The 41,811-nt window shown below is 44.2% G+C and carries 33 protein-coding genes, 1 tRNA gene, 1 other RNA gene and 1 pseudogene; 24 read left to right on the top strand and 12 right to left on the bottom strand.

What is annotated here, in order from left to right:
* A tRNA-Tyr gene (locus R7Z77_RS19490) sits at positions 1–67 on the bottom strand.
* Positions 68–359: 292 nt separating this feature from the next.
* On the opposite strand from R7Z77_RS19490, the gene R7Z77_RS19485 reads away from it, so the two are divergent.
* The gene (locus R7Z77_RS19485; RefSeq protein ID WP_005389959.1) at positions 360–1,454 is read left to right on the top strand and encodes an efflux RND transporter periplasmic adaptor subunit; all 1,095 of its coding nucleotides are present in this window, start codon (positions 360–362) and stop codon (positions 1,452–1,454) included.
* Entirely contained in the window at positions 1,454–4,567 is a 3,114-nt protein-coding gene (gene vmeF / locus R7Z77_RS19480; RefSeq protein ID WP_054576347.1) for a multidrug efflux RND transporter permease subunit VmeF, read from the top strand. Before R7Z77_RS19485 ends, vmeF begins: the two co-directional genes overlap by 1 nt.
* Positions 4,568–4,647: 80 nt before the next feature.
* On the opposite strand, the gene R7Z77_RS19475 is transcribed toward vmeF, so the two are convergent.
* Positions 4,648–5,223 carry a porin family protein gene (locus R7Z77_RS19475; RefSeq protein ID WP_053307492.1) on the bottom strand — a complete coding sequence of 192 codons (576 nt, stop codon included), beginning with the start codon at positions 5,221–5,223 and terminating at the stop codon, positions 4,648–4,650.
* A 214-nt stretch (positions 5,224–5,437) separates the two neighbouring features.
* On the opposite strand from R7Z77_RS19475, the gene R7Z77_RS19470 reads away from it, so the two are divergent.
* Entirely contained in the window at positions 5,438–5,755 is a 318-nt protein-coding gene (locus R7Z77_RS19470; protein WP_005378586.1) for a DUF1244 domain-containing protein, read from the top strand.
* Positions 5,756–5,816: 61 nt separating this feature from the next.
* Here the strand turns inward: R7Z77_RS19470 and R7Z77_RS19465 are convergent, their stop codons facing one another.
* On the bottom strand, positions 5,817–6,911 hold the full coding sequence (locus R7Z77_RS19465; RefSeq protein WP_005389952.1) for a PLP-dependent cysteine synthase family protein: 1,095 nt from the start codon (positions 6,909–6,911) through the stop codon (positions 5,817–5,819).
* A 138-nt stretch (positions 6,912–7,049) separates the two neighbouring features.
* On the opposite strand from R7Z77_RS19465, the gene R7Z77_RS19460 reads away from it, so the two are divergent.
* On the top strand, positions 7,050–7,514 hold the full coding sequence (locus R7Z77_RS19460; RefSeq protein WP_053307491.1) for an Lrp/AsnC family transcriptional regulator: 465 nt from the start codon (positions 7,050–7,052) through the stop codon (positions 7,512–7,514).
* A gap of 456 nt (positions 7,515–7,970) precedes the next feature.
* Complete coding sequence (locus R7Z77_RS19455) at positions 7,971–11,012, top strand: cadherin repeat domain-containing protein (protein WP_182016589.1); 3,042 nt, start codon at positions 7,971–7,973, stop codon at positions 11,010–11,012.
* Positions 11,013–11,080: 68 nt separating this feature from the next.
* Here R7Z77_RS19455 and tesB read toward each other — a convergent pair whose 3' ends face one another.
* The gene (tesB, locus tag R7Z77_RS19450; protein WP_005378575.1) at positions 11,081–11,941 is read right to left on the bottom strand and encodes an acyl-CoA thioesterase II; all 861 of its coding nucleotides are present in this window, start codon (positions 11,939–11,941) and stop codon (positions 11,081–11,083) included.
* Positions 11,942–12,181: 240 nt separating this feature from the next.
* Here tesB and R7Z77_RS19445 point away from each other — a divergent pair, with 240 nt between their 5' ends.
* Complete coding sequence (locus R7Z77_RS19445) at positions 12,182–12,616, top strand: YbaY family lipoprotein (protein ID WP_005378572.1); 435 nt, start codon at positions 12,182–12,184, stop codon at positions 12,614–12,616.
* A 30-nt stretch (positions 12,617–12,646) separates the two neighbouring features.
* Here R7Z77_RS19445 and R7Z77_RS19440 read toward each other — a convergent pair whose 3' ends face one another.
* Complete coding sequence (locus R7Z77_RS19440; RefSeq protein ID WP_005378570.1) at positions 12,647–12,949, bottom strand: DNA base-flipping protein; 303 nt, start codon at positions 12,947–12,949, stop codon at positions 12,647–12,649.
* A 257-nt stretch (positions 12,950–13,206) separates the two neighbouring features.
* Here R7Z77_RS19440 and R7Z77_RS19435 point away from each other — a divergent pair, with 257 nt between their 5' ends.
* From R7Z77_RS19435 to udp, 7 genes are all read left to right on the top strand, one after another.
* Positions 13,207–13,950: a hypothetical protein gene (locus R7Z77_RS19435; protein WP_005389942.1), complete on the top strand. Its 744-nt coding sequence runs from the start codon at positions 13,207–13,209 to the stop codon at positions 13,948–13,950.
* 152 nt (positions 13,951–14,102) lie between these two features.
* On the top strand, positions 14,103–16,106 hold the full coding sequence (locus tag R7Z77_RS19430) for a GGDEF domain-containing protein (RefSeq protein ID WP_318136792.1): 2,004 nt from the start codon (positions 14,103–14,105) through the stop codon (positions 16,104–16,106).
* Positions 16,107–16,243: 137 nt separating this feature from the next.
* Positions 16,244–16,340, top strand: an RNA gene (gene ffs, locus R7Z77_RS19425) — signal recognition particle sRNA small type.
* 212 nt (positions 16,341–16,552) lie between these two features.
* Positions 16,553–17,287, top strand: coding sequence for an RNA methyltransferase (locus tag R7Z77_RS19420; protein WP_005378485.1), 735 nt, complete (start codon positions 16,553–16,555; stop codon positions 17,285–17,287).
* 244 nt (positions 17,288–17,531) lie between these two features.
* On the top strand, positions 17,532–17,951 hold the full coding sequence (locus R7Z77_RS19415) for a CBS domain-containing protein (RefSeq protein WP_005378483.1): 420 nt from the start codon (positions 17,532–17,534) through the stop codon (positions 17,949–17,951).
* 172 nt (positions 17,952–18,123) lie between these two features.
* Positions 18,124–20,430, top strand: a complete 2,307-nt coding sequence (locus R7Z77_RS19410; protein ID WP_318136791.1) for a zinc/cadmium/mercury/lead-transporting ATPase — start codon at positions 18,124–18,126, stop codon at positions 20,428–20,430.
* 314 nt (positions 20,431–20,744) lie between these two features.
* The gene (udp, locus tag R7Z77_RS19405) at positions 20,745–21,503 is read left to right on the top strand and encodes a uridine phosphorylase (protein ID WP_005378479.1); all 759 of its coding nucleotides are present in this window, start codon (positions 20,745–20,747) and stop codon (positions 21,501–21,503) included.
* A gap of 157 nt (positions 21,504–21,660) precedes the next feature.
* Here the strand turns inward: udp and R7Z77_RS19400 are convergent, their stop codons facing one another.
* Both R7Z77_RS19400 and R7Z77_RS19395 read right to left on the bottom strand, forming a co-directional pair.
* Positions 21,661–22,821 (bottom strand): DUF1887 family protein, encoded by a 1,161-nt coding sequence (locus R7Z77_RS19400; RefSeq protein WP_005378476.1) that lies wholly within the window; start codon positions 22,819–22,821, stop codon positions 21,661–21,663.
* A gap of 163 nt (positions 22,822–22,984) precedes the next feature.
* Positions 22,985–24,976, bottom strand: a complete 1,992-nt coding sequence (locus tag R7Z77_RS19395; protein WP_054575453.1) for a methyl-accepting chemotaxis protein — start codon at positions 24,974–24,976, stop codon at positions 22,985–22,987.
* Between the two features lie 269 nt (positions 24,977–25,245).
* Here R7Z77_RS19395 and hinT point away from each other — a divergent pair, with 269 nt between their 5' ends.
* From hinT to R7Z77_RS19360, 7 genes are all read left to right on the top strand, one after another.
* A complete protein-coding gene (gene hinT / locus R7Z77_RS19390; protein WP_005378473.1) occupies positions 25,246–25,596 on the top strand; it encodes a purine nucleoside phosphoramidase in 351 nt (116 codons plus the stop codon).
* A gap of 69 nt (positions 25,597–25,665) precedes the next feature.
* The gene (locus R7Z77_RS19385; RefSeq protein ID WP_025766940.1) at positions 25,666–27,063 is read left to right on the top strand and encodes a COG3014 family protein; all 1,398 of its coding nucleotides are present in this window, start codon (positions 25,666–25,668) and stop codon (positions 27,061–27,063) included.
* Positions 27,063–27,455, top strand: coding sequence for a YcfL family protein (locus R7Z77_RS19380; protein WP_064353738.1), 393 nt, complete (start codon positions 27,063–27,065; stop codon positions 27,453–27,455). Before R7Z77_RS19385 ends, R7Z77_RS19380 begins: the two co-directional genes overlap by 1 nt.
* A 66-nt stretch (positions 27,456–27,521) precedes the next feature.
* Positions 27,522–28,112: a penicillin-binding protein activator LpoB gene (gene lpoB / locus R7Z77_RS19375; protein WP_005378467.1), complete on the top strand. Its 591-nt coding sequence runs from the start codon at positions 27,522–27,524 to the stop codon at positions 28,110–28,112.
* Between the two features lie 24 nt (positions 28,113–28,136).
* The gene (gene thiK, locus R7Z77_RS19370) at positions 28,137–29,018 is read left to right on the top strand and encodes a thiamine kinase (RefSeq protein WP_017634746.1); all 882 of its coding nucleotides are present in this window, start codon (positions 28,137–28,139) and stop codon (positions 29,016–29,018) included.
* A gap of 75 nt (positions 29,019–29,093) precedes the next feature.
* On the top strand, positions 29,094–29,636 hold the full coding sequence (gene ycfP / locus R7Z77_RS19365) for an alpha/beta hydrolase YcfP (RefSeq protein WP_005378464.1): 543 nt from the start codon (positions 29,094–29,096) through the stop codon (positions 29,634–29,636).
* A gap of 532 nt (positions 29,637–30,168) precedes the next feature.
* Positions 30,169–31,458 carry an NAD(P)/FAD-dependent oxidoreductase gene (locus R7Z77_RS19360; protein WP_005378463.1) on the top strand — a complete coding sequence of 430 codons (1,290 nt, stop codon included), beginning with the start codon at positions 30,169–30,171 and terminating at the stop codon, positions 31,456–31,458.
* 76 nt (positions 31,459–31,534) lie between these two features.
* Here R7Z77_RS19360 and R7Z77_RS19355 read toward each other — a convergent pair whose 3' ends face one another.
* The 4 genes from R7Z77_RS19355 to R7Z77_RS19340 all read right to left on the bottom strand — a co-directional run bounded on the left by R7Z77_RS19355 (position 31,535) and on the right by R7Z77_RS19340 (position 37,055).
* Positions 31,535–32,083 (bottom strand): GNAT family N-acetyltransferase, encoded by a 549-nt coding sequence (locus tag R7Z77_RS19355; RefSeq protein WP_005387823.1) that lies wholly within the window; start codon positions 32,081–32,083, stop codon positions 31,535–31,537.
* Between the two features lie 160 nt (positions 32,084–32,243).
* Positions 32,244–33,011, bottom strand: a complete 768-nt coding sequence (locus R7Z77_RS19350) for a peptidoglycan binding protein CsiV (RefSeq protein WP_021707672.1) — start codon at positions 33,009–33,011, stop codon at positions 32,244–32,246.
* A 7-nt stretch (positions 33,012–33,018) separates the two neighbouring features.
* Positions 33,019–36,480, bottom strand: a complete 3,462-nt coding sequence (gene mfd, locus R7Z77_RS19345) for a transcription-repair coupling factor (RefSeq protein WP_213967349.1) — start codon at positions 36,478–36,480, stop codon at positions 33,019–33,021.
* Positions 36,481–36,485: 5 nt separating this feature from the next.
* A complete protein-coding gene (locus tag R7Z77_RS19340) occupies positions 36,486–37,055 on the bottom strand; it encodes a hypothetical protein (protein WP_017634743.1) in 570 nt (189 codons plus the stop codon).
* Positions 37,056–37,304: 249 nt separating this feature from the next.
* Here R7Z77_RS19340 and lolC point away from each other — a divergent pair, with 249 nt between their 5' ends.
* Genes lolC through lolE form a run of 3 tightly spaced genes read left to right on the top strand, consistent with a single transcriptional unit; the run spans position 37,305 to position 40,460 of the window.
* On the top strand, positions 37,305–38,513 hold the full coding sequence (gene lolC / locus R7Z77_RS19335; protein WP_031778997.1) for a lipoprotein-releasing ABC transporter permease subunit LolC: 1,209 nt from the start codon (positions 37,305–37,307) through the stop codon (positions 38,511–38,513).
* A complete protein-coding gene (lolD, locus tag R7Z77_RS19330; protein WP_054700735.1) occupies positions 38,506–39,213 on the top strand; it encodes a lipoprotein-releasing ABC transporter ATP-binding protein LolD in 708 nt (235 codons plus the stop codon). The genes lolC and lolD overlap by 8 nt, the downstream gene beginning before the upstream one ends.
* Positions 39,214–39,215: 2 nt before the next feature.
* Entirely contained in the window at positions 39,216–40,460 is a 1,245-nt protein-coding gene (gene lolE, locus R7Z77_RS19325) for a lipoprotein-releasing ABC transporter permease subunit LolE (protein ID WP_033905042.1), read from the top strand.
* 148 nt (positions 40,461–40,608) lie between these two features.
* On the opposite strand, the gene R7Z77_RS19320 is transcribed toward lolE, so the two are convergent.
* Positions 40,609–41,118, bottom strand: coding sequence for a DUF2062 domain-containing protein (locus tag R7Z77_RS19320; RefSeq protein ID WP_005387834.1), 510 nt, complete (start codon positions 41,116–41,118; stop codon positions 40,609–40,611).
* A gap of 8 nt (positions 41,119–41,126) precedes the next feature.
* Between R7Z77_RS19320 and R7Z77_RS19315 the strand changes: the two are divergent.
* Positions 41,127–41,735, top strand: a pseudogene (locus R7Z77_RS19315) (DNA internalization-related competence protein ComEC/Rec2); the annotation flags it as partial.
* Between the last annotated feature and the right edge of the window lie 76 nt (positions 41,736–41,811).

The following is a 41,811-nucleotide window of genomic DNA, read 5'->3' as shown; positions in this document are numbered from 1 at the left end:
GGACGGATTCGAACCATCGAAGGCAGTGCCGGCAGATTTACAGTCTGCTCCCTTTGGCCACTCGGGAACCCCTCCAGAGGATTTTTATACTTAGTAAGATGTTTTCCCAACTCATCTCCCAAGTGCGGAGCGAATCATAGCAAACTCGCTCAGGCTGTAAAGCGTTTTTCTTACGTTTTTACGTTGAATGCTGTCTTTTTGGGCAAAGATGGTAGAAAGTCAGCGTTTTGTTTGTCCTTTGAACAGAAGAGAAGCGCGCTTTTTACTTGAATTTACACTACTTGACGTTAAACACCGTATCTACTGATAAACTGTAAGCAGTTTAATGACATAAGTTTATTCGTTTAGAAGTCAATATCATGAGCATGAAAGCCACGTTATCGTTATCTGTTTTAACGCTTTCTATATTACTGAGTTCTCCATCGGTTTGCGCTGCGATGCGAGGAGGCTCAGCGGTTACCGTTGTGACTGAACAAGTAGAAACGCACGAGATCAATCAATCCTTAACTCTTATCGGCAAATTAAAGGCAGCGGAGTCTGTGGTTGTCGCATCGGAAGTCGCCGGCAAAGTGAATCAAATCGCTGTTAAAGCGAATCAAAATGTCCAGCAAGACCAGCTATTAATTAAGTTAGATGACGATAAGGCTCAAGCCGCTTTGATTGAGGCAAAGGCGTATCTAAAAGATGAACAGCGTAAGTTAAAAGAGTTCCAACGTTTGGTTAAGCGGAATGCGATTACTCAAACTGAAATCGATGCACAAAAAGCCAGTGTTGAAATAGCACAAGCGAGGCTAGATGCTGCTCAAGCCAATTTAGCTGATCTCCATATTACTGCTCCATTTTCTGGCACTGTTGGTTTTATCGATTTTAGCCGCGGCAAAATGGTCAGTGCGGGTACTGAACTTTTGACGTTGGATGATCTTTCCGTCATGGAACTGGATTTACAAGTACCGGAGCGCTATTTATCGATGCTTTCTATTGGTATGGAAGTCATCGCTAAAACCAGTGCATGGGGTAGCCAGATCTTTACTGGTCAAGTCACAGGTATTGATACGCGTATCAGCGCCGAAACACTGAATCTTCGCGTGCGTATTGAGTTTGATAACCCAGAAAATCAATTGAAGCCGGGCATGTTGATGAACGCTTCACTAGCATTTCCTGCTATTAAGGCGCCAATCATTCCTGTTCAAGCGCTTGAATACTCCGGAACTAAACGTTTTGTATATGTAATTGATGAAAACAACAAAGCTACTCGTCAAGAAGTGTCGCTAGGTGCTCGTGTTGGTAACGAGGTGGTGATCGAATCTGGTGTTGAGATTGGTGACAAGATTGTGGTTCAAGGCATTGTTAACATGCGTGATGGTGTCGAAGTGAAAGAAATTGTCGCGCCACTAAAAGCGAACACCACGGATGTGACACGCAATGACAGTGAATCGGATGAGGAAGAAAACTAATGTTACTGTCCGACGTTTCAGTTAAACGCCCTGTCGCGGCGTTAGTTCTGAGCATGCTGTTGTGTGTGTTTGGCTTTGTGTCATTCACCAAATTAGCCGTTCGTGAAATGCCTGATATAGAAAGCCCAGTCGTTTCTATCAGTACGCGTTATGAGGGTGCATCTGCGACTATTATTGAAAGCCAAATTACCTCCGTTTTGGAAGACCAGCTTTCTGGGATCAGTGGAGTTGATGAAATTAGCTCCACTACTCGTAACAGCATGTCGCGTATCACGATCACGTTTGAGTTAGGTTACGATCTCAACACAGGTGTGAGCGACGTGCGTGATGCCGTGGCTCGTGCTCAGCGCTCGCTACCTGATGAAGCGGATGACCCTATTGTTTATAAGAACAATGGCTCGGGAGAGGCATCACTCTACATCAATCTCAGTTCTGCAGAGATGGACCGTACTCAATTAACGGATTATGCCGAACGTGTATTGATGGACCGCTTTAGCCTGATCTCTGGGGTTAGCTCCATTGATCTCTCCGGTGGTTTGTACAAGGTCATGTACGTGAAGCTTAAGCCAGAACTAATGGCTGGACGTTCAGTTACAGCTTCGGACATTACATCAGCTTTACGAAGTGAGAACCTAGAAAGCCCAGGTGGTGAAGTTCGAAACGACTCAACAGTAATGTCCGTGCGTACGGCTCGTACTTATAACACGCCTGAAGATTTTCAATATCTTGTCATTAAACGCGCAAGCGACAATACACCTATCTATTTAAAAGATGTAGCAGATGTCTTCATTGGTGCAGAAAACGAAAATTCAACCTTCAAAAGTGATGGTGTAGTAAACATCAGTCTTGGTGTGGTATCGCAGTCAGACGCAAACCCGTTAGAGGTTGCTAAGCTGGTTCGTTCTGAAGTCGATAACATCCAGAAGTTCTTACCAGAAGGTACACGCCTTGCGATAGATTACGACGCGACAGTATTTATCGAGCGTTCAATCGAAGAGGTGTACAGCACGCTATTTATCACGGGCGGCTTGGTGATTTTGGTGTTGTACATTTTCATCGGCCAAGCTCGTGCAACCTTAATTCCTGCGGTTACGGTTCCTGTTTCTCTGATTTCTTCGTTCATTGCCGCGTACTACTTTGGGTTTTCTATCAACTTGATCACCTTGATGGCGTTGATATTATCGATTGGTTTGGTGGTGGATGACGCAATTGTGGTTGTAGAGAATATCTTCCACCATATTGAACGCGGTGAATCGCCATTACTCGCCGCATATAAAGGCACAAGAGAGGTTGGTTTTGCTGTTATAGCAACAACATTAGTGCTGGTGATGGTGTTCTTACCGATCTCCTTTATGGATGGCATGGTAGGTCTACTATTTACAGAGTTTTCTGTATTGCTGGCTATGTCGGTCATATTCTCCTCTTTGATTGCCCTGACGCTGACTCCTGTATTAGGTAGTCAGATTTTGAAAGCGAATGTAAAACCAAATCGATTCAATGAAGCGGTTGATCGCTTGTTTAGCAAGCTTGAGAGTGGTTATCGCGCATTATTGAAAGGCGCATTGAAAGTACGTTGGGCTGCTCCGCTGGTGATTCTAGCTTGTTTGGGCGGTAGCTATTTCTTGATGAATCAGGTACCGGCCCAGCTGACCCCACAAGAAGATCGCGGTGTTATATTCGCGTTTGTGCGCGGTGCAGATGCTACGTCATACAATCGTATGTCAGCCAATATGGATATTGTCGAAGACCGATTGATGCCATTACTAGGGCAAGGTTATCTGAAGTCATTCAGTATCCAAACGCCAGCGTTTGGTGGCCAGGCAGGAGACCAGACAGGCTTTGTGATCATGATTCTAGAAGATTGGAACGAACGTGATATCACGGCTCAGCAAGCCCTTAACAAAGTACGGAAAGAATTGGCAGGTATCCCAGATGTTCGAGTGTTCCCATTTATGCCAGGTTTCCAAGGTGGTTCGAGTGAGCCAGTTCAGTTCGTATTAGGCGGCTCTGATTACGATGAGCTCGTTGTTTGGGCTGAAATGCTAAAGAACAAAGCAGAAGAATCACCAATGATGGAAGGAGCAGAGATAGATTACTCGGAAAAAACGCCTGAGTTATTGGTTACAGTTGACCGACAGCGTGCCGCAGAGCTAGGAGTCAGTGTTCAAGACATTTCTGACACCCTAGAAATCATGCTCGGTGGTAAAAGCGAAACGACTTATGTTGAGCGTGGCGAAGAGTACGATGTGTATCTTCGCGGTGATGAAAATAGCTTTAATAATGCTGCAGATTTAAGTCAGATTTATCTGCGCACGAATAGCGGTCAGCTAGTGACGTTAGATGCGGTCACAAAAATTGAAGAAGTGGCGGCCTCTATTCGTCTTTCTCACTACAACAAACAGAAGTCCATCACTATTACTGCCAACCTGTCGGAAGGTTATACATTAGGAGATGCGCTGGATTACCTAGACCAGGAAGCCATCGACAACTTACCGGGTGACATTTCGGTGAGTTATTCGGGGGAGTCGAAAGACTTTAAAGAGAACCAAGCGAGTGTTGCTGTTGTGTTTGCATTGGCACTGCTAGTGGCGTATCTCGTGTTGGCGGCTCAGTTTGAAAGCTTCGTAAACCCGTTAGTGGTCATGTTTACGGTGCCGATGGGTGTATTTGGTGGCTTCCTTGGTTTAGTTATTATGGGCCAAGGTATGAACATTTATAGCCAGATCGGCATGATCATGTTGATTGGTATGGTGACGAAAAACGGTATTTTGATCGTAGAATTTGCCAATCAGCTACGTGATCGTGGCGTTGGGTTTGAAAAAGCGATCATTGATGCAGCTGCGCGACGTCTACGTCCAATCTTGATGACTGCGTTTACCACACTTGCTGGCGCAATTCCGTTGATCGTATCGACAGGGGCGGGTTATGAGAGCCGTATTGCCGTGGGTACGGTAATCTTTTTCGGGATGGGGTTTGCGACATTGGTGACCTTGTTTGTTATCCCGGCAATGTACCGATTGATTTCGGCGAAAACACAAGCACCAGGTCATGTAGAAGCAGAGTTAAACAAAGCAATTAGCCATGATACGAAGGGCCGTATAGCGCACCCTTAAATCAAACGTTAAAACATAAAAGCCGAGGTAATAACCTCGGCTTCTCTTTATCGGTTTAAAGTTAGCTCGGAAGCGTTCGATTAGAAGCGTTTCCCTAGGCTGATTTGTACACCTTCGTAGCTGTCGTAAAAATCTTCAAAACCCATATCCGCGACATTATAAATGTACTCTGCGCGTAACCAGATATCTTTGCTCATATCCCAATGGACACCAGCACCGATGTTGAATAGCGCGCCTGAATCATCTGTGACTTTTTGTTCGTTTGGAACATACATTTCAGCTTGAGTGCCAAGCGCAGTTACGCGACCAAACAGTGACAGCGGCGTATCGCCTAAGTTATCACTTGTTACAACAGCAGACATACCTGCTTGGTAATAGTGAAGATCTAAGTCAGTTTTTAGAGCATCGTTCTTAAGTTCATTTTGTGAATAGCGCAGAACCCCTTCAAACGCGAGGTATTGGTTTATATGGTAACCCCAGCCAACTGTGATATGTGGTGTTGACCACTCATTGTCTCTATCCGAGCCGAAATACGGTGTATCAAAACCAACGTTACCAGTACCCAGATAAAAATAAGATTGATGAGCTTGTTCTTGAGCAGCTAAAGTTGGCACGCTAATGGTCAAGGCAGACAATAATAGAATGGCGTTTTTCATAACTAGACGATAACCTTGGTAAAAGACCGTTGTAATGATTTGTTTAAATGTTAATTTAATCAATAGGATGGATGGTAATTATCATATCAGCTTTTATCAAAGGTAGTGATTTTAGAATGGGAATTGTTGCGCTAAAGCATACTTCTTACTCATGACTACCGACTAACTAGATATGGTGACGAAAGCTAGCTAAATAAGAGAGAAGGAAAGGAAAGTGGCTGAATTCAAATACAAAAACTTGACTCAAGAAGAACAAGATAAGTTAGACGCGGCGACATTTCGCCGTTTATTGGCGCATTTAGATGCTAACAAAGACGTACAAAACATCGACCTGATGATCCTTGCGGGCTTCTGTCGCAACTGCTTTAGCAAATGGTATAAATCTGAGGCTGAAAATCTCGGTTTGGATTTAGATATTGATGACGCTCGCGAACGTGTTTACGGCATGACTTACGATGAATGGAAACAAAATCATCAACCAGCGGCAACGCCAGAACAATTGGCTGCGTTTGAAGCGCGCCAGAAAAAGTAAAACCCAGCGATAAAAACAGCCCACATGAAGTTGGGCTGTTTTTTAAAGTCCAGTTTGCACGTTAAGCGTTAGTTGAGCCGCAACAAGCTGGCTCAACGCAACCTTTTGCTTGAATGACTTCGAGTTGAGCTAAGTAAGGTTGAATATCGCCGATGTTCTCTTTTACCCATGTTAAGTCATAATACGTATCTAGGTAACGCTCTCCAGAATCACATAGAAGCGTCACGATAGAACCCTTCTCACCGCGTTGTTTCATCTCACAAGCCAATTGCAGCACACCGTAAAGATTGGTGCCTGTTGATGCGCCGACTTTACGCCCAATCAGCTGAGATACCCAATGGGCGGTTGCCACACTGGCTGCGTCTGGAATTTTGCGCATTTCATCAATGACACCAGCAATAAAACTTGGTTCGACACGTGGTCGCCCGATACCTTCAATTTTGCTGCCAGTATCGCCTTTCAATGAGTGATTTCCTGACTGGAAAGCATCGTAAAACACTGAGTTTTCAGGGTCTACCACGCAAAGCTTAGTGTCGTATTTTTGGTAACGAATAAAACGGCCAATGGTTGCTGATGTGCCGCCTGTTCCAGGACTCATCACTACCCAGCTAGGAATCGGGTGATCTTCTAACTCCATTTGGCTAAAGATAGAGTTCGCGATGTTGTTGTTACCGCGCCAGTCAGTAGCGCGTTCAGCATAAGTAAACTGGTCCATGTAGTGACCATTTAGCTCTTGAGCCAAGCGTCGAGACTCGTCATAAATCTGATCTGAGCGCTCTACAAGATGCGCTTTACCACCGTAAAACTCAATTTGTTCAATCTTTTTACGTGCGGTGGTTTTCGGCATAACAGCAATGAACGGTAAGCCAAGCAAGCGAGCAAAATACGCTTCTGAAACGGCAGTGCTGCCTGAGGACGCTTCAATCACTGTGGTTTCAGGACCAATCCATCCGTTACAAATCGCATAAAGAAACAACGAGCGTGCCAATCGGTGTTTCAGAGAGCCTGTTGGATGCGTGCTCTCATCTTTTAGGTAGATATCGATACCATCAAGAGAAGGCAGTTCAAGTTTAAATAAATGAGTATCAGCAGAACGTTGAAAGTCTGCTTCAATTTTACGCACTGCATTGTTGATCCAGTTGTGGTCAGTACACATGGCGTCTCTCCTTGGAAATCGATAGATAAGCATTAGATGGGAATAATTTACCTATAATACGAGAGAAAAACTTTGCTATAGTTGCCGGTAATGACTATTTTGATAGAAAAGTTTTCTACACTTCGTGGGTTTTATAGGATGAGTTTGGATCGGGTCGATAAACAGCTGCTTGCGTTGTTACAAACCGACAGCACCTTGTCATTAAATGAGTTAGCAGAGCAGGTAAATCTGACAACGACGCCATGTTGGAAGCGTTTGAAAAGGTTGGAAGAAGAGGGTTACATCGAAAAACGCGTGGCGTTGTTAAGTGCAGAAAAGCTCGAGCTATCTTTCATTGCATTTGTTCAGTTAAAAACGATTGATCATTCCGAAGGTTGGTATCACCATTTTGTTACAACTGTGAGTGACTTTCCTGAGGTAATGGAGTTTTATCGTATGGCTGGCGAGTATGACTACATGATGAAAGTACTAGTCAAAGATATGAAGTGTTTTGACGAATTCTATAAGCGGTTAGTTAATAGTGTAAAAGGGCTATCTAATGTGACTTCAACATTTGCTATGGAGTCCATTAAATACACAACAGAGTTACCAATCCTAAAATAACTCGCCCTATAAGAATTCTATCTAATGTTAATTCTACCTTTTAGTATTTTAAATGTTAAAAGGTAGTTTGATTATGCTTTTAAAACTATTTCCTACCAGATTTTTATAAATATAAACGATATTTATTCTCTCTTCTATTTTTCATTAACCATTTGTTTTTACAGTCCATTAATCCTATACATCATAATGAAAGAAAAAATAACGCAATTTTTTCTCTTTCTTTTTCATGTTTTATTTTATTGAATATTAATTTTTACTAAATTAATGGAAGAGTTTGATTTAAACGTTTGCTTTTTGTGTTTTCATGTAATTTGGTCGCTATTTTTGAGTATTTGTTTTTAGGATTAATACAGTAGCGATTACTTAAGTAATAAAGTACTCAAAAATGGGGGTAGTGATTAATAAAACATCGTATTATTATCGCCCCATCTTGTATGTAACAAAGTATTACTAAAAATGAACAGAAATTACTATTTGCTTTTTCTCGCAGCTTTACTCGCTGGCTGTGGCGGTGGGGGAGACTCTAAGCCGAACAATACGAAGACACCAACTACGGTAACAAAGCAGAACCGTCCGCAATTAAAAGTGGAAGACACGGTGTTGAAGTTTGAAGGAGTGGGAACGGTTACTGAAGCAAAACTGAGCAATGTACATGGGTCGGTATCTTACCAAGTCATTGACTCTAATCCGCCAAATGTCGTGAAAATTAATGACTCAGGAATACTACAAATTCTGCGCCCAGGAACGGCGACGATTCTTGCTACAGATAGTAGCTCTGCTTATGAATCTTCTGAAGCAAGATTTTCTGTCACTGTAGAGCGAGGCATCAATACTGAACTTTCAGTGAGTGATCTGAATTTCAATGCGATTGAGTCAGAAGGAAAAGCGTTGATCGTCCGTGGCCAAAAAGGCGAACTGAGTTATGAGGTAGAAAGTGGTCATAACTTGATTCGTGTTGATGAGAACGGTTCGGTATATTCATTAGGTTCAGTTGGTCAGGCATCGGTGCTGATTACTGATTCAGGTAACGACTTTTACTTGCCGAAACAAGTTCGCGCTACGGTTAAACTGCATGCAGTAGCTCCGGGGCAATTACAGTTCGCTTTGCTTGAAGACGAGTATCGAGAAGGGTTGACGTTAGAACCAGTGCGTTTAGATAAAGCTCAAACGCAACGTATTTCTTACAAAATTATAAATAGCGTACCAGACAGCAAGGTGGCCGAGTTGCTAGACCCTGAAACGGGTTTGCTTCTTGTTCATAATGTTGGGCAATTAACGGTTGAAGCGACAGCAACTTACAGCGACGCGTTTCTGGATAAACAGCAAACAGCGCAATTTTTTGTGGATGTAAAACAAGGCAAGCGTCAAGAAATCAGCGCAGCGGATATCGTCACAACTTATGAGGAAGGTGGACGAATTTTCCCTAAGGTGACGAACGCCTACGGTGACTATGAGCTGAGAATCATTCGTGGTGAAGACGTTGTTGCTAAAACAGAAAATGGTGAAGCATTACTGATCAAAGGTGTTGGTGCTGCTGAAGTGGAAATTTACGAGCATGATATGCGTAATTATCCTGCAAGCAAAACTCGTTTTGATCTTGAAGTTAATCGCGCGCCTCATCCCGTTATAAAAGACATTGAAATGCCGCTTACCTATCAACCAAATCTTTCAATCCCTCTGGCGTTTAAAGGGCAAAAAGGTAACGTAAATCTAGTTAGCAGCTTACCTAATGGCTTACGAATGACTGACGGCAAGTTGGAGGTAGTGACTGCGGGTGAGTACGGCCTTAAGTTTGAAGACGATGGTGGGGAGTTCTACCAACCTATTCAATTTAATGTCGTCATTAAAGTTGCAAAGGCTGAAGGCCAACCGATGGCAACGCACGATTATGACGTTGTATACAGCAACAAATACAGTTTTGATCTTCACCGTGATTTTGGTTTGAGTGCTGACGAGCAAATTGAGATTGTAGATAACACCGCACCAGATGTTGTCGGTGGTTTGAGTGAAGGACGTCTCCATGTGTATAAAGCGGGTAAAGCGACGCTAACTGTGCGCAGAAAAGAGAGCGCGAATTATACTGTTGGTCCTGATCAAAAAGTCTATGTGACAATTTTGAGTGCGCCGAGCCGAATTGAAGTTCAATCCGATGTGGAAGAGATTTGGAAGGTTGGCCAAACATTTGTTGCGCCGAAAATCTCTGGTACGGTTGGAGAAGTTACGTACCGATTTGCAGACAACGCTGCAACAGATGTGGTTTCCTTAAACAGCCAAACGGGTGCCATGCAAATTCTTAACGCGGGTAGCACAAAAATTATTGTTTCGGATGCGGGGGACGACAAAGTGGATCCGGGTGAAAGTAGTTTCTCGGTCACGATTAAACAAGGCACAAACCCTGTATCGGTTACTTACCCAACGGTAGAATTCTCCGCTGGTAGTGTTATCTCACCAGTGATGAGTGGTGGGACTGCGAAGGCAAGTTACCGTCTTATTAACCAAAAAGACCCTGTGGTCGAGCTAGTTTCTCCTGATACAGGGCGTTTGAAAATCCTGCATGCAGGCACGTACCAATTAGAGGTTACTCTTACTGGGCGCAACTACAAAGCTAAAACAATCGTCGTAAATGGCACTATTAACAAAGCGAATCACCCTGGTTTAAGTGCTTCTACAATGAAGGTGGAATTTGAACCATTTAAAAAGGTTAAGCTAGACTTTGGTACACCAATAGGAAACCGCAGCTATCAAATATCCAGCTCAACAATTAAAGGAGTCGCTTCATTAGATGTTGATAAGGAAGAGCTGACGTTACTTGACCTCCCACCAGTAAAAAGACGTTGGATTTCTCTCGACGTTTCGGAAGGAGAATCTCGAGATTACAAAGCGTTGGAAAGTAAGAAAGTCCAGCTGTATCTAAGCTTTGCAGATGAAGGTGTTGCGGATCAATATACATTGCTTGAAACTGAACAAACAGTATTGTTTAGCACGCTAAATGCACGTGAGTTTTCTAACTTAGAAGAAAGTGAGTTTGGTTTGATGAACGTTCGTTCAGTGCGTGAGCCAACGGACGAAGAATTGAAATTATACGGCAAAGGTAAGATTGCACTACTTGCATTCAAGCCGGTGGGTAACGATGACCAAACTCTAATAAAAGGAGCGTGGGTACACTTAGCTCGATTTGATGGATGTACATCAGAGCTGTTCGAAGATGATCTCAAGCCTTTTGAAGCAATTGACTATGATGACCCAGGGTACTGCACCAGCGGCAGCACGATTCGTATGACTCGGTTCTTAATAATTGATGACTCGAAGATGGAAAAGGTAGAGTATGAGTTAGTAGCACCTGTGATTACTTATCGTCGTGGGGTTCGTGAATTTTTAGCAACGAATAAAGGTGGATTCTATGCCGACCCAAATGTCATTTACGGGAAAGGCGAATATGGTTACCCGAAATCACTTTACGAATGGTCGGTTGTTAACATGAAGTATCAACCAAATTAATCATCGTTTGATACCCATTAAAAAAGGAGTGCGGAACAGCACTCCTTTTTTCGTCTAGCGAACACGAGCTATTTCGTGTAGCGCATCACCCCTTCTTGCACGGCGGTCGCCACTAAGTGACCTTGCTGGTTGTATATTTCGCCACGGACCAACCCACGAGTATTGCTCGCCGTTGGGCTCTCTATCGCATATAGAAGCCATTCATCCATCTTAAACGGGCGATGGAACCAGATAGAGTGGTCAATGGTGGCCACTTGAAAGTTAGGCGTCATTAATGAGACTTCATGTGGATGCATTGCTGTTACAAGGAATCCCCAATCGGATGCGTAGGCCAGAAGGTACTGGTGAATTAGCTGATTCTCTGGCATTTCACCATTAGCACGAATCCAAAGGTACTGTTTGGGTTCTGCTTTTTTGGGCTTCAAAGGGTTGATAACCGTAACGGGGCGAGTTTCGATTGGCTTTTCCCCGCAAAATGTTTTGCGTAAGCGTTTGGGTAGAAATTCTGCAATATGGCTTGCGAGCTCACTCTCTGAGGCAAAGTTTTCTGGACCAGGGATATCTGGCATTTCTTTTTGATGATCAAACCCAGGTTGATCGCCATGGTAGGATGCGGTTAGGTAAAAAATAGGGCGTCCATTTTGAATTGCCTTTACGCGTCTAGTGCTAAAGCTACGGCCATCTCTCAGATTTTCTACGTCATAAATAATAGGTTTTTCTGGATCGCCAGGGTACAAAAAATAGCTATGGAAGGAGTGTACCGTGCGTGTTTCTTCAACGGTGTAGCGCGCAGCAGAAAGTGCTTGCCCAATTACTTGACCGCCATAAACTTGAGGCAAACCTAGGTTTTCACTTTGGCCACGAAACAAGCCTTCTTCTAATTTTTCGAGTTGTAGTAGGCTGAGCAATTCTCGTAGTGGTTTACTCATTGTGTCTCCTCACCGTTGTCTTTCATTCCAAGTTACCTCAACAGCCTCACTCTTGTGAAGTGGCATAGTTAAGAACTATTGAGTAACTTAGAAATAGTATTGTTCCAATTATGAAACAAAATCAATTGTTTGATAAATTCTAACTCAGTCAAACTATTGTCAAATAAAGTGACAGGAAGCAGACAGTTTTATATTCCACACCTATAATTGTTTCGGTTTAATGCTCTTTTCGAGGAATATATGAAAAAAACACTACTACTTGTTACTTCTCTACTCTTTGGGGCTGCGTTAGTGGGTTGCCAAACTTCTCAAAATACAGAAATGGAATCTACAGAAGCGTCAATGAAGACGATTACAGGTACAGTGGCTTATCGCGAGCGGATTGCCTTGCCACCAAACGCAGTGGTTACTATTGCGTTAGAAGATGTGTCCTTGGCGGATGCGCCAGCAAAAGTGTTGGCGAAACAGACATTCGAAACAGAAGGTAAGCAAGTTCCTCTTTCTTTTGAGTTGAGTTACGACAGCAATGAAATCAAACCAAACCATCGTTACAGCGTTCGTGCTCGCATTGAGGTAGATGGAAAGCTGCGTTTTATCAGCGACACACATAACGGTGTTATTACAGATGAAGCACAAACTCACCAATTAGATATTCGTCTAGTTGGAACACGTTAATACGACGTACTGAGAACAAAAAATGGCAGCTTAAGGCTGCCATTTGTATTTTTTAAGTGAAGTTTTGCCAACTTCCGATACTTCAATCCCTTCTGCTTCTAATTTCTTTTTTTGTCGCTCTAAGTCTCTGCCTTTTAAAGATATTTTTCCTTGGCTATTTACCACTCTAAACCAGGGGAGTTTACTGCCTTCTGGTAAGTTGCCCAGTGCTTTACCAACATGTCTCGCATAGCCCGGATAACCGGCCATTTTGGCAATTTCCCCATAGGTGGAGACTTTTCCTTTTGGAATTTGGTGAATTACAGCAAAGATTTGCGCTAAAAATTGGTCCATACTCAAAAGTGTCTATTTTGGGTTACTAAGGAATGGTAAACCATTGGACTTGTATATTGCTAACGGTTCTTAACCCTTGTGTTGCCAGCGACTCACTTTGAAGAATTACATTTTCTGTTCTTTAGTGTCGTTGGTTGATGAGCCTTAAACAGCATGAAGCAAACGCAAGCTAAGCTTGAATCTAGACCCTCTCAACGACTTTCAATCCCAGTTTTTGCCGTTGAGTTACCAAGTAGGTGGGGAAGCCAGGAGGCGCTATGATTTTATCGACACTTCAATTTTTCGTTACGACCTTACTCGCTGTTGTCTGTGTTCGGGCGATGAGTTTGAGCGAGGGTGACATTCCCGTTCTTGCACTTATGATCCCCGCGCTGTGGGTTCTGCCACAAGGTGGGTTCGCTGGCTTAGTATTGCTGGGCGCGATGATGGCTTTTGGTGCGACACTCTCAATGCAGCCAATTGCTTTGTCGGTTGGTGTTTTGATCCTTTTCCCACTTTTAATGGTGGTATTTTCTCGTAGAAGCTCTTTAGGTGTGTTGCTCACCGCTGGTCTTATTGTACTTACACTGCAAGTTGGTCTTATGGTCACACAGCAAGGCGGTAAGCTGGATGGTTCTGCTTGGGTTACAGTGGTTCAAACCATTGCGGTTATGGCGATGTGGTGGTCGGCTGCGCATTGGACGCCATCCAATAAACACAGCTGGTGGCCGTTGTTTTTGTTGCTCCCATTGTGGATTGCAGGCCTACCGTACGCCGTTCTTATGGCGTTAAGTTTGACGGGAATGTTAGCGTCAATGGAAGCACTTGCGAAGCTTCAACATACCATTCGTTGGAGCAAATTATTATGTTGGACATTGCCGACTGTGGGTTTTGCCGCTTTAGTCGTCAGCCCGACCACGGATGTGCCAAACCCTGTTTTCGTGGTTTGGATCTGTTTGTTAGGGACGGCTTGGATGACTGACTATATTTTACGTAGCAGCGATGAACAGGCTGAATTATGAGTTTTTAGTCAGGTAAAAAGTGACATGTGCGGCAGAGTATCGAATTGGTTGTGGAACAAAATGGAGATTAGTATATGTTCTTCATTTCATATTTACTACACTTCCAATAATAATAACCACAATATAAGTGGTTGATTTAAGATAAGTTTGTCATGACAACTTTTGCTCGAACACTGTTGCTTTTTGCATGTTGCCTCTTGAGTTTGAATGTAAAAGCCGAAGCCCCTTTAATTGCTCATTATAAAGTCGCGACTGAAGCGGATGATGTCGTCACTCGTGTTCTTTTCAATGCTGCTTCAAAGGAGTTTGGCTTTACCGTTCAATACGTGAACTACTCCAGCTTTGATGCCATTCTAAATTCAGTAGCGAATGGGGAAGCGGACTTTGCTGCGAATATCACTTACACACAAGAACGTGCTCAACGTTTTAGTTATTCCCGCCCAACAAATATCGAATATACCTACCTCTTTGGTTTAAAAGATTCGACGTTGAGTGACATTTCGCGTGTTGGCGTCCCCAAAGATACAGTTTATGCCCAATTACTTAAACAACACTACCCTGAGCTAGAACAGATCTCTTATCAAGGTCACGAACAAGCAGTAACACTGCTACGTTCAGGTGCTGTGGATGGCGTTGTCGATGCCATTAACCAGCTCAAGCCGATGCTGATGGAGGGGTTTGACGCCAAGATGCTCAATGATCAGATTTCGATAAAGCCCGTATCCATCATCAGTAAAAAAGATCATCATCTTGAAGAGTTGGACACGTTCGCTACGTTTATTCACGGGGAAGCGGTGCAAAAGCAGCTTCGCGAAGAAATTTCCCAGTATCAATTTGAATTAAGGCGAGCAGCGTTGCGTGATTCTATTCGTTTATTACCCCTTGATTTTAATGAACCAATACGGATTAAGCTCGAATCTATCTTTCCATATGTTGTATACAACGCAGATGGTAGTGTCGAAGGGATGACGGCTGATGTAGTCCTGAGAAGCTGTGAGATCTTGGCTTTAAACTGCTTGATCATTAGTGAGCCTGGTGAAAGCTGGGGTTCTATGTACCATGAGTTTATCCAAGGTAATTTCGAAATTTTGGCGCCGTTAACGGTCAGCCGTGAGCGGCGCGCATTTAGCTACTTTCCAAAGCCCCATTACGCGCCAGCATCGGTGATGGTCAAGCGTTTAGGTTACAAACCGAGCACATACTCTCATGTTTCACAGTTGATATCTGAGCGGATTGGCGTAGTTAAGGATGACTTTTTCGATCAAATGATGACGCAACTGTTACCGCTAAAAGAACTCAAATGTTATCGTACCCAACAAGAGCTCATTCAGGGGCTACTAAATGAAGAAGTCGATTACATTCCGATGGATACGGCGATGCTCAATCATTTTTTACGTCTCAGTGAATTGGTTCCGATAGAGCAGGATACCGCTATTGGCGAGTTTTATGAGTCACAACTCTCTGTTGGATTGGTCGCGAATGAAAAAGGAGCCATGCTTGCGCCTTTCTTCAGTCGAGCGATAGCGATGTTAGAAGTTGATAAGATCATTGCTCAGTACGATGTACGCCCAGACTGGCGTACCGCACTTGAATATGAGATTCGATTAGCGACGCAAACACAAGCTGTGTTTATCTTTGTATTATTGTTTGCTATTTGTGTTTCGCTTTATCTTTACCGTCAATCGAACACTGACAACTTAACAGGGTTAAGGAATCGTCGTGCGTTGCAAGTAAAGTATCGAAAAGGAGTAAACAAAGATCTATCCATACTTTACTTAGACATTAATCATTTCAAACGAATCAATGACACTTATGGTCATCGCGCTGGGGACGAAGTTTTACAACTACTGGCGCTAAAAATTCATTATGTCTGGTCGGGAAGATGTTATCGAATTGGAGGGGATGAGTTCATATTACTGGGTTATCCTACGCAAGCCGAGTTAACTAGAGCAATGAGAGAGCTCAGTAGAATCGATGTGAAAGGCAAATTATGTAGTGATTTGGAGTCTATAAGTATCTCTATTGGTTTCTCTGCAAAAAGGGAACGGCACATGAGCTTAGAGCAAGCGATGCATTTGGCTGATGAAGACATGTACATGAGTAAGCAGTCCTCACGGCACGACTCCTCTTATCGTGACTGCACGGTTTCATCATAAAGGAATGAATTGATCGAGTTTTGTTCAAACGGTAATGAAATGATGAAATTCAAGGTTTTTGCTCTTGCATTATGAGAGCTGATACTGAATAATCGCCCCATCGATTGAGGCAAGACCTCTCGAAAAGAATTATGGGGCTCTGGTCCTCTCGCAACAATAGCTCGTGAACTCGGTCAGGTCCGGAAGGAAGCAGCCGCAGCGTGTGACTTGTGTGCCGGGATGTGGCTGGGGTCCCACCCTTTGAAAGCCCTGCGTTATCGCAGGGCTTTTTTCGTTTTTGAGCCTTCTTTTATTTTGGCTACGCTTGGTGTTCAACGTCTTCTGATGATCAAGCTTCTTGAGGTTATTTAGGTATAATTTATAATCTCATCCGCTCGATACCGAACTTTCGTGAAGATTGTTTAGGGTACACTCGCCGAATAACCATTTTCACCTGGGATACTTTAATGATTTCAAAAAACCAATTAAAACTGCTTCGTGCTTTAGGTCAAAAGAAACAGCGTAAAGCGCATGGCTTATTCCTAGTTCAGGGTGAAAAGAACGTACTAGAGCTAGCAAGTAGTTCATTGAAGGTGAAGCAGGTTTTTGCAACAGCGGCATTTCTCGAACAAAATGCTGGTACGCTAAATCGTTTTGATTGTGTTGAAGCATCGCTTGATGAATTGACCAAAGCGAGCACGCTTGTGAGCAATAATGCGGCCATTGCTGTGGTTGAAATTCCGAGTGTAAAAGAGCCTCAAGCGAAAGGCTTGATGATTGCGCTAGATGGTGTATCCGACCCTGGTAATCTAGGTACGATTATTCGTGTTGCAGACTGGTATGGCATCAAGCACATTATTGCGAGTACAGATTGTGCTGATCCTTATAATCCTAAAACGATCAGTGCGACCATGGGCAGCTTTGGCCGCGTACAAGTGAGTTTGGTGGATTTGCCAAGTTACTTGGAACACGCCAAATTGCCAGTATATGGCGCGTTTTTGGAAGGAGAGAGCGTTCATAAAACGGATTTCGCTGCTGAAGGTATTTTGTTGATGGGCAGCGAATCTCATGGTGTGCGTGAAGCCGCAGCAAAATTCGTGACAGATAAGATCACGATTCCGGCGTTTGGCGGTGCCGAATCACTGAATGTCGCGATGGCGACTGGCATTATTTTAGACAACATGCGCCGCCAACATAGCTAACGCAACAATTACATAATAACAAAGCCAGTCAATTGACTGGCTTTGTTGTATTTTGCCTAGAAAAATCAGCCTGGCTGAATCTTGCGTTTAACGAAATACAGTGAATGTTGTTCGGTGAGTTAATTTTGTTTTAGTTCAATAGGCTGTGCCTATAAATAAAATTACTCCTTTCCATTTAGTAAAATCAGGAAATTAGGCGACACTTATCTAAAGGCCGCAATAAAATGCCCTTAAGGAGATAAGAATGCATTCATTAAAAGTAAAAGATTACATGACGTTGCAAGCGGTGACTTTCACGAAAGATATGTCACTTTCGGCAGCTTTAAACAAAGTAATGCAAAGTGTCACACTAGGTGGCCCTGTCATTGATGAAAATGAAAAAGTGGTTGGGTTTTTATCGGAGCAAGACTTATTAGATAAGTTGGTGAAAGCAAGTTATCACTGCCAAGATACACATACGGTACAAGAGTGTATGCATGATGATGTCTTATCTGTTTCTCCAGAAATGTCAGTAATTGAACTGGCTGACATGATGAAAGTTGGAAAGCCGAAAATGTATCCAGTGGTGGATGGCAAAGGTAAGTTGGTTGGTGTTATCACAAGAAGAGACGTGCTGCGTGCCATAGGAATGACATTAAATGAGTGCTTTAAGCATCCCGTTTAACCTCTCTGTTTAAACTTTACGGAATATTGCTTTTAAACTGGTTTGGAAAGACGCTTCGGCGTCTTTTTTATTTTCTATCGCCGAACTGTACAAATTTATCTTGACCTTGGAGCTTACTCTAAGGTTTATCCTTAGCAATAGGTAAATCACCGATACCAATAAGGAAAAAATTATGTGTACAAAACATCAAGGTTGCCAATCTAGCAAAATCAAAACTGCGGTGCCGCTTGGTGCAAGCGAGTCATGCTGTGCGCCAGTAAAATCTTCGCTCAATATCTCTCAGGCCAGTGTTGATGTTTCTGAAAGCTCTTGCTGTAGTGGAGGAGGCTGCAGCGTTGACACAGGCGAGGAAGACGATCCCACAAGGGAGAGTAATTCCTCCGTTCGGAACGCTTGGCTTGTGTCAGGTATGGATTGCCCATCTTGTGCGCAAAAGCTTGAGAAAGCCATTACGTCTTTACAAGGCGTCAGCCAAGCCAAGGTTTTGTTTGCAACAGAAAAACTGGTCGTCGATTTTGATGGTCTAGAGCTGATAGCTACGATAGAGCAGACAGCCCAAAAAACGGGTTTCCCGCTCTCTTCACTTGATGCTCCAAAACCAAGCACTACAAAGAAAGGCTGGCTTGGCGTCATAAGAGACAACATCCAAATTCTCTCGATTGCTGGTGCAATGGCTAGTGCGGCAGTAATTTCTAAGATCGACCCTCAAATAAGCGCTTGGTTATTCACTTTGACGTGTTTACTTGGTTTATACCCAATCGCGCTCAAAGCATTTAAGTTGGCGCGTAGCGGTACGCCTTTTGCGATTGAAACGTTAATGAGTGTAGCGGCGCTCGGCGCTTTATATTTAGGTGAAACCGCCGAAGCCGCAATGGTGTTATTGCTTTTCCTTATTGGTGAAAAGTTAGAAGCATATGCATCATCTCGCGCGCGAAGCGGTGTCCAGGCGTTAATGGACTTAGTCCCAGAAAATTCAATTTTAATTATTGATGGAGAGCGTAAAGAAGTACCAGCTGCTCAGCTTAAACCAGGGGATATCATAGAAGTCGCACCTGGAGGTCGTTTGCCTGCCGACGGTGTTTTGCAAGATGCGCTTGGGAGTTTTGACGAAAGTGCGTTAACGGGAGAATCTGTTCCCGTTGAACATCAAACCGGTGGCAAAGTGATGGCCGGGGCTGTGGTTGTCGATAAAGTGGTTCGCTTACAGGTGACTTCCCGTCAGGGCGAGAATGCGATAGACCGAATTCTTCATTTGATTGAAGAAGCCGAATCTCGTAAGGCACCATTAGAACGCTTTCTTGATAAATTTAGCCGTTGGTATACGCCGCTAATGATGCTGGTGTCTCTGATGGTTATCGTTACGCCGCCATTACTATTTGCCCAACCGTGGGAAACGTGGATCTATCGAGGACTCGCCCTTCTGTTGATTGCTTGTCCATGTGCATTAGTAATTTCAACGCCGGCGGCGATCACTTCTGGCTTGGCGGCAGCTGCTAAGCGGGGCGCATTGATCAAAGGTGGTGCGGCGCTTGAGTTGCTTGGCAAGGTTGAGTCTGTCGCATTTGATAAAACTGGGACACTGACGCAAGGTAAACCAGAAGTGACTGACGTCTTTGCTTTTGATATGGATGAAGACAAGTTACTTAGCCTAACTGCGTCAATCGAGGTTGGTTCAAGTCATCCTCTAGCGGTTTCTTTAGTTACCAAAGTGCAAGAGCAGGGGCTTACTATTCCTGAAGCGTTGGATAAAACCGCGCAAGTAGGCTCTGGTGTCACTGGTTACGTCGATGGAAAAATGGTCCAAGTGGTCACGCCTTCAAAGGCAGACTTTCCACTTTCTCAAGAAGCCAAAGAGCAAGTGGTTACGTTGGAACAACAAGGTAAAACGGTTGTCATTGTTCGTTACGATGACGAGGTCATTGGCGTGATCGCATGGCAAGATACATTGCGCTCAGATGCCCAGCAAGCCATCGCAATGTTGAAGGAACTTGGGGTCACATCGGTGATGCTAACGGGTGACAACCCGAGAAGTGCAGAAGCAATGGCAAATAGAATAGGCTTGGATTATAAAGCGAGTTTGTTACCTGCAGACAAGGTGCATTACGTCGAGAAACTATCACAACAACATACCGTTGCGATGGTGGGAGACGGTATCAATGATGCTCCAGCCATGAAAGCTTCGAGCATTGGTATTGCGATGGGAGGCGGTACGGATGTTGCGCTCGAGACTGCTGATGCGGCGTTAACACACAACCGGTTGATTGAGCTACCTGCCATGATAGAACTGTCGCGTGCGACGCTAAGTAACATTCGTCAGAATGTCGCGTTAGCGCTAGGTTTGAAAGGTGTATTCTTAGTGACAAGTTTACTTGGGGTTACTGGGTTGTGGGTTGCAGTATTAGCTGACAGTGGTGCAACAGCACTGGTGACATTGAATGCGTTGAGATTACTTCGTTTTGAGTCCAAACAGATCAAATAACTGACCTAACCAATGATCCCACTCATTAATAGCCCGAGGCATTCGTGTATCGGGCTTTTTTTAACCGTATTCACCTGATGCGATCAGACGTTTTTCTCGTCCTTGAAATCACGCATTGCTATGCAACAAAATGATCTAACGCCCCTTAAAGTGTGATCGATACCAGTTTTGTTTGAAATTTCATTTTCATTACATTTTGTCATTGTGATTGTGATCACTCTATGTTGGTGAAAGGTTCGCTACAGTGCATCTGTACCCAATAACTGATTAATGAGCTTATTGTTCATAAAATAAGCCACAATAAGGAGCGACTTATGTCTCAAGCTGTATTCCATTTAGGTGTTACTGAAGCTGATCTTAATGGTGCGACTCTAGCGATCATTCCTGGTGACCCAGCGCGTGTTCAAAAAATCGCAGAACAAATGGAAAATCCAGTATTTCTAGCAAGCCATCGTGAATACACGCTATACCGTGCAGAGCTAGACGGTAAACCTGTTGTGGTTTGTTCTACAGGTATTGGTGGTCCTTCTACCTCTATCGCAGTTGAGGAATTGGCACAGCTTGGTGTTCGCACTTTCCTACGTGTTGGTACAACGGGTGCAATTCAACCGCATGTAAACGTGGGTGACATGATCGTAACGACGGGGTCAGTTCGTCTTGACGGTGCGAGCCTACACTTTGCTCCTATGGAATTCCCAGCAGTTGCTGACTTTGAAGTAGCAACCGCAATGAAAGCAGCGGTAGAAGAGTCTGGCGCTACAGTTCACATGGGTGTGACTGCATCAAGCGACACGTTCTACCCTGGTCAAGAACGTTACGATACGTTCTCTGGTCGTGTTGTTAAGCGTTTCCAAGGCTCTATGCAAGAATGGCAAGACATGGGCGTACTTAACTTCGAGATGGAGTCTGCAACACTGCTAACAATGTGTGCGAGCTCTGGTTTAAAAGCGGGTTGTGTGGCTGGTGTTATCATCAACCGTACACAAAAAGAGATTCCAGATCATTCAACTCTGAAAGAAACGGAAGCGCGTTCAATTAAAGTGGTTGTAGAAGCAGCGCGTAAAATGCTTTAAGCCGCTATAGTTGGCATTTAAACAAACAGAAAAAACCAGAGGCTAACCTCTGGTTTTTTTCTACTTATAGAAATGCGTACAGCTAAAATTTAGGTATAAAAAAAGCAGCATTAATGCTGCTTTTTATCGTTGTGAATTTTAGCTTTTCTTAATGGCACTATATCTCGTCTGAACCGCCCGCGTCTTTAAACCAAGCCGTTAAGTGCGTTCTTAAATCTTTAAGCTCATCAGGGCCAATCAGGGCTAGCCCTAAGTCTTCAGCACGAGTAATGTCATTGTGACGAAGAGGACGGAAGCTCACCAACATTGCGCGCGCTTGTAAGCCACCTAATAGATCGCGAAGCGATTCTAACTTATATAAAGTATCGTCGCCGTCATCTCTCATGCCTTTGGTTTTGCACTCGATGATGTGCAGCTTGTTGTTTACAACTGTTGCGACATCTAACTCATTGCGTACTTCACTTTCACCAAGTTTACGATAAACCTGAACATTTAACGATCGATCTTGGATCGTCGGCATGGTGTCTTGGATTTGCTTCACGGTGCTGTGAACCAAAGTTTCTAACCACTCACCGTTTGAAAAGCGTCGAGCATCTTCATCTGCAAACGTTAAAACGCCATTCTCATAGGTGGCGATTTCTGCTTCTACTAAATCTGAAAGCAACATGTTGAGCTCACGGTAGCCCTGCTGTTTTTCGGAGAGCTCGACATCAAGCTTTTGTTCTTTGCGGCATGTGGTTGCAAGGTAGTTAAGTGTTGCTAGACCTGGCCCAAGCTCAAGCGCATTTGAGGCCCATCGTTCACCAAGTTCATACAATTTTTTATCAAGAAGAGGTGGTAAATCAACGTGGTGAAACTCGCCGCGTGCACCAAAGATAGTGAGGTAATCTGCAATCGTAATGTGATCTTCGACTTGGGTATCTTCTTTGCCATCAGGGTATAACCAACAAAGCTTATCGCTACTAGGCTCAACCACAAAAATTGGCCAGCGATAGGTACGGAAAACTTCGTACACCGACAACAAGCGATGACGAAGACCACAGCTCGCGTTCAATTTTACATCTTCGCCGCGTTCATGAAGGTCTTTTGCCAGTTTTTGAATTGCTTGTTTGATCAGCGATGTATTAACAGCGGATGGAATTTCAAAAAATTCAGAAGTAATTTCTCGTTGATCTAAAACGGCACTCAGTCGGTCAAATATATCTAACTGGCTCTTGTCTCCGATGAAGACGATATGTGTGCTTAGCGTACGATTATCTAATAGAGGAGTGACCAATCTCACTGGGTCTTGGTCGATAATACCAACATGAACAGCCATAGATTTTCCTTTTTATGAGGCCGCTCGAAAAGAGTTGTGCAAGGGGATGAGCTGGCCTTATTTATCATATGTAGACATGGCCGACAAAAAACAAGGGCGACTTAACAAAAAGTCGCCCTTATACAGTTGATTGCACTAATTAATGCTCTTAGTTATAAAGTATTTATAACTTAAAGCGGTGGACCAATTCATTTTGCTGATGAGCCAAGTGGGTCAGTGATTCACTGGTTTGTGCGATACTCGACATGGCTTGGAAACTTTCATCGGCGATACTGTTGATATCTTCAATGCTGCGAGCAATGTCTGTTGATGTTTCACTTTGCTCTGCTGCTGCTTGTGAAATGTGCGTACTCATTTGGCTGATTTCGATGATTAGCGCCTGGATCTCTTCCATTGAGCTGTTCGCTTTTGATGCTTGCTCAACCGACATCTCCATATCGCTCATACAGCTTTGTATGACTTGGTTCGCCGATTGCGAGCTAGCTTGCAGATTACTGATCATGGATTCAATTTCAGTGGTTGATTGAGTCGTTCTTGATGCGAGTACTCGTACTTCATCTGCCACTACCGCGAAGCCGCGACCTTGTTCACCAGCGCGAGCCGCTTCAATTGCCGCGTTCAATGCCAGTAGGTTGGTTTGCTCCGCAATGTTGCGGATCACATCAAGGATAGATCCAATTTGACCACTCATCTTTTGTAGCTCAGAAACTGCGGAAACCGATTCGTTCAAACGTGTTTCTAGTTGATTAATGGTTGAGATGTTACTGCTCATAACATTTCTGCCTTCTTCAGAGGCAGATTCGACGCGTTGCACCATTTCTAGCGAGCCTTGCGCACTTTGCGCGACTTCTTGCACTGAATGAGACATTTCTGTCATCGCAGTAGCGACGTTTGCCGTTTGTTCGCGTTGAGAGCTCAATTTAATTTGTGCTTGCGAAGAGGTGCGTTCGTTGGTTGTCGCGGTTGACGATAGGTTTTCTGACGCTTCGTTGAGTTTCACCAAGATCTCGTGAAGGTTGTCGGCGAGTGAGTTAATGTGTCCACTCACACGGCTGAATTCGTTGTTATAGCGAATATCGATACGCTGTGTCATATCACCTTCAGTCAGGCTTTCTAACACTTTTAGAATACGAGTCAACGGTTCGCGAACGCTTTGTGCGATGTGGTAGCCAATCGCTGTCGCGAGTAAAACGACAATAACGCCAATGATGATGGCTTTCGTTACACCCGCCGAATATATGTCACCTGCGTCTGCCAATGATTCATTGAGCTTATCTGTTGCGGTTGTCGTGAATTGCTCAAGAATCGCCATGGTTGAATCCACTTTATTTGCTAGGTTGGCGATATTGTTATACAAAGCGGCGCGAGCATTGAGGTAATTATTATGTTGGTCTAGCACACCGCCACGCATACCAACGTCACGAGTAAATTGCTCTACAGATTCGCCAAATGCTTTTTCTAGCTCAGGAAGCTGAGTCACCAACCCGCGGAATGCGTAATTCAAGTGTGTTACTGCTTTGCGGTTTTTAGCCACGGCTTGCGTAACAAACTCAGGGTTGGAACTGGCGAGGGCATCAGAAGTAATCACTTCGGCATCTTTTAACTTGATAAAGTAGCTCTTTGCCATGACTTTGACAGAAATGCTGGTTTGATCTGCCACATATTCTTTAAGACCAACCGACAGTTCGGTATTCAGTTTTTGGAAGCGGCGTGAGGATTTTTGCACTTCTTCTTGAGCCGCGAACATTGCTTCGTAGTTGTCCATGGCCTCTAGAGCTTCTGTAAAATAGCTCTGCTCTAACGTTTTTAACTCTGAAAACGGTTCGGCAAGAGAAGGGTAGATTTGGCTTGCGGTTTTCAGTTGAGCCAATGTGGATTCGAAGCGCTGTTGAGATCTAGCAAATTCCTGACGCATTTCATCCATGCGTTGTTTATTCTCTGTCGTCAGGAAGTCTTTAAATGATTTGTCGGCAGAAAGCAGCTCAACACTGGTTTGATTAGATAACGATACCAACGGTAGGGATGATTTAGAAACCGTGCCAAATTTTCCGTGAATATCACTCATTCCTCCCATCATAATGGCAATTGTGACGGCAAATAGGATGATGATCAGTGCAAAGCCGGCATACATCCTTTTAATAACTGAACCTCGCATAAGTGAGCTTCCTCTCCCAAAAATAGACAAGCTACCCAAGTATTTTTGAATTTACTTGGGTATAAAAATAATAATTGTCTTAAAAAAGTAACAAAATTCATTGGATTGTATTCAGTTTGTGATGCGCATTTTATGACGCACACGACAAAAAAAGCTTCGTTAATTAGCATTTGATTAATAATGTTAAGTGAACACTGTTTTTATTGAGCTCCGCTTTTGGTTGGCGCATACTAATTGGGGTCTAATTACGTTTATAAAATGGAGTCCTCATGGCGGAAGAAACGATCTTTAGTAAAATTATTCGCAAGGAAATCCCTGCCGATATCCTTTATCAAGATGATTTGGTGACTGCGTTTCGCGACATTAACCCTCGCACACCAAGCCATATTCTCATTATTCCGAATAAACTGATCCCAACAACGAATGATGTAGAAGCTGAAGATGAAGCAATGATGGGGCGTTTGTTCACTGTTGCTAGAAAGTTGGCGAAAGAAGAAGGTATTGCTGAAGACGGCTATCGCCTGATCGTTAATTGTAATCCACATGGTGGCCAAGAGGTTTACCATATTCACATGCACCTACTAGGCGGCCGCCCTCTAGGTCCAATGGTATTGAGCTAAGCTTTTAAAAGTGGGTGGCGATTCACCCACTTCTTTTTCCTGTCGAATGACACATTTGTGGAGATAAATGTGAAACTAGGTGTAAAGCTGTTAGGGCTGATGAGCTGGGCTTTAATGGCCTCTGGCTGCGCGAATTTATCTGCGGGCAATCTGTTTAGTCATTACAGCAACCAGAATCAAGAAGTTTATCAAGCCGTTGTTGCAGGGGAATATGCCAAAGCAAAACAACTTCAATCAAGTGAAGTGGGTGGCGAGATACTTGGCAATTTTGAAAAAGGTCGCATCTCTTTTCTTGCTGAAGATTACCCAACAAGTTTGAATGCGCTAGAAAGCAGCGATCGTGCTGTACGTGTTCAACAAGATCGTGCGACGATATCTGTGTCAGACACGGCAACGAGCGTCGGCTCTCTCGCAGTGAACGACAATCTCCAAGACTATCATCCCGCCGATTACGAACTTGGCTTTTTGCACCTGTATCTAGGACTAAATTACTTACAGAAAAACGATTTAGAAGGGGCACTAGTTGAAGTGCGTCGAGCTAATCAAGTTCAGGAAGCAGCAAGAAAGGCGCGTGAAAAAGAGCTAAAAGCAGCAGAGAAAGACCTTAACAAGCAAGGCATGTCTGCCAATTTAGGCAGTGTGTTAGCGAACTACCCTGATGCTGGTAAAAAACTAAGCGCGGTACAAAATGGTTATCTGTTCTATCTTTCTGGCTTGTTATATGAAGCGTCGCGAGACTTAAACAGTGCTTATGTTGATTACCGACGAGCACTCGCTGTAATGCCAGACAACAAGCAAGTTGTGGAAAGTACCTTATACGCTGCTAAGAAGCTGGGCATGCGTGAAGACTTGCGCATGCTAGAGAAGCGGTATGGCAAAGCACCTTCTGGATTAACTCAGTCACAAGGGCGAGTCATCGTTATTGATGAGCAGGGTGTTGTTGAGGCGATGAAAGGGTGGCGTATTGATTTACCGATTTACGACAGTCGCGATAATGGCGCGATTTATTCGTTGGCGCTTCCTTATTATCAGAACCGAGGTGCTCAACGTTTTAGCGATGTTGTTTTAAATGGTCAGGTATTGCCTTCCAGTACGCTGACTGATGTTAATGCGATGGCGCAAAACGATCTTAATGAACGTCTTACTACAATAGTGATCCGTCAAGCTCTTCGTGTTTGGGCAAAAGATCGAATCCGAAAAGAGGCGGCGAAAAAAGGCGATGATGTGGGCAACATACTTTTCAATGTATGGAACACATTGACCGAACAGCCAGATACAAGAAGTTGGCAAACATTGCCAGCGCAAGTGAAAACGGCTTCAAAAATCGTGAAACCGGGAACACAAAGTTTAAACTTGGGTGATCAAACCTATCAGTTTGAAGTGCCTGCACAGCAGACTACATTGGTATGGGTATCTCGTCAGGGAGCACACTCAACCGTGTGGCATAAACAGCTAGGGAGACTGTAATGAAAGCATGGCTTGTTTGTTTAGCAATGGCTATTGGTTTAGTTGGATGCGCCGAAAACACGGCTGGTATTCGAATTGATGGCCAAACGCAAAAAGTATTTTTTAATGATAACGTTTTAGGTAGTCGCTTATTAGTTGACAACATCACCACCACTTACGTTGATGATCGCCCACGAGGAGTCGTGCTGCTGAGTAGCAATTACAAAGGTGATCAGCACATTCTTTACCGATTTTATTGGTATGACAACAATGGTTTAGAAGTGAATACCAAACCTGGTCCGTGGCGAAAAATGATTGTGCGAGGATTTGAGCAAGTCACGTTATCTGAAGTTACTGTGAATCCAAATGGCACAAAATTCCGTGTGCAAATTAGAGAAGCACAAGACGATTAATCTTAACGGCTCTGCCGAAGCTGCCGCGCTAACGATGCGCTGGTATTGAAAAACTAAGGAACTCTCATGAAAAAAAGTATTATTGCTCTTTTAGGTCTTGCCGTCATTTTAGGTGGCTGTTCTAACAAAGTCTCTTACGGCGATGCGCAAGCAACAGAAACCACGACTATCGATTTTGGCTCAACAGATTTACAAAAAATCGCGGCTGAAATGGTGGATAGCATGATGATGTCGGGCTCTGTAGCAGCAATTACTCGTGACCAACGTCCTATCGTTTTTGTTGAGCGAATTAAGAACAAAACCAGTGAACATATTGACACTGAATCCATTACTGACACGATCTCTACTAAGATGTTGAACTCAGGTAAGTTCCGTTTTGTTGATATGGATCGTGTTGAGTCTGTGCGTGAACAACTTAACTTCCAAAACACGGATGAGCTTGTTAACCAAAGCACAGCTATCCAATTTGGTAAAATGGTTGGTGCTCAATACATGCTTTACGGCAACCTATCTAGCATTGTGAAAAATGCAGGTAGCGATAAAGATGTATACTACAAGATGACCATGCGCCTAATGGACCTAGAAACAGGTTTGATTGAGTGGGCGGATGAAACTGAAATTCGTAAAGCGCAATCTAAGAGCCTATTCGGTCTTTAATCGAACAGGGTGGAGAAGTCATCAATGGCATGGTTTTCTTGGCAACAAGCAAAACAGTTAGATCCGAGTCTTAACGCTCTCGATGGCTTCTTTACGGAGCCTCCGGTAAAAGTACAAACTGTTACCGGGGGGCTCACCAACCGTTGTTGGCGGTTGGAATCTTCTCAAGGCCTTGCATACATCTGGCGACCGACCAGTCATGTCTGCAAGGCTTTTTCAATTTCTCGTCACAGTGAATATCAAGTGCTGAATGCAGTCTCTTCATTGGAAATTGGCCCCAAGCCAGTTTTTATTCATGAGCAAGGGTTGCTGGTGGAATGGATAGAAGGAGAGGCACTGACGGAGTCAGGCTTAGCACTAAGCGATTTATTATCCATTGCGGCGAAGATTCATCAATATCCGATAAGCGCAATTCCTTTGGTTCCATTTTCATATATTTCTCGCATCGATCATTATTGGCTTGAGCTTGATGGTCAGTATGTGGGTACGGAGTTTGAGGCTTTGTACATGAAGTGGCGCACGGAACCGAACGTTGCACCTGTTCCGCTTGCCCTATGTCACTTCGATTTGGGGTGTTACAACCTAGTGCGAGGGGAGAGTGGGGTGAAAGTCATTGATTGGGAGTATGCCGGGATTGCTGACCCTAGGCTTGATTTGACCTTAACTATTCAGGTCGCGAATGCGCCTGTGGAAGAAGCGGTAAAGCAGTATTGCCAAATTCGAGGTATCGAAGATGTGTCTCTTTGGCTGAGAGGTGTACACGCTTGGCAACCAAGAACCTTGGTGATGGCGATGCTCTGGTATCTACTTGCCTATAAATTGTGGGGAACTGAACAATACTTAAACAGTGCGTATGAGTTGAAAGGCTCATTGTGTATGGAAGATCACTGTTTTGAGAACTCGTGATATTTTCCCCTTTAACAGTAAGGAAATAGTGGTAGTTTTAATAAAAGTACCAGATACACACAGGGAGAGGTACACATGATTATTTACTTACACGGCTTTGACAGTACAAGCCCGGGTAACCACGAAAAAGTTCTTCAACTGCAATTTATCGACGACGACGTTCGTTTTATCAATTACAGCACCCTTCACCCAAAGCACGACATGCAACACTTGTTAAAAGAAGTGTCTAAAGTTATCGATCAATCTGATGACCCAAACCCGTTAATCTGTGGGGTTGGTTTAGGTGGTTACTGGTCTGAGCGAATTGGTTTTCTATGCGGTATCAAGCAAGTGATGTTCAACCCGAACTTGCACCCAGAAAAAACGATGGCTGGTCGAATCGATCGCCCAGAAGAGTACGAAGATATCGCAACAAAATGTGTTGATCAGTTCCGAGCGAAAAATCAAGCTCACTGCTTAGTGATTCTCTCTAAAGATGATGAAGTGCATGACAACTCGAAAACGGCAGCTGAGCTAGAAAAACACTATCAAATCATTTGGGATGAAACTCAGTCTCATAAGTTCAAAAAAATCTCTCATCATTTACAAGCGATAAAGGCATTTAAAAATACTTATTAATGTTGAGTGTAGACAGTAAAGCGGCGTTTTTATCGGCTGCTTTGCTGCGATTCCTTCTCTTGAGTATGCCGAGCCACTGTCTCTTTGAAAGGCACATTTTCTTGGTTTAACGCTTTGAATATTGTGTTCTCCTTACCGTTTTCTTACTTCCCTCCTATGTAGCACGAACACCTTGTTGTAGAGTAGTCGAAAAGTAGTCAATCCGTACTCGTTACACGGATTTTGGTTGCCTTCAAAGTTGGTCTCTATATAATGAACCGGACTAAAATAATTTGATAAATATCAAAAAAAATTGAGAGCGAGTAATAAACTTGCCCAAAAATTCTGGCGTCGTATGCGTACCAGATAAACGTGCCAAACCCTGACAAGTCATTGATAGATAAAGAATCAAGGTGAGTGGCAGTTTTTTAATCCAAGTAATTGAGACACCTCTAAGAACCAAGAATTCATCGGTTGGATGGATGCCACAAATGTTTGTGAGTCATGCATCGAGCTGAACCCCATATATTCATTTTTGTAGAGGAAAATCATTGTGACACGCATTATCGTTGTAGGCGGCGGTGCAGGTGGTCTTGAGTTGGCAACTAAGCTTGGTCGAACTCTAGGTCGCAAAAACCGTGCGCAAATTACGCTAGTCGATCGAAAAGCGAGCCACTTGTGGAAGCCATTATTGCATGAGGTTGCTACAGGTTCTTTGGACGAAGGAGTAGATGCACTGAGCTATCGAGCTCATGCAAAAAACCACAGCTTCGACTTCCAAATGGGTAGTCTTCAAGACATCGACCGTGAACGTAAAGTGATCATCTTAAGTGAGCTTAAAGACGAACACGGTGAACTTCTTATGCCAAGCCGTGAGCTAGAATACGACATTCTAGTGATGGCAATTGGCTCGACATCAAACGACTTCAACACGCCTGGCGTTCGTGAAAACTGTATTTTCCTAGACAGCCCTGAGCAAGCACACCGTTTCCGTACAGAAATGAACAACGAGTTCCTAAAGCTGCACGCGAAAAACGGTAACGGTACGGTCGATATTGCGATTGTTGGTGCTGGTGCAACTGGCGTTGAACTATCAGCTGAGTTACATAATGCTGTTAAAGAGCTGCGCACTTATGGCTTCGGTGATCTTGATTCTAGCAAGTTGAACGTCAATCTGATTGAAGCAGGTGAGCGTATTTTACCAGCGTTACCTCCACGTATTTCTTCTGCTGCTCATCAAGAGTTGGTGAAGTTGGGCGTAAACGTGCGCACCGCCACTATGGTGACTAAAGCTGAAAAAGATGGCCTTACTACAAAAGATGGTGAGAAAATCCCAGCTCAAATCATGGTTTGGGCTGCAGGTATCAAAGCTCCAGACTTTATTAAAGATATCGCTGGCTTAGAAACGAACCGTATCAATCAGCTTGTAGTGAAAAACACACTACAGACAACACGAGATGATGACATCTTTGTTATTGGTGACTTAGCACAATGCACCCAGTCTGACGGTTCGTTCGTGCCGCCACGCGCTCAAGCTGCACACCAAATGGCAAGCCAGGCATTTAGTAACATCGTCGCGAAGATCAACGGGCGCGAGTTGAAAGACTATGTATATAAAGATCACGGTTCATTAGTGTCTCTAAGTCGCTTCTCAACCGTTGGTAGTCTGATGGGGAACCTAACTAAAGGGTCGATGATGGTAGAAGGCCGTATTGCTCGTGTCGTTTACATCTCATTGTATCGCATGCACCTAATGGCGTTGCATGGTGTATTCAAAACCGGTCTGATGATGCTCGTCGGCCGCATTAATCGCGTGCTGCGTCCAAACCTTAAGCTGCACTAAGGTTTTAAATCCACTCTGTGTGGATGTGTTGTATCTTAAAAAATGCAGAAGCCACCGCAAGTCGGTGGCTTTTTGTTTATGTTAGATCTGTCGGTAAAAGTGAGAACACAACGCCATCTTTAGGCTTACCCTGAAAAATAAACCGGTTTCTGGCGATGGCTTCTTTTTGTGCACCGACGGACTCAATTAAGGCTTGGCTAGCTTCGTTGTCGGGGTCACAAACAATCTCTAGTCGAGTTAAACTTAGCTTTGCGAAGCAGAATTCTGCTAAGGCTTTAACGGCTTCTTGGGCATAGCCTTGCCGTTGATAGCGGTCGGCAACCCAGTAACCAATACTCGCCATATTAAACGTATGATATAACTCATTAACCGCTGCCATTCCAACCAAAGTGTTACTTTGCCGCTCATAGATACCGAAACCAAAAGCCTCAGTTTTGACCCAGTTAAGACGGGTTGCCAACAGAAAGTCCTGCGCGGTTTTCAATGTGACGTTTTTATCACACCAGTCAAGCCATTGGTGCAGCGAAGGGGATTCTGCAAGTAATCGTTGTAGTGAATGTGCTTCTTCAGCAGGGATGAGCTTGAGCGCTAAGCGGGGCGCAATGATTTCAAAGTCTGGACTCATGAACTAATACGACTTCCATGTTGAGTGTAAGTAAATTGAAAGCTGTCTATTTATACTTGAACGCAGCTATTTTCCTTGCTCTGCGTTGGTTAGGAATAACTGAGGTATAGCAGATAAAAACAAAGCGCAGCTTTGCTGCGCTTTGTCGAACCGCTCGTGCTTATCGAACCCGACGAACTTGAATGATCATACCCATCAACGGGTTATCTAGGTAATGAGTCTCGCTGCTACGCATACGACGTTTTTGATCCATTCGATAACTCTTCAGGAATTTCTCTTCGGTTACTGTCGGCGATATTTCTGCCAAGTTACCTACTTGGACGTTACCATCTACTTCACCTAAGTCATCCGCCAATTGCTCAGTTGAGGTTGGTTCAAAACGCACCTCTCTAACACTTGGTTCGCGCAGATCTAGTGTTGTTTCGGCGAAGAGGTAATGCTGTACGTATATTTGGAATCGACCATCTAGTTCATATAAAGGGCCATTGACCGTCTCTTCACTGTAACCGTCGCTGGAAAATGTTTGATTGCCATTGATTGGGCGGCCATCTGCTTGATAAGAATCAGAGAAATCTCGCCCGCCAACGATGCGGAAAATTGGGGCGCTAGATTTACCTCGGTCACCTTGACGCCAGGCTACGTGTTTAAGCACTTTAAAGCCGGCATGATTATTTAGTGCCGCTTCTTGCGCGTTGAGACGGAAAGAAGAACTTGGCAAAAGTGTCACGCCTTTAGAGCGGCGGTAGGATTCACTCTCTAGGCTACCGACATTTTCCATATCGATTTTTGGCAGTTGATTCGGCCAAGATTCTGTTGTGCTTTCAGCGTCGACTGCTCGCTTGAAAATGATCACTTCAATATCAAATTGGCGCTGTGCCCAAGAGGGCATTGAGACACATAGAAGCAATAACGGGATCAGTATTCTCATTCGACTATTAGCTCGTTGGTAATAAATTCTGTTTAAAATCATTCAGTAAGTCTTGAACAAACTGAATGCGTTTACGTCGGTCCACCAATGGTACGCTAAACTTGAACTTAGTTGGACCTTCCATTGCAAATTTTTGCGGCTGTGATTGCAGCAGTTTAACTAAATACGCTGGATTTATGTCAGCATCAGGGTAAAACTCGATAAATCCACCTTTATCATGGGCTTCTATCTTTTTCGCTTTTAAACTACCAGCCGAAATTTTCAATTCTGAGACGGCAAGTAAGTTCTTTGTTGCGTCTGGAAGCAAACCAAAGCGATCAATCAGTTCCACTTTTAGCTCTGATAGTTCATCACTGCTTGTGACACTCGCAATGCGTTTGTACATCGACAGTCGTGTGTTTACATCCGGAATGTAATCATCTGGTAAGAGCGCTGGGATTCGCATTTCCACTTCAGTTTGCTCACGAAGCAGCTCATCCAAAGATGGCTCCTTGCCTTCTTTTAATGCTTGCACTGCTTGTTCCAGCATTTCCATATAAAGTGTAAAACCAACGGATTGAATTTGCCCACTTTGCTCATCACCAAGCAGCTCACCAGCACCACGGATTTCTAAATCGTGGGTTGCTAACGTAAAGCCAGCACCTAAGTCTTCCAGTGAAGCAATCGCATCAAGACGCTTGATGGCATCTTTGGTCATGGCTTTTGGATGTGGCGTTAATAAGTAAGCATAGGCTTGATGGTGCGAACGTCCAACACGGCCACGTAATTGATGCAACTGCGCCAAGCCAAGATTGTCCGCACGATCCATGATTATGGTATTCGCCGTTGGTACGTCGATACCGGTTTCGATGATGGTTGTACACACCAACACATTAAAGCGCTGATGGTAGAAGTCATTCATGATTCGCTCAAGTTCGCGCTCGCGCATTTGACCATGAGCCACGGTAATGCGTGCCTCTGGGATGAGCTTCTGTAAGTCTTCTGCCGTTTTTTCAATGGTTTCAACCTGATTGTGCAGGAAGTAAACCTGACCACCACGCATAATTTCACGCAGTACCGCTTCACGGACCACTGGCTCTTCTTTTTGTCGAACAAAGGTTTTAATGGCTAAACGGCGTGCAGGAGGTGTCGCGATGATCGACAGGTCTCGCATGCCACTCATTGCCATATTCAGTGTGCGTGGAATTGGTGTTGCGGTGAGGGTAAGAATGTCCACATCCGCACGCATTGCTTTGACTTTTTCTTTTTGACGAACCCCAAAGCGGTGTTCCTCATCAACGATCAACAAACCTAAATCTTTGAATTTAATGTCGCTCGAAAGCAGCTTATGCGTACCAACGACAATATCGACTTTACCATCGGCAACGTCTTGCAGAATGACTTTTTGTTCTTTGGCAGATTTAAAACGAGACAGTACTTCAACTCGGATTGGTAAGTTGGCAAAACGGTCACGGAAGTTTTCGAAATGCTGCTGAGCAAGTAAGGTTGTTGGTACGAGTACGGCGACCTGTTTACTATTATCCGTTGCGACAAATGCTGCGCGCATAGCGACTTCCGTTTTACCAAAGCCCACGTCACCACATACTAAGCGATCCATTGCTTTTGCCTGGCACATGTCTGCCAATACGGCATTGATGGCCATCGCTTGGTCATCTGTTTCTTCAAACGGGAATGTTGCTTTAAATGTTGCGTATTGCCCACGATCTAGCTCAAATTTGAAGCCCGGTTTTAATTCTCGTTTTGCATACACATCCAGCAATTCTGCCGCGACATCACGCACTTTTTCTGCCGCTTTACGACGTGCTTTTGCCCACGCTTCACCACCTAATTTATGCAGTGGCGCACTCTCTTCAGCGCCGCCAGAATAACGGCTGATAAGATTCAGTGATGAAACTGGCACGTAGAGCTTGGCATCGTTTTGATACTCAAGGGTGACGTATTCCGTTTTCATACCACCGGCTTCAAGTGTTTGTAAACCGATGTAGCGGCCAATACCGTGATCAATATGAACCACAGGTTGGCCGGGTTTTAGTTCGGCAAGGTGGCGAATAACGGTGTCACTGTTGACGGCTTTTTTATCTTTGCGGCGTCGCTGGATAACACGGTCACCGAGTAGATCACTTTCACAGATCAGAGCGAAGTTCAGCTCTTCGTGAATGAAACCATGCTCTGCTGCGCCTAAGACCAAGCTGAATCGATCACCCGAGTCTAGAGCTTGGTAAAGTGAGCCATGTACGACTGGCCGAACTTTGATGCCTTGCAACAGCTCCGTTAGTGCTTCACGACGACCTTCTGACTCTACCGAGAAAACGATTTTGCCGCTGAATTGCTCACTAAACTGACGAAGGCGCGAGAGCGGCTCTTTATTTTGTTGTTGAACGCCAAGCTCGGCTAACGATTGTACTGGTAGGTTTTGACGACCGGCACGCTTAACCACTTTATCTAGGCTCAATTGAGCGATAGGGAGCTGTTTTAGTTGACTGAAAAGTTCGTCTTTTTTCAACCAAAGCTGTTCAGGAGTCAAAAGAGGACGCAGCGGATCAACTTTTTTCTGGTCGTATCGATATTCGACATCGGTTAAGAAAGTATCGACCGCAGATTCGATATCACCATATGTGATGACTTGAGAGTCTTCTGGCAAATATTCAAATAAAGTCTCGGTATGGTCAAAAAACAGCGGCTGCCAATACTCAATACCAGCGGGCCACGTGCCTTTGGTCACTTGCATGTAGATTGATTCAGGCTCGCGGCGTGCGTCGAACTGGGTGCGCCAACGTGTACGGAAATCTTCAATCGCTTCTTTAGTGGTTGGGAACTCATGTGCAGGCAGCAATTGGATTTGCTGAATATCGTCGATAGAGCGTTGGTTCTCTGGATCAAACGTGCGAATGGTATCTATTTCATCATCAAAGAAGTCGATGCGGTACGGGTCATTGCTGCCCATAGGAAAGAGATCCAGAATAGACCCACGACTTGCATATTCACCTGGTCCAAATACTTGATCTACATGGCGGTAGCCAGAATTTTCAAGTTGTACACGTAACTTCTCTAGCGAGAGCCGATCACCAGTTTTCACCATTAAAGTGTGTTGCAACAGAAAATCACGTGGCGATTGGCGTTGCAATACTGTACTGACCGGGACGATGGTTATGCCATCACGTTGACTTGGCAGTTGGTATAGGCGAGCGATACGTTCAGAGATGATTTCTTGATGCGGAGAAAAGTTATCGTAAGGCAGCGTTTCCCAGTCGGGGAACAGGCTTACCGTTTGGTCGGTGAATTGCTCAATCTCTGCCTGAAGCTTTAAAGCGATTTGCGGGTCAGGCACAACGAGTAGCGAGTGACTCGAATGCTGCTTGGCTAGCTCTGCAATGGCTAGAGGTAGAGCTGCGCCCGGCAAATTACCTAGCTGTTTTTTGTCGCCACGCTCTGAAGGGTTGGTGACGGAAAGAATCGTTGCTTTTGTCATAGGAATTATTTTTTATCTCGCTCCATCGAGCGCTGACGTAAAAGTTTTTGTTGTTGATACAGTGCCGCCTTTATCAGTAAATCTTGATCAGATTCTCGGAGCATCTTGTATCTAAGCGTGATAATGAAATCTTGCTCTGAAGCATCACATTCTTCTACTTGAGCGTAACAGTAAATCGCCGCAGCAGGGTGATCGAGGAACAGTTTAACACGAACGAGTTGTTGAGTAGTTAACGCTGTATCTGAGCGGAAACTGAGTTGACTAGCACCAAACTGCGTCGTTTGATATCGAATGGAGGCGTCATCTTGTTGTGAAAGCATAAAGCTCAACAAGAGGTTAAGTTTCGCGTTTTGCGTATCAAGCAAGTTGATCACATGCTTTAACTCTTTGTTTTTCAGCTCTAGACGCGCGTTGTCTGCCAACATATCTAAGTGACTAAATTCACTGGCGACAATAAATGGTGCTGGAATTTCGGAGGCAAATGTTTCTTCATCTGGCAAAGCAAAGTCCGCACTCAACGTTTCGACGTTGATGGTGAGGTTATGATGGACGGTAAAGTATTCTTGCTCTGTCATATAGTCGATCCTTTTGCCAGTGAGCGCTCCCTGTTCACTCAACAAACAAAGAGAAATAGGGCACTGATTATCGCTAACTGAATGAAGTTATCAAGTTTAGCTGATTTGTCCTTGAACTTTTTGCCCTAAATACAGACTTATTGCATGTCGTTGACAAATTTAGCGATTCTCTTGTCTTCTTAATGAGAAGAGTAAGGTAAGATAATCCGCTAAAGCTTTATATCAAAACAACCAGTTGGTTTGTCTTATATGTATCATCCTATCTCATTGTTTATTGGCTTAAGGTATCTTCGGGGACGCTCTGGAGATAGGTTCAGCCGATTTGTTTCTTATATGTCGACGGCGGGTATTACGATCGGTGTAATGGCGTTGGTGACGGTTCTTTCTGTGATGAACGGGTTTGAATCGCAGTTAAAAGAACGCATTTTAGGTGTGCTACCTCATGCCGTTGTTTCGCAACACGATGGAAAAACGCCTATGACCGAGTCTGCCCCTCCATTTGTTCAAGCGATGTCGAGTGAATCTCAGCCGGAGCCTATCGTTAGAGGAGAGGCTGTTATTCAGAGTTCTGCACAGCTGACGGCTGGTTACCTCATCGGTATTGAACCTAAGAAAGGCGATCCGATTAGCAACCATTTGATTGCCGGACGATTATCGTCACTTCAAGCAGGTGACTACAATGTATTTTTGGGTCACAGTTTGGCGCGTTCACTAAAGGTCTCAATCGGGGATAAAGTGCGCTTGATGGTGACCAACGCAACGCAGTTTACCCCACTTGGCCGTATTCCTAGCCAGCGAAACTTTACTGTCTCAGGCATTTTCAATACGGGATCGGACGTTGATGGTCAATTAATGATTGTGAACATGACGGATGCATCTAAGCTGATGCGTTTCCCTAAAGACACGGTTTCTGGTTGGCGTGTCTTTTTCTCTGACCCATTTATGGTAACGGATTTTGCTGACCAACCCATGCCTGATGGATGGGAATGGAGTGATTGGCGCGAACAGCGTGGTGAGCTTTTCCAAGCGGTGAAAATGGAAAAGAACATGATGGGACTTATGCTAGGTCTAATTGTGGGTGTCGCTGCATTCAATATTATCTCCGCTTTAATCATGGTGGTAATGGAGAAGCAATCAGAAGTTGCAATATTGAAAACTCAAGGCATGACTCAATCTCAAGTGATGACCATTTTCATGGTGCAAGGTGCAAGCAGTGGTGTAATTGGCGCGATTGTTGGTGGCGCTGCGGGCGTGATCTTGTCACTTAATCTAAATGCGATTCTTGAATCTGCTGGTGTGGCGCTATTCAGCTTTGGTGGTCATCTACCCATCTTGATTGATTCACTGCAAATTCTTTTAGTGGTGGTATTGGCGATTGCTCTTAGCCTTGCTGCTACGCTTTATCCTTCTTATCGAGCATCTTCTGTTAAACCTGCTGAGGCACTTCGCTATGAATAAGCTATTAGAATGTCGTGATATTCGTAAAGTCTACCGAGAGGGTTCGTTAGATACGGAAGTGTTGAAAGGCGTAAGTTTCGATATCGACAAAGGGGAGTTGGTTTCTATTGTTGGCTCTTCTGGTTCGGGAAAAAGTACCTTATTGCATATTTTAGGTGCGTTAGATGACGCAACTCATGGTGAAGTTGATTTTCTAGGGCAAAACCTATCAGCTTTGAGCTCGAACAAACAGGCGGCATTACGCAACAAGCACCTTGGTTTTGTATACCAGTTTCATCACTTGTTGGCTGACTTTACTGCGCTTGAAAATGTGGCGATGCCACTGATGATTGGCGGTGCTAAAGTAGCGGATGCAAAACAGGCGGCTAAAGCGCTGTTAGATAAAGTTGGTTTGAATCATCGGATGCAACATAGACCCTCCGAGTTATCGGGCGGTGAGCGTCAGCGTGTTGCGATTGCGCGTGCATTGGTGAATAAACCTGATCTGGTCTTGGCTGATGAACCTACGGGGAACTTAGATCACAATACGGCACTGTCTATCTATGATTTGATGCGCGAGCTCAATAAAGAGTCAAACATTGCATTTTTGGTTGTCACGCATGACAAAGAGCTGGCAGCAAAAATGGATCGTCAAATGCACATGCAAGATGGTTTGCTCGTAGATCGTTTTGTGACTGATACAGCATCTGCGGAGGGCTAGTTTTGTTTACCTCTTTAGCTTTGATGATTGGTGGTCGCTTCAGTCGAGCGAAAAAGCGCAACAAGATGGTGTCTTTCATATCGCTTTCTTCGACTATTGGTATTGCGGTTGGCGTTGCTGTGATCATTATCGGTTTGTCTGCAATGAATGGCTTTGAGCGCGAGCTGCAATCGCGTGTGTTGTCTGTGATCCCACACGGCGAGTTAGAAGGTGTTAATGGACCACTTCAGGACTACACCAAAACGATGAATCAAGCTCTAAAACATGAACATGTTGTTGCGGCAGCACCGTATGTTCGTTTTACGGGTTTGGCAGAAAAAGGCAGTAAGCTAAAAGCGATAGAAGTTCGTGGTGTAGAGCCTACTTTCGAGCAAGCGGTGTCGAGCTTGTCGAATTTTATTGACCAAGCTGCTTGGCAAAACTTTTATGCTGGTCAGCAGCAAGTGATCTTAGGCCGAGGTGTAGCAAACGAGCTAAATGTCGCCGTGGGGGATTACGTTACGTTGATGATTCCGCAAACAGGCGGCGCAAATAAAGTGCAGGCTCCTAAGCGTGTGCGCGTGAAAGTGTCAGGGTTCTTAACGTTGAATGGCCAAATCGACCACTCTCTAGCGTTAGTACCATTAGCGGATGCTCAGCAATACGCGAGGTTAGGGGAAGGGGTCACTGGCATCTCACTAAAAACGGACGATGTTCTCAATGCGCCTTCTATTGTTCGCGAGGTTGGTAGCATGGTTGATGTTTACGTGTATTTGAAAAGCTGGCAGCAAAAGTTTGGTTTTTTGTATCGCGATATTCAGCTCGTGCGCACCATTATGTACTTGGTGATGGTACTGGTGATTGGCGTGGCATGTTTTAATATTGTGTCTACGTTGATGATGGCAGTGAAAGACCGAGCGGCGGAAATTGCAATTTTGCGAACAATGGGAGCAAAAGATAGCCTAATCAAACGGATCTTTGTTTGGCAAGGTGTATTCTCTGGTGTATTTGGTAGTCTCGTCGGCAGTGTTATCGGTGTCTTAGTGGCGTTAAATCTGACTCCGTTAATTAAAGGGTTAGAGAGCTTAATTGGTCATCAGTTTTTATCGGGTGATATTTACTTCGTCGACTTCTTACCATCACAACTACACTGGCCAGATGTGGCATTGGTGTCAGTGACGGCGATAGTGCTTAGTTTACTTGCGACGTGGTATCCTGCTTCTCGTGCCGCAAGGTTGAATCCGGCGGCTGTACTGAGTTCTAAATAGCTGATTGTTTTACAATATGCGAAAAACAAAAAGGACCGAATTCGGTCCTTTTTTGTATTTATCCGACTTGAGTAACATCGCGTTTCATTCTAACTGTTAGATGCCCCTCAACTGATAGCTCAAATGCTGATTTTTACGCAGTAAGGTCTTATCTTATTTTGCGTTTTTGCCAGCTCCGTACCACGGAGTAGCGCCAAAGCCCTCGAATTCCGAAGTAGCCAATAATCGCGGATACAACCCCACAAATTGCGCAGCCCAATAGAAATGGAGGTCCAATGGTGCTCATTTGCTGCATGATGAATTCCCACGATAGTTCAAAGTGAAAAGGTTGCGGGGGAAGACGCATCACTAGAGCACCTAGCTTGTACGCAAAGTAAAATAGCACAGGCATAGTGATAGGGTTGCTGATCCATACCAAAGCGACGGAGAGGGGCAGATTGACACCCAACATAATGGCCAAGCCAGCGGCCATGATCATTTGGCTCGGCAGTGGAACAAAAGCCATAAATAACCCGACAGCAAAAGCCCCTGATGCCGAGCGGCGGTTTAAGCACCACAAGTTCGGGTTGTACAACACATTGCCGAAGACCTTCAATGCTTTTTGGCGTTTGATCAATTCATGATCTGGCATGAAGCGTTTTATCAGCTTTCTAGGCATAGGACAGCATGACTCTCTCAGAAAAAAGTTGGACCTTGGCGTTATTTGTAGCGAGCGTAATCTCGTCGGCTTGGTGGCCGACAATACCAGATTGGCGTTGGTTGCTGCTGGGAATAATAACCACTGGCTCAATAATCAAATTACGTCGTGGCTTAATTAGCATAGGCGCAATTGCGGGCTTTATGGTTGTCATCGTCCACGGCAATGTATTGGAGTCTCAGAGACAAGCCCTTTTTCAAGCAGGGGAGAATATTACCATAATTGGTAAAGTTGACAGCCCTTTTACGCAAATAAGTCACGGTTATGAAGGTATTGTCGCTATAGAAGCGGTAAATTCTCAAACTCTGTTACCTTTTCTTAAACCTAAAATCCGTCTTATTACGCCTTTTCCACTCGATGTTAACAGTGAGTTTACGACATCCATCTCGTTAAAGCCGATTACAGGTCTACGCAACGAAGCTGGCTTTGATGCTGAAAAGCACGCGATGGGTAAAAATACTATCGCCCGAGCGGTTGTTAACAAAGACGCTAAGTGGATTGTTCGTTCTAATGTATCTCTGCGTCAATCCATTATTGCCGATGTCGCTGATGATGTGTCTTCCCTTCATCATTTCTCGGGCTTTGTTGCGTAATTCGATGGAACTAAATCAGGAAGTTACGATCTGATCGGTTACATCAGTTAATCATCGTAGC

This window comes from Vibrio sp. 1401 (genome assembly GCF_033340295.1).
This window is presented reverse-complemented; position numbering and strand designations above follow the sequence as displayed.

What these genes read in the sequence shown, in the direction of transcription:
- R7Z77_RS19485 (WP_005389959.1), top strand. Translation starts at nt 360, where the DNA reads ATGAGCATGAAAGCCACGTTATCGTTATCTGTTTTAACGCTTTCTATA.
- vmeF (WP_054576347.1), top strand. Translation starts at nt 1,454, where the DNA reads ATGTTACTGTCCGACGTTTCAGTTAAACGCCCTGTCGCGGCGTTAGTT.
- R7Z77_RS19475 (WP_053307492.1), bottom strand. Translation starts at nt 5,223, where the DNA reads ATGAAAAACGCCATTCTATTATTGTCTGCCTTGACCATTAGCGTGCCA.
- R7Z77_RS19465 (WP_005389952.1), bottom strand. Translation starts at nt 6,911, where the DNA reads ATGTGTACTGACCACAACTGGATCAACAATGCAGTGCGTAAAATTGAA.
- R7Z77_RS19460 (WP_053307491.1), top strand. Translation starts at nt 7,050, where the DNA reads ATGAGTTTGGATCGGGTCGATAAACAGCTGCTTGCGTTGTTACAAACC.
- R7Z77_RS19455 (WP_182016589.1), top strand. Translation starts at nt 7,971, where the DNA reads ATGAACAGAAATTACTATTTGCTTTTTCTCGCAGCTTTACTCGCTGGC.
- tesB (WP_005378575.1), bottom strand. Translation starts at nt 11,941, where the DNA reads ATGAGTAAACCACTACGAGAATTGCTCAGCCTACTACAACTCGAAAAA.
- R7Z77_RS19445 (WP_005378572.1), top strand. Translation starts at nt 12,182, where the DNA reads ATGAAAAAAACACTACTACTTGTTACTTCTCTACTCTTTGGGGCTGCG.
- R7Z77_RS19440 (WP_005378570.1), bottom strand. Translation starts at nt 12,949, where the DNA reads ATGGACCAATTTTTAGCGCAAATCTTTGCTGTAATTCACCAAATTCCA.
- R7Z77_RS19435 (WP_005389942.1), top strand. Translation starts at nt 13,207, where the DNA reads ATGATTTTATCGACACTTCAATTTTTCGTTACGACCTTACTCGCTGTT.
- R7Z77_RS19430 (WP_318136792.1), top strand. Translation starts at nt 14,103, where the DNA reads ATGACAACTTTTGCTCGAACACTGTTGCTTTTTGCATGTTGCCTCTTG.
- R7Z77_RS19420 (WP_005378485.1), top strand. Translation starts at nt 16,553, where the DNA reads ATGATTTCAAAAAACCAATTAAAACTGCTTCGTGCTTTAGGTCAAAAG.
- R7Z77_RS19415 (WP_005378483.1), top strand. Translation starts at nt 17,532, where the DNA reads ATGCATTCATTAAAAGTAAAAGATTACATGACGTTGCAAGCGGTGACT.
- R7Z77_RS19410 (WP_318136791.1), top strand. Translation starts at nt 18,124, where the DNA reads ATGTGTACAAAACATCAAGGTTGCCAATCTAGCAAAATCAAAACTGCG.
- udp (WP_005378479.1), top strand. Translation starts at nt 20,745, where the DNA reads ATGTCTCAAGCTGTATTCCATTTAGGTGTTACTGAAGCTGATCTTAAT.
- R7Z77_RS19400 (WP_005378476.1), bottom strand. Translation starts at nt 22,821, where the DNA reads ATGGCTGTTCATGTTGGTATTATCGACCAAGACCCAGTGAGATTGGTC.
- R7Z77_RS19395 (WP_054575453.1), bottom strand. Translation starts at nt 24,976, where the DNA reads ATGCGAGGTTCAGTTATTAAAAGGATGTATGCCGGCTTTGCACTGATC.
- hinT (WP_005378473.1), top strand. Translation starts at nt 25,246, where the DNA reads ATGGCGGAAGAAACGATCTTTAGTAAAATTATTCGCAAGGAAATCCCT.
- R7Z77_RS19380 (WP_064353738.1), top strand. Translation starts at nt 27,063, where the DNA reads ATGAAAGCATGGCTTGTTTGTTTAGCAATGGCTATTGGTTTAGTTGGA.
- lpoB (WP_005378467.1), top strand. Translation starts at nt 27,522, where the DNA reads ATGAAAAAAAGTATTATTGCTCTTTTAGGTCTTGCCGTCATTTTAGGT.
- thiK (WP_017634746.1), top strand. Translation starts at nt 28,137, where the DNA reads ATGGCATGGTTTTCTTGGCAACAAGCAAAACAGTTAGATCCGAGTCTT.
- ycfP (WP_005378464.1), top strand. Translation starts at nt 29,094, where the DNA reads ATGATTATTTACTTACACGGCTTTGACAGTACAAGCCCGGGTAACCAC.
- R7Z77_RS19355 (WP_005387823.1), bottom strand. Translation starts at nt 32,083, where the DNA reads ATGAGTCCAGACTTTGAAATCATTGCGCCCCGCTTAGCGCTCAAGCTC.
- R7Z77_RS19350 (WP_021707672.1), bottom strand. Translation starts at nt 33,011, where the DNA reads ATGAGAATACTGATCCCGTTATTGCTTCTATGTGTCTCAATGCCCTCT.
- mfd (WP_213967349.1), bottom strand. Translation starts at nt 36,480, where the DNA reads ATGACAAAAGCAACGATTCTTTCCGTCACCAACCCTTCAGAGCGTGGC.
- R7Z77_RS19340 (WP_017634743.1), bottom strand. Translation starts at nt 37,055, where the DNA reads ATGACAGAGCAAGAATACTTTACCGTCCATCATAACCTCACCATCAAC.
- lolC (WP_031778997.1), top strand. Translation starts at nt 37,305, where the DNA reads ATGTATCATCCTATCTCATTGTTTATTGGCTTAAGGTATCTTCGGGGA.
- lolD (WP_054700735.1), top strand. Translation starts at nt 38,506, where the DNA reads ATGAATAAGCTATTAGAATGTCGTGATATTCGTAAAGTCTACCGAGAG.
- R7Z77_RS19320 (WP_005387834.1), bottom strand. Translation starts at nt 41,118, where the DNA reads ATGCCTAGAAAGCTGATAAAACGCTTCATGCCAGATCATGAATTGATC.